61 protein-coding genes and 1 other annotated feature (1 of these 62 cut by a window edge) are annotated in these 54,747 nt (G+C 62.6%); of the genes, 37 read left to right on the top strand and 24 right to left on the bottom strand.

Annotated features, from left to right (window positions below):
- Positions 1-3 precede the first annotated feature (3 nt).
- From EP165_RS16395 to EP165_RS16380, 4 genes are all read right to left on the bottom strand, one after another.
- Positions 4-1,011, bottom strand: a complete 1,008-nt coding sequence (locus EP165_RS16395; RefSeq protein ID WP_127523917.1) for an aldose epimerase family protein — start codon at positions 1,009-1,011, stop codon at positions 4-6.
- Between the two features lie 338 nt (positions 1,012-1,349).
- On the bottom strand, positions 1,350-2,048 hold the full coding sequence (hdaA, locus tag EP165_RS16390; protein ID WP_127523916.1) for a DnaA regulatory inactivator HdaA: 699 nt from the start codon (positions 2,046-2,048) through the stop codon (positions 1,350-1,352).
- 4 nt (positions 2,049-2,052) lie between these two features.
- Positions 2,053-3,264 (bottom strand): AI-2E family transporter, encoded by a 1,212-nt coding sequence (locus EP165_RS16385; protein ID WP_127523915.1) that lies wholly within the window; start codon positions 3,262-3,264, stop codon positions 2,053-2,055.
- Positions 3,236-3,793 (bottom strand): CDP-alcohol phosphatidyltransferase family protein, encoded by a 558-nt coding sequence (locus EP165_RS16380; RefSeq protein ID WP_127523914.1) that lies wholly within the window; start codon positions 3,791-3,793, stop codon positions 3,236-3,238. Before EP165_RS16380 ends, EP165_RS16385 begins: the two co-directional genes overlap by 29 nt.
- Before the next feature lie 214 nt (positions 3,794-4,007).
- Here EP165_RS16380 and purM point away from each other — a divergent pair, with 214 nt between their 5' ends.
- The 4 genes from purM to EP165_RS16360 all read left to right on the top strand — a co-directional run bounded on the left by purM (position 4,008) and on the right by EP165_RS16360 (position 6,772).
- Positions 4,008-5,072, top strand: coding sequence for a phosphoribosylformylglycinamidine cyclo-ligase (gene purM, locus EP165_RS16375; RefSeq protein WP_127523913.1), 1,065 nt, complete (start codon positions 4,008-4,010; stop codon positions 5,070-5,072).
- A 2-nt stretch (positions 5,073-5,074) separates the two neighbouring features.
- Entirely contained in the window at positions 5,075-5,782 is a 708-nt protein-coding gene (gene purN / locus EP165_RS16370; protein WP_127523912.1) for a phosphoribosylglycinamide formyltransferase, read from the top strand.
- A 16-nt stretch (positions 5,783-5,798) separates the two neighbouring features.
- Positions 5,799-6,257 (top strand): VOC family protein, encoded by a 459-nt coding sequence (locus EP165_RS16365; protein ID WP_206075932.1) that lies wholly within the window; start codon positions 5,799-5,801, stop codon positions 6,255-6,257.
- Positions 6,258-6,358: 101 nt separating this feature from the next.
- Positions 6,359-6,772 carry a DUF1801 domain-containing protein gene (locus tag EP165_RS16360; RefSeq protein ID WP_127523911.1) on the top strand — a complete coding sequence of 138 codons (414 nt, stop codon included), beginning with the start codon at positions 6,359-6,361 and terminating at the stop codon, positions 6,770-6,772.
- 6 nt (positions 6,773-6,778) lie between these two features.
- Here EP165_RS16360 and EP165_RS16355 read toward each other — a convergent pair whose 3' ends face one another.
- Together EP165_RS16355 and EP165_RS16350 are read right to left on the bottom strand one after the other, a co-directional pair.
- Entirely contained in the window at positions 6,779-8,887 is a 2,109-nt protein-coding gene (locus EP165_RS16355; RefSeq protein ID WP_127523910.1) for a molybdopterin oxidoreductase family protein, read from the bottom strand.
- A 62-nt stretch (positions 8,888-8,949) separates the two neighbouring features.
- Entirely contained in the window at positions 8,950-9,279 is a 330-nt protein-coding gene (locus EP165_RS16350; protein WP_127523909.1) for a hypothetical protein, read from the bottom strand.
- 154 nt (positions 9,280-9,433) lie between these two features.
- Here EP165_RS16350 and EP165_RS16345 point away from each other — a divergent pair, with 154 nt between their 5' ends.
- The 3 genes from EP165_RS16345 to EP165_RS16335 are packed head-to-tail and all read left to right on the top strand — an operon-like array spanning position 9,434 to position 11,180.
- A complete protein-coding gene (locus EP165_RS16345) occupies positions 9,434-9,865 on the top strand; it encodes a hypothetical protein (protein WP_127523908.1) in 432 nt (143 codons plus the stop codon).
- Between the two features lie 14 nt (positions 9,866-9,879).
- The gene (locus EP165_RS16340) at positions 9,880-10,545 is read left to right on the top strand and encodes a ribonuclease T2 family protein (protein WP_127523907.1); all 666 of its coding nucleotides are present in this window, start codon (positions 9,880-9,882) and stop codon (positions 10,543-10,545) included.
- Between the two features lie 32 nt (positions 10,546-10,577).
- Positions 10,578-11,180 carry a glutathione S-transferase family protein gene (locus EP165_RS16335; protein WP_127523906.1) on the top strand — a complete coding sequence of 201 codons (603 nt, stop codon included), beginning with the start codon at positions 10,578-10,580 and terminating at the stop codon, positions 11,178-11,180.
- 61 nt (positions 11,181-11,241) lie between these two features.
- Here EP165_RS16335 and EP165_RS16330 read toward each other — a convergent pair whose 3' ends face one another.
- The gene (locus EP165_RS16330; protein WP_127523905.1) at positions 11,242-11,910 is read right to left on the bottom strand and encodes an outer membrane protein; all 669 of its coding nucleotides are present in this window, start codon (positions 11,908-11,910) and stop codon (positions 11,242-11,244) included.
- Positions 11,911-12,156: 246 nt separating this feature from the next.
- Here EP165_RS16330 and EP165_RS16325 point away from each other — a divergent pair, with 246 nt between their 5' ends.
- The 7 genes from EP165_RS16325 (at position 12,157) to EP165_RS16295 (ending at position 19,747) form a co-directional block, all read left to right on the top strand.
- Positions 12,157-13,113, top strand: a complete 957-nt coding sequence (locus EP165_RS16325; protein WP_245440186.1) for a calcium/sodium antiporter — start codon at positions 12,157-12,159, stop codon at positions 13,111-13,113.
- Between the two features lie 14 nt (positions 13,114-13,127).
- Positions 13,128-13,889, top strand: coding sequence for an SDR family oxidoreductase (locus tag EP165_RS16320; RefSeq protein ID WP_127524030.1), 762 nt, complete (start codon positions 13,128-13,130; stop codon positions 13,887-13,889).
- The gene (gene uvrC / locus EP165_RS16315) at positions 13,886-15,967 is read left to right on the top strand and encodes an excinuclease ABC subunit UvrC (RefSeq protein ID WP_245440185.1); all 2,082 of its coding nucleotides are present in this window, start codon (positions 13,886-13,888) and stop codon (positions 15,965-15,967) included. The genes EP165_RS16320 and uvrC overlap by 4 nt, the downstream gene beginning before the upstream one ends.
- Before the next feature lie 109 nt (positions 15,968-16,076).
- The gene (gene pgsA / locus EP165_RS16310) at positions 16,077-16,655 is read left to right on the top strand and encodes a CDP-diacylglycerol--glycerol-3-phosphate 3-phosphatidyltransferase (RefSeq protein ID WP_245440197.1); all 579 of its coding nucleotides are present in this window, start codon (positions 16,077-16,079) and stop codon (positions 16,653-16,655) included.
- 2 nt (positions 16,656-16,657) lie between these two features.
- On the top strand, positions 16,658-16,909 hold the full coding sequence (moaD, locus tag EP165_RS16305; protein ID WP_127523903.1) for a molybdopterin converting factor subunit 1: 252 nt from the start codon (positions 16,658-16,660) through the stop codon (positions 16,907-16,909).
- 4 nt (positions 16,910-16,913) lie between these two features.
- On the top strand, positions 16,914-17,381 hold the full coding sequence (locus tag EP165_RS16300; protein WP_281040020.1) for a molybdenum cofactor biosynthesis protein MoaE: 468 nt from the start codon (positions 16,914-16,916) through the stop codon (positions 17,379-17,381).
- Positions 17,382-17,482: 101 nt separating this feature from the next.
- The gene (locus tag EP165_RS16295) at positions 17,483-19,747 is read left to right on the top strand and encodes a putative bifunctional diguanylate cyclase/phosphodiesterase (protein WP_127523902.1); all 2,265 of its coding nucleotides are present in this window, start codon (positions 17,483-17,485) and stop codon (positions 19,745-19,747) included.
- Here EP165_RS16295 and ndk read toward each other — a convergent pair.
- Together ndk and EP165_RS16285 are read right to left on the bottom strand one after the other, a co-directional pair.
- A complete protein-coding gene (ndk, locus tag EP165_RS16290; protein WP_127523901.1) occupies positions 19,744-20,166 on the bottom strand; it encodes a nucleoside-diphosphate kinase in 423 nt (140 codons plus the stop codon). The genes EP165_RS16295 and ndk overlap by 4 nt on opposite strands.
- Positions 20,167-20,283: 117 nt before the next feature.
- The gene (locus tag EP165_RS16285) at positions 20,284-20,976 is read right to left on the bottom strand and encodes a glutathione S-transferase family protein (protein WP_127523900.1); all 693 of its coding nucleotides are present in this window, start codon (positions 20,974-20,976) and stop codon (positions 20,284-20,286) included.
- A gap of 64 nt (positions 20,977-21,040) precedes the next feature.
- Between EP165_RS16285 and EP165_RS16280 the strand changes: the two genes are divergently transcribed.
- The 3 genes from EP165_RS16280 (at position 21,041) to EP165_RS16270 (ending at position 23,383) form a co-directional block, all read left to right on the top strand.
- A complete protein-coding gene (locus EP165_RS16280) occupies positions 21,041-21,553 on the top strand; it encodes a DinB family protein (RefSeq protein WP_127523899.1) in 513 nt (170 codons plus the stop codon).
- 531 nt (positions 21,554-22,084) lie between these two features.
- A complete protein-coding gene (locus tag EP165_RS16275) occupies positions 22,085-22,669 on the top strand; it encodes a hypothetical protein (RefSeq protein WP_127523898.1) in 585 nt (194 codons plus the stop codon).
- Between the two features lie 108 nt (positions 22,670-22,777).
- Positions 22,778-23,383, top strand: a complete 606-nt coding sequence (locus EP165_RS16270) for a hypothetical protein (protein ID WP_127523897.1) — start codon at positions 22,778-22,780, stop codon at positions 23,381-23,383.
- Positions 23,384-23,394: 11 nt separating this feature from the next.
- Here EP165_RS16270 and EP165_RS16265 read toward each other — a convergent pair whose 3' ends face one another.
- Positions 23,395-24,204, bottom strand: coding sequence for a crotonase/enoyl-CoA hydratase family protein (locus tag EP165_RS16265; RefSeq protein ID WP_127523896.1), 810 nt, complete (start codon positions 24,202-24,204; stop codon positions 23,395-23,397).
- Positions 24,201-26,078, bottom strand: coding sequence for an ABC-F family ATP-binding cassette domain-containing protein (locus EP165_RS16260; RefSeq protein WP_127523895.1), 1,878 nt, complete (start codon positions 26,076-26,078; stop codon positions 24,201-24,203). The genes EP165_RS16265 and EP165_RS16260 overlap by 4 nt, the downstream gene beginning before the upstream one ends.
- A gap of 134 nt (positions 26,079-26,212) precedes the next feature.
- Here EP165_RS16260 and EP165_RS16255 point away from each other — a divergent pair, with 134 nt between their 5' ends.
- The 6 genes from EP165_RS16255 to EP165_RS16230 all read left to right on the top strand — a co-directional run bounded on the left by EP165_RS16255 (position 26,213) and on the right by EP165_RS16230 (position 28,923).
- Positions 26,213-26,536, top strand: coding sequence for an ArsR/SmtB family transcription factor (locus EP165_RS16255; protein ID WP_127523894.1), 324 nt, complete (start codon positions 26,213-26,215; stop codon positions 26,534-26,536).
- Positions 26,533-26,940, top strand: a complete 408-nt coding sequence (locus EP165_RS16250) for an SRPBCC family protein (protein WP_127523893.1) — start codon at positions 26,533-26,535, stop codon at positions 26,938-26,940. Before EP165_RS16255 ends, EP165_RS16250 begins: the two co-directional genes overlap by 4 nt.
- A 26-nt stretch (positions 26,941-26,966) precedes the next feature.
- Positions 26,967-27,185 (top strand): hypothetical protein, encoded by a 219-nt coding sequence (locus EP165_RS16245; RefSeq protein ID WP_127523892.1) that lies wholly within the window; start codon positions 26,967-26,969, stop codon positions 27,183-27,185.
- 15 nt (positions 27,186-27,200) lie between these two features.
- The gene (locus EP165_RS16240) at positions 27,201-27,617 is read left to right on the top strand and encodes a DUF1801 domain-containing protein (protein WP_127523891.1); all 417 of its coding nucleotides are present in this window, start codon (positions 27,201-27,203) and stop codon (positions 27,615-27,617) included.
- A 15-nt stretch (positions 27,618-27,632) separates the two neighbouring features.
- A complete protein-coding gene (locus tag EP165_RS16235; RefSeq protein ID WP_127523890.1) occupies positions 27,633-28,019 on the top strand; it encodes a DUF1801 domain-containing protein in 387 nt (128 codons plus the stop codon).
- A gap of 82 nt (positions 28,020-28,101) precedes the next feature.
- Positions 28,102-28,923 (top strand): methyltransferase domain-containing protein, encoded by an 822-nt coding sequence (locus tag EP165_RS16230; protein ID WP_127523889.1) that lies wholly within the window; start codon positions 28,102-28,104, stop codon positions 28,921-28,923.
- A gap of 10 nt (positions 28,924-28,933) precedes the next feature.
- On the opposite strand, the gene EP165_RS16225 is transcribed toward EP165_RS16230, so the two are convergent.
- Positions 28,934-29,383: a DNA polymerase III subunit chi gene (locus EP165_RS16225; protein ID WP_127523888.1), complete on the bottom strand. Its 450-nt coding sequence runs from the start codon at positions 29,381-29,383 to the stop codon at positions 28,934-28,936.
- A gap of 6 nt (positions 29,384-29,389) precedes the next feature.
- Positions 29,390-30,883 (bottom strand): leucyl aminopeptidase, encoded by a 1,494-nt coding sequence (locus EP165_RS16220; protein WP_127523887.1) that lies wholly within the window; start codon positions 30,881-30,883, stop codon positions 29,390-29,392.
- Between the two features lie 346 nt (positions 30,884-31,229).
- Between EP165_RS16220 and EP165_RS16215 the strand changes: the two genes are divergently transcribed.
- From EP165_RS16215 to rsmA, 6 genes are all read left to right on the top strand, one after another.
- The gene (locus tag EP165_RS16215; protein ID WP_127523886.1) at positions 31,230-32,435 is read left to right on the top strand and encodes an LptF/LptG family permease; all 1,206 of its coding nucleotides are present in this window, start codon (positions 31,230-31,232) and stop codon (positions 32,433-32,435) included.
- Positions 32,432-33,520, top strand: a complete 1,089-nt coding sequence (lptG, locus tag EP165_RS16210) for an LPS export ABC transporter permease LptG (RefSeq protein WP_127523885.1) — start codon at positions 32,432-32,434, stop codon at positions 33,518-33,520. Before EP165_RS16215 ends, lptG begins: the two co-directional genes overlap by 4 nt.
- Positions 33,520-35,889 (top strand): LPS-assembly protein LptD, encoded by a 2,370-nt coding sequence (locus tag EP165_RS16205; RefSeq protein WP_245440184.1) that lies wholly within the window; start codon positions 33,520-33,522, stop codon positions 35,887-35,889. The genes lptG and EP165_RS16205 overlap by 1 nt, the downstream gene beginning before the upstream one ends.
- A gap of 111 nt (positions 35,890-36,000) precedes the next feature.
- Positions 36,001-36,933 (top strand): peptidylprolyl isomerase, encoded by a 933-nt coding sequence (locus EP165_RS16200; RefSeq protein ID WP_127523884.1) that lies wholly within the window; start codon positions 36,001-36,003, stop codon positions 36,931-36,933.
- On the top strand, positions 36,930-37,964 hold the full coding sequence (pdxA, locus tag EP165_RS16195) for a 4-hydroxythreonine-4-phosphate dehydrogenase PdxA (protein ID WP_127524026.1): 1,035 nt from the start codon (positions 36,930-36,932) through the stop codon (positions 37,962-37,964). Before EP165_RS16200 ends, pdxA begins: the two co-directional genes overlap by 4 nt.
- Positions 37,961-38,794 (top strand): 16S rRNA (adenine(1518)-N(6)/adenine(1519)-N(6))-dimethyltransferase RsmA, encoded by an 834-nt coding sequence (rsmA, locus tag EP165_RS16190; protein ID WP_127523883.1) that lies wholly within the window; start codon positions 37,961-37,963, stop codon positions 38,792-38,794. Before pdxA ends, rsmA begins: the two co-directional genes overlap by 4 nt.
- A 5-nt stretch (positions 38,795-38,799) precedes the next feature.
- Here rsmA and gmk read toward each other — a convergent pair whose 3' ends face one another.
- The 7 genes from gmk to fabD all read right to left on the bottom strand — a co-directional run bounded on the left by gmk (position 38,800) and on the right by fabD (position 45,168).
- Positions 38,800-39,453, bottom strand: coding sequence for a guanylate kinase (gmk, locus tag EP165_RS16185; protein WP_245440183.1), 654 nt, complete (start codon positions 39,451-39,453; stop codon positions 38,800-38,802).
- The gene (locus tag EP165_RS16180; RefSeq protein WP_127523882.1) at positions 39,450-40,337 is read right to left on the bottom strand and encodes a YicC/YloC family endoribonuclease; all 888 of its coding nucleotides are present in this window, start codon (positions 40,335-40,337) and stop codon (positions 39,450-39,452) included. The genes gmk and EP165_RS16180 overlap by 4 nt, the downstream gene beginning before the upstream one ends.
- A gap of 89 nt (positions 40,338-40,426) precedes the next feature.
- The gene (gene mltG / locus EP165_RS16175) at positions 40,427-41,584 is read right to left on the bottom strand and encodes an endolytic transglycosylase MltG (protein ID WP_127523881.1); all 1,158 of its coding nucleotides are present in this window, start codon (positions 41,582-41,584) and stop codon (positions 40,427-40,429) included.
- Between the two features lie 99 nt (positions 41,585-41,683).
- A complete protein-coding gene (fabF, locus tag EP165_RS16170; RefSeq protein ID WP_127523880.1) occupies positions 41,684-42,940 on the bottom strand; it encodes a beta-ketoacyl-ACP synthase II in 1,257 nt (418 codons plus the stop codon).
- Positions 42,941-42,980: 40 nt separating this feature from the next.
- Positions 42,981-43,217 (bottom strand): acyl carrier protein, encoded by a 237-nt coding sequence (locus tag EP165_RS16165; protein ID WP_127523879.1) that lies wholly within the window; start codon positions 43,215-43,217, stop codon positions 42,981-42,983.
- Between the two features lie 230 nt (positions 43,218-43,447).
- Positions 43,448-44,185, bottom strand: coding sequence for a 3-oxoacyl-[acyl-carrier-protein] reductase (fabG, locus tag EP165_RS16160; RefSeq protein WP_127523878.1), 738 nt, complete (start codon positions 44,183-44,185; stop codon positions 43,448-43,450).
- A 56-nt stretch (positions 44,186-44,241) separates the two neighbouring features.
- Positions 44,242-45,168 (bottom strand): ACP S-malonyltransferase, encoded by a 927-nt coding sequence (fabD, locus tag EP165_RS16155; RefSeq protein ID WP_127523877.1) that lies wholly within the window; start codon positions 45,166-45,168, stop codon positions 44,242-44,244.
- A 193-nt stretch (positions 45,169-45,361) separates the two neighbouring features.
- Here fabD and EP165_RS16150 point away from each other — a divergent pair, with 193 nt between their 5' ends.
- Together EP165_RS16150 and EP165_RS16145 are read left to right on the top strand one after the other, a co-directional pair.
- Positions 45,362-46,288 (top strand): ABC transporter ATP-binding protein, encoded by a 927-nt coding sequence (locus tag EP165_RS16150; RefSeq protein WP_127523876.1) that lies wholly within the window; start codon positions 45,362-45,364, stop codon positions 46,286-46,288.
- Positions 46,285-47,046, top strand: a complete 762-nt coding sequence (locus tag EP165_RS16145; protein WP_127523875.1) for an ABC transporter permease — start codon at positions 46,285-46,287, stop codon at positions 47,044-47,046. Before EP165_RS16150 ends, EP165_RS16145 begins: the two co-directional genes overlap by 4 nt.
- 3 nt (positions 47,047-47,049) lie before the next feature.
- Here EP165_RS16145 and EP165_RS16140 read toward each other — a convergent pair whose 3' ends face one another.
- The 3 genes from EP165_RS16140 to EP165_RS16130 form a co-directional block, all read right to left on the bottom strand.
- Positions 47,050-47,337: a type II toxin-antitoxin system RelE/ParE family toxin gene (locus EP165_RS16140; protein WP_127523874.1), complete on the bottom strand. Its 288-nt coding sequence runs from the start codon at positions 47,335-47,337 to the stop codon at positions 47,050-47,052.
- Between the two features lie 6 nt (positions 47,338-47,343).
- A complete protein-coding gene (locus EP165_RS16135) occupies positions 47,344-47,580 on the bottom strand; it encodes a CopG family ribbon-helix-helix protein (protein ID WP_127523873.1) in 237 nt (78 codons plus the stop codon).
- 104 nt (positions 47,581-47,684) lie between these two features.
- Complete coding sequence (locus EP165_RS16130; RefSeq protein WP_164743071.1) at positions 47,685-48,686, bottom strand: NAD(P)-dependent alcohol dehydrogenase; 1,002 nt, start codon at positions 48,684-48,686, stop codon at positions 47,685-47,687.
- A gap of 113 nt (positions 48,687-48,799) precedes the next feature.
- Between EP165_RS16130 and EP165_RS16125 the strand changes: the two genes are divergently transcribed.
- From EP165_RS16125 to EP165_RS16115, 3 genes are all read left to right on the top strand, one after another.
- Positions 48,800-49,690 carry a LysR family transcriptional regulator gene (locus tag EP165_RS16125; RefSeq protein WP_127523871.1) on the top strand — a complete coding sequence of 297 codons (891 nt, stop codon included), beginning with the start codon at positions 48,800-48,802 and terminating at the stop codon, positions 49,688-49,690.
- Positions 49,691-49,754: 64 nt separating this feature from the next.
- Positions 49,755-49,810, top strand: a sequence feature (sul1 is cis-regulatory element that is thought to sense ions involved in sulfur or methionine metabolism; They are found in Alphaproteobacteria).
- 65 nt (positions 49,811-49,875) lie between these two features.
- A complete protein-coding gene (locus tag EP165_RS16120) occupies positions 49,876-51,363 on the top strand; it encodes a SulP family inorganic anion transporter (protein ID WP_127523870.1) in 1,488 nt (495 codons plus the stop codon).
- An 11-nt stretch (positions 51,364-51,374) separates the two neighbouring features.
- Positions 51,375-52,220, top strand: coding sequence for a universal stress protein (locus EP165_RS16115; protein WP_127523869.1), 846 nt, complete (start codon positions 51,375-51,377; stop codon positions 52,218-52,220).
- A gap of 8 nt (positions 52,221-52,228) precedes the next feature.
- Here EP165_RS16115 and EP165_RS16110 read toward each other — a convergent pair whose 3' ends face one another.
- Complete coding sequence (locus EP165_RS16110; protein WP_127523868.1) at positions 52,229-52,897, bottom strand: hypothetical protein; 669 nt, start codon at positions 52,895-52,897, stop codon at positions 52,229-52,231.
- A 262-nt stretch (positions 52,898-53,159) separates the two neighbouring features.
- Between EP165_RS16110 and EP165_RS16105 the strand changes: the two genes are divergently transcribed.
- The 3 genes from EP165_RS16105 to rpsR all read left to right on the top strand — a co-directional run.
- Positions 53,160-53,786, top strand: coding sequence for a DUF4145 domain-containing protein (locus EP165_RS16105; RefSeq protein ID WP_164743070.1), 627 nt, complete (start codon positions 53,160-53,162; stop codon positions 53,784-53,786).
- Between the two features lie 291 nt (positions 53,787-54,077).
- A complete protein-coding gene (gene rpsF / locus EP165_RS16100) occupies positions 54,078-54,512 on the top strand; it encodes a 30S ribosomal protein S6 (RefSeq protein ID WP_127523866.1) in 435 nt (144 codons plus the stop codon).
- Positions 54,512-54,747, top strand: the 5' portion of a protein-coding gene (gene rpsR / locus EP165_RS16095) for a 30S ribosomal protein S18 (RefSeq protein ID WP_127523865.1). 13 nt of this gene lie beyond the right edge of the window; the window shows 236 of its 249 coding nt (coding positions 1-236); the start codon lies at positions 54,512-54,514; its stop codon lies beyond the right edge, outside the window. The genes rpsF and rpsR overlap by 1 nt, the downstream gene beginning before the upstream one ends.

Raw genomic sequence — 54,747 nt, 5'->3', positions numbered from 1 at the left:
TTGTCATCCAGACGCAAACCCATACTCGATCACCGCTTCATATCTCTCCCCCGGCTTCAGAACCGCACTCGGAAAACCCGGCCGGTTGGGCGAGTCGGGCCAGATCTGAGGTTCGAGGCACAGGCCGGCATGCGGGCCATAGACAATGCCGTCGAGGCCCTTGAGACCGGCGGGGATCGGAGCGCCGTCGAAGAACTGCAGGCCGGGCTCGGTCGTGGACAATTGCATCGAGACACCGGAGCGCGCACCCTCCAGGGTGGCCACATGGGTCAACGCGCGGCGAGCAGGCGCGAGGCAGAAATTGAGATCGTAACCAGCCTCGCGAGGATCAGTCGCGACCTGCCGAGAGGTGCGAAAATCATACCGCGTTCCTGCCACCGGCGCGGTTTCGCCCAAGGGAATAAGACGCTCATCGACCGGCAGGTAGCTGTCGGCAGCGACCTGCAGTTTGTGTCCGAGTGCCGGCGAGGCGCCGCCGTCGTCGAGATTGAAATAGCTGTGCTGCGTGAAGGCGCAGAGCGTTTCGGCGTCGCATGTCGCCCGCATGACTATCCGCAGCCGCCCCTCGGCAGTCAGCCGGTAGGTGCAGGCGGCGCTGAGGTTTCCGGGAAAGCCCATTTCGCCATCCGGCGAAAAGTAGGTGAGCGCTACGAAATCGGGGCCGCGGTCGGCAATCGCCCAATTGCGCTTGTCGAAACCGCGTATGCCGCCGTGAAGCACGTGGCCGGGCGCGCCGCCATTGTCGATCTCGTAAGTTTTGCCGCCAAGTTCGAAGCGGCCGTTGGCGATGCGATTGGCGTAACGCCCGACGATGGCGCCCATATAGAGCGGGTGCCGAAGGTAAGGTTCGAGCGTCGGGAAGCCGAGCACCAAAGGTGCTGAATGGCCCGCAAGCCGCAGATCCTGGAGAATGCCGCCCCAGGTCAACGCCGCTGCGAAGAGCCCGCCGCCGGACAGGCTGATGCGGTAGACGGTTTCGCCGTCAGGCGTCGTTCCGAATGCCTCGGACAAAAGCGGCCCTCCCCCGTTCCGGCCCGTAAGCCTGATGCGGGTAGAGCCGCCAGCCGTCAAGGCCGTGTCTGGCGAAACGATCTCCGGCGCCGCGCACGCGCTGCGGGGCCACAGGACCGTACCCGGTCATGCGCTGCATGTTCGTCAGGCAACAAAAACCAGCCCGGCGGCGACGAAGGCCGCGAGCAGGTAAAAAGCGAAATCGTCTTCCCAGTTGCGCATGATGGTGTCCCTCTCCGATGGCTGTCGAAGGCGTAGCCTGCGCAGCGGGCGGCAATTGGACCCAATCTGGGCGCTTTGGCGGCATTACGGTTTCATTGCTGTGACAGTGCGTGAGCTCAGACCGGCAGCGACGCCTGACCCATGTCCGAACCGCCAAGCACCGTCGCTGCCAGCTGGCGCGTGATGCGGCTCTTGGCCTCAAGTGCGGCACGGTCAAGCCGCTCCACGACGCCGATCGCAGTCGCCAGCGAGCGTTCGATCCGCTTGACCAGGAACTGAACCACCTGCGGGTCGATCTCGACCTGGCGGTCGGCAAAAAGCTTGGTGATGACGCCGGCCAGAAGCAGGTCGTCAGGCTCGCGGATTTCGACCGTGGAGGCGGCGCCCAGGCGCGAGCGCAGGTCGGGCAGAGCAACACCCCAGCCGAGTGGAAAGCGCCGCGCGGAAAGCAGGATGTGGCTGCCGGATTCACGCGCCGCGTTGATGGCATGAAACAGGCCGTTTTCGTCCAGTCCGCCGGCATCGGCATCGTCGACCAGCAGCGCACCGCCTTCGAGCGCTTCCAGGATTTCGGGGCCGAGCGCACGCCGGTCGGCGGCAAGCGCGCCCGTCTCCTCGCGCCAGATCGACGCCAGATGGGTCTTGCCCGAGCCGACCGGGCCGGCGATGACCACGACATTGGACGGCCAGGCGGGCCAGGCGTCGATCAGCGCGACGGCGTCGGCATTGGCCGAGCTGACAACGAGGTCGGCGCGGCTCAGGCCGGGCTCGCGGCTGAACTGGAGTGCGATCTGCTGCGGGGGCGGCTTCGCCATGGCCCTACCGGCTGTCGTCCTGGCCACCGCCGCCGCGATAGACGGGCGATTCCAGATAACGCTCGATGGCGAAACGCACCAGAACAGCAATCGCAGCAGCCGCCGGCACCGCCACAAGCAGGCCGACGAAACCGAACAGGTAACCGAAAGCGAACAGGGCGAACATCAGCCAGACGGGGTGCAGACCGACGCTGCCGCCGACAAGCTTGGGCTGCAGGATATTGCCCTCGACCATCTGGCCGGCAAAGAAGATTGCCGCCACCGCGGCCACCCATTGCCATTCGGGCCAGAACTGAACCAGCGCGACGCCGAGCGAAAGCACAAGGCCGACGACGGAACCGACATAAGGGATGAACCCGATCAGGCCCGCGACAAGGCCGATAAGCAGGCCGAAATTGAGCCCGACCAGGGTGAGCGCCACGGCATAGCTGATGCCCATAATGAGGCCGACCGTGCCTTGCCCGCGCACAAAGCTTGCGGTGGAGCGGTTGATCTCGGAGGCGAGCCGGCGGACCGTGGCCAGGTGATCGCGCGGCACCCAGCTGTCGACGCGGGCGACCATGCGGTCCCAGTCGAGTAGCATATAAAATGCGACCACGGGCGTGACGACGAACAGGCCAGCGATATCGATCAGTGCGCGACCGGAATTCCAGATCGACTGGAACAGGGCACTGAGGAAACTTGCGCCCTGGCTCAGCAGCGAACTCAGGCTCTCGCGCAACGAAGCAGGATCGACGCCGATATTCTGCTCAAGCCAGCCCGGATCGAAGCGGGTTATGAGCGTCTGCAGCCGGGACAGATAATCCGGCAGCAGGGAAATCAGCCCGGCGAGCTGCGATCCCAGAACTGGAATCACGATCATCAGGCCGAGCACGAAAAACAGTACGAAACCGACGAGAATGACAATCGTCGCGGCCAGCCGCGACAGGCCCAGACGCTCGAGCCAGTCGGCAACGGGGTCGAGGAAATACGCCAGGATGATGCCGGCCAGAAACGGCAGCAGGATAGAGCTGAAAATATAGAGGAAAGCGACAAAGATGGCAGCCGTCAGCAACCAGAATGCAACCTGACGGCGAATGTCGATCGCGGCCGTCGCATCGGGTCCGAGTTCGACAACGGTGGTCGGTTTTGCAGCGGCAGCGGATTTGCTGCCGGTGCTTCGGGTGCCTGAGCGCGAAGACGCGCTTCTAGAGGTGCGGGTTTTCGCTTTCGCCATAGCCATTCATGTGCCTGAACCAGGCCACGAGATAGGCCGCCGCGGAGGCGACGGTCAAGCCGCCAGACAATATGACGAGCCAGCCGCGAAGGCCACCGAAGGCTGTCTCAAGCGCGAGTTCGAACAATACCGCAGCGGCCAGCACGATCTGCATTGCCGTGTTGGCCTTGGAGATCATCAACGGCTTCATCTCTACCGGGTGGCCGAGCAGACCGGACAGAACAACCCCTCCGACGATAAGCAGGTCGCGCGAAACAGCCGCGATCACCAGCCAGAGCGGCAGTTCGCTCATCAGCCCCAGCACGACGAAGACCGAAACCAGCAGCAGCTTGTCGGCAATCGGGTCGAGATAGGCGCCAAGTTCGGACCTCTGGTCGAACTGGCGTGCAATGAAGCCATCAATTCCGTCGGACACCCCGGCAACCAGAAAACCTGCCAGCGCCCAGCCCATGGCACCTTCCAGCATGGCATAAACGATCGCCGGCACCAGCAAGAATCGCAGCAGCGTAATGAGATTGGGTATCGTCAATTTGAGGCCGTTCGCGTTTCGCCGGCATCTTCCGCCGTTGCGTTGAAGATGGCCGTGCGCCGAACCCTGTTCAAGGGCCAGTACGCCGCGAAAGCCCTGAGCCAGCGCTTTGCAGGCCTCGTTTGCCTGTGACTGAGCCGGCCGCCGTGCTTGCGGGTGCGCCGGCTTCATGCGAAGAGCGCGGCATGTCCATTCCATGCTTGGCAGATCACCGATGAGCGACAGCAAAAACGGCCTTACCTATGCCGAAGCCGGTGTCGACATCGATGCCGGCGCCGAGATGGTCCGCAAGATCAAACCGATGGTGCGCTCCACCATGCGGCCGGGCGCCGACGGCGAGATCGGCGGCTTTGGCGGCCTGTTCGACCTCAAGGCCGCGGGCTTCAAGGATCCGGTGCTGGTGGCCGCGAATGACGGCGTCGGCACCAAACTCAAGATCGCGATCGAGACCGGCATTCACGACACGATAGGCGTCGATCTCGTTGCCATGTGCGTCAACGACCTGGTGGTGCAGGCGGCCGAGCCGCTGTTTTTCCTCGACTATTTCGCAACCGGCAAGCTCGACCCCGACCAGGGCGCCTCAATTGTGGCCGGTATTGCGGAAGGCTGCCGCCAGGCGGGCTGTGCGCTGATCGGCGGCGAGACGGCCGAGATGCCGGGGCTCTACGCGCAAGGCGACTACGACCTCGCCGGTTTCGCGGTGGGTGCTGCCGAGCGCGGGCAGTTGCTGCCGACCGACGACATTGTGGAAGGCGACGTGCTTCTCGGCCTTGCCTCCAGCGGCGTGCACTCCAACGGTTATTCGCTGGTGCGGCGTATCGTTGAGATGAGCGGATCGGGCTGGGACGACACGGCGCCGTTCGCCGCAGACAGAACGCTCGGAGCCGCGCTGCTTGAGCCAACGCGCATCTATGTGAAGCCGCTGCTCAACGCGATGCGCTCGACGCACGGCATCAAGGCGCTGGCGCATATCACCGGCGGCGGCTTCCCCGAGAACGTGCCGCGGGTGCTGCCCGAGGTATTCGCGGCCGAAATAACGCTCGACGCAATCGAGGTTCCGCCGGTCTTTTCGTGGCTGGCCGCGACGGGCGGCGTTGCAGCCGACGAGATGTTGCGTACATTCAACTGCGGCATCGGCATGATCGCCGTGGTTGCGGCCGGACAGGCAGCGCAGGTCGCCGCCGTGCTGCAGCAGCAGGGCGAGACGGTGACGCCGATCGGCCAGGTGATCGCCCGGCGCGAATCCGGGGTGGTTTACAGCGGCAAGCTGGAGATCTGAGCATGGAAAGAAAGCGCACCGTCGTGATGATTTCGGGCCGCGGCTCGAACATGGCGGCACTGGTCAAGGCGGCGGAGGAGATCGGCTATCCGGCACGCATCGTGGGCGTGGTATCCGACAAGGCGGACGCACCGGGGCTGGACTTTGCCAACCGCGCCGGCATTGCCACCCGCGCGGTGGCGCGCTCCGACCATGCTTCGCGCGATCTGCATGACGGCGCCATCGACGAGGCACTGGACGAGCTCGGGGCCGAGATCGTCTGCCTGGCAGGCTATATGCGCAGGCTATCGCCCGGCTTTGTGCGCAAATGGGGCGGGCGTATCATCAACATCCATCCTTCGCTGCTGCCCGCGTTCAAAGGCCTGAACCCGCACGGACAGGCACTGGACGCCGGCGTGCGCATACATGGCTGCAGCGTGCATTTCGTGACCCCGGCGATCGATGCCGGGCCGGTGATCGCGCAGGCTGCGGTGCCGGTGATGCTGGACGACAACGAAGCGACGCTTTCGGCCCGCGTGCTGCGCATGGAGCACAAGCTCTACCCGCAGGCGCTGCGCATGGTCGCGGAGGGCAAGGTGCGCATGCAGGGCGACCGGGTTGTCTATGAAGGTGTGAAAGTGCGGCGCGAAAGCGGCGACAGCGCGCTGGTTGCGCCCGAAATCGACACCGGCGTGGTGGATATCGAATCGCTGGCGCGGTTCACCCCCTGATCGGGATGCAGATCGCATGAGCCCGAAAAAATCCGCAGTCAAGCGAATGGACAATGTCGGCATCGTGGTGGAATCACTCGATGACGCGATCTCGTTTTTCAGCGAACTTGGCCTGGCGCTCGAGGGTCGGGCAATGGTCGACGGCGAATGGGCGGGCCGTGTTACCGGTCTTAAGGACCAGCGCGTCGAAATCGCCATGATGGCTACTCCGGACGGCCACAGCCGCCTTGAGTTGTCGCGTTTTCTTGCGCCGTCCGTGATCGCCGACCACCGTATCGCCCCGGTTAATTCGCTCGGCTATCTGCGGGTGATGTTCGCCGTGGAGAGACTGGACGAATTACTGGAACGGCTGCGGCCGCATGGCGCAACACTTGTTGGCGAAATTGTCGATTACCAGGGCATCTACCGGCTTTGCTATGTCCGGGGCCCGGAGGGCATCCTCGTCGGGCTAGCAGAAGAGCTTGGCGGAAAATAGCCGCCAACACCTGCCGAAGCAGAGTGACAGGAGTGTCGGCGCCCGGCATTGACGACGGCACCAGTGACCTCGCAAGCTCTACGGGCTGAGCGAGAACTTCGATGAACGAACCTGAATTTCCCGATGCCGCCGTCAAAGAGGCTTTCGACGCTGTGCCCGCCAGGGCACGCGAAGGGCTGCTTGCGTTGCGGACCCTTATCTTCGAGGCGGCGGGCGCAACCCAATCGGCAGGGCGGGTCGAGGAAACGCTCAAATGGGGACAGCCGGCCTATCTGACGCCCGACACCAAAAGCGGCAGCACGATCCGGCTCGGCGTGCCGAAATCGCCCGAGTACGACTATGCGCTTTTCGTCCACTGCCAAAGCGACCTCACCCGGCAATTCGAAACCAATTATCCGGGCGAGTTCGAGTTCGAAGGAACGCGGGCGGTGCTTTTCAGAGCTGACAAACCGATTCCGGCTGACGCGCTAAGGCACTGTATCGCAATGGCTTTGACCTATCACAGCCGCAAGTGACCGGCCTCAGGCAGCATTACGCACCCAAACTTTCGTATCGTGAAACGCAGCGCCGCCGAAGGGTGCGGGCTGGTCCGCCCCAACGAGAATATTGATGCCCTCGCCGCGCTCATGGGCGCCGTTTGGCCAGATGCCCTCCGCGATCACCACGCCGCGCCGGGCGGTGGCCAGGAGCCTGGCGTGCAATACCAGCTCGCCGCGGTGATTGCCGATCTCGACACGCGCGCCCTCCTCGACGCCCAGAGCGGCTGCGTCGTCGGGGTGAACGATGAGTTCGGGCCGTCCCTCGCGCTTCAATGAACCCGGTGTCTCGGTGAAACTCGAATTGAGGAACGAGCGCGCCGGCGACGTCGCCAGCCTGAAGGGATGCTCGGCGTCGGCGACTTCAATCAGATCGACATGATCCGGGAACTCGGGCAACGCCGCCGTGGGGCCAAGCAGCCCCATGGATTTGGGCGGCCGGTTGGGAGCGATCTGCCCTGCCCAGTCCGGCCTGAAACGGAACTTGCCGTCCTCATGCGCAAATCCCCCGGCGAAATGGGCGGTCGCGAATTCGGGCTGCAGGTCAACCCAGCGGTCTTCCCGGAATGTGTCGAACGTGCCCAGCCCCGCCTTCGACAGGATGATTTCGACATGCTCGCGCGCGTTCATGCCGAAGCCCGGCAGATGGCCGACCCCGAGCCGCTTCGCCAGTTCCTCGATGACATAGAGGTTCTCGCGCGGCCCGGCCGGCGGCTCCACAAGCTTGGGGCCGAGCAGGACATGCTGATGGCCGCCACCCCGGTAGACGTCGTCATGCTCCAGGAACATGGTTGCCGGCAGCACCACGTCGGCAAGCATCGCCGTGTCGGTCATGAACTGTTCGTGCACACAGGTGAAGAGGTCGTCGCGCAGGAAACCCTGTTTCACCAGCCGCTGCTCGGGGCAGACATTGGCCGGGTTGGTGTTCTGGATCAGCATCGCGGTGATCGGCGGGCCACCATAAAGGGCTGCGGAATCGCCGGTGAGCACACGGCCGATCTGCGACTGGTCGAGATAGCGGATGCCGGGGTCGCGAAACTGCGCGCCTTCCAGCAGCGACTGGTCGAACCTGAAGATCGCATTGTTGGAGTGGAACGCACCGCCGCCTTCATGCTGCCAGGCGCCGGTGACGGCGGGAATGCAGGATGCCGCATGCATGTTGACCGCGCCGTTGCGCTGGCGGGCGAAGCCGTAGCCGAGACGGAAATAGCTGCGCTTCGTGGTGCCGACCAAACGGGCGAACGCTTCGATCTCATCCACCGGAATGCCGGTGATCGCCGATGCCCATTCGGGCGTTCTGGATGCAAGGTGCCGCTCCAGGCCCGCCGGATCGTCGGTATGTTTCTCCATATACTGCCGGTCGGCGAAATTGTCGCGGAACAGGATGTGCATGACCGCGCAGGCAAGCGCACCGTCGGTGCCGGGTTTCAGCACGAGACCGAGATCGGCCTGCTTCATGGTCGCGTTGTCGTAGACATCGATGACGACGATCTTCGCGCCGCGCTCCTTTCTGGCGCGCACGGCATGGGTCATCACATTGACCTGTGTGACGACCGCGTTGGTGCCCCAGATCACCACGCAGTCGGATTTCGCCATTTCGCGCGGGTCCGGCCCCATCAGCGTGCCTGCGCCGACGGTGAAGCCCGTCCAGGCGAGATTGGTGCAGATGGTGTCGAACTGGTTGGAGTATTTCTTGGCGTGGCGAAGGCGGTGAATGCCGTCGCGCTGCACACGGCCCATCGTGCCGGCATATTGATACGGCCAGACGGATTCGCTGCCGTGCCTTTGTTCGGCTTGCGCGAATTTTTCGGCAACGAGGTCCAGCGCGGCTTCCCAGCTCGCCTCTTTCCAGGCGCCCTCGCCTTTCGCGCCGGTGCGGACCAACGGCTTCAGAAGGCGGTCGGGATGGTGGATGCGCTCGGCGTAGCGGGCGACCTTGGCGCAGATGACGCCGGCCGTGTAGCTGTTGTCCTTGGCGCCGTGGACGCGCCCGATGCGGCGGCCATCGTCCAGCAATTCGACCTCAAGCGCGCAGGTGGACGGGCAATCGTGGGGACAGGCCGAATGGCCGATATTGGGCATATGCTGGTTCATGCCCCCAGCTTAGCGGGCATTGATGCCGCGCGGTAGGAGCCAGCGTTATGCCAACAGCCGGTTCAGGTCTTGGCGTCGGCCTTGGGCTGGTTTTCGGCTTTCGAGAAACGCCAGAGATCGCGCAGACCGGCGTCGGCCTCGCTCACGCCGTGTATCTTCATGCCGAGGCGGCGCGGCATGCGCCAGTCGGCAGCGCCGACAACGGGACCGAAACCGGGGCCTACGACTTCGATCCGGTCGCCCGTCCATATGCCTTCGACATTGTCGGTGAGCAGCAGCAGGCTGAAGGCGGAACGTCTGATGACATATCCAGCGTGGTCGCGGCCGCGGGCACGAATCACCACCCTGATGCGGCAACGCTCGCCCGGCTCGTTGTCATCCTCGTGATCCATGCGCGGCTCCGATCAGCATGCATCGACACATAGCGGCCACAGGTTGGCTCCGCATTAATGCGACAACGCGCATTTTACCGATCCCGTGATTGCCGCTGCTTGACCGCTCCCGTGCCATTCCTCACAGTGGCGGCCTCAACGCAGCGGAGGCCTCATGAGACCGTCGATCAAAATGGCGATTGCAGCTTGCCTGCTGGGCTCGATCTCCTGGGGCGCACAGGCTGCGGACTATGTTCACGGGGTCGATGCCTCGGATCCCGGCGCCTGCGCCGACGAGCGCGTGCTGACAAAAATTTCGCACCGGTTCCGGCATCAGGTACGCCATGTGCCCGGTCTGCCGCAGGTGGAGATCGTAGGCTACAGCCGGCTTGGCCAGTCGCGCTACAGGCCTTCCGACGACCGTCACCCGATTGCGCGGCGCTATTGCCGGGGCACGGCCGACCTCTCCGACGGGCGGCGGCGCAACATGTGGTACCTGATCGAAAGCCGCATGGGTTTCGTCGGTATCGGCTCGAATGTGGAGTTCTGCGTCGCGGGCTTCGACCGCTGGCATGTCTATGGCGGGCGCTGCAGGGTGCTCCACTAGGTCTCACGAACAAGATGCACCTCTTTTCCAGACCGGCGCTGGCACTGGCCAGCCTGCTGCTGTGGCATGGCGCTGCGGCGAGCCAGGACAAGCCGGTAGCCGCACAGGGCAGCGGCTTCGACTTTTACGTGATTTCGCTGTCGTGGTCGCCGAGCTATTGCGCCGAACAGGGGCTCAACGCCAACCGCCGCCAGTGCGGCATCGACCGGGATTACGCGTTCATCGCTCATGGCCTGTGGCCGCAATATGCCAGCGGCTACCCCGAATTCTGCTCAAGCAGCGAGCCGGAGCGCGTGCCGAACGCATTGGTGGGCGCGATCATCGACATCATGCCGTCGGCCGGGCTGGTGGGACATCAGTGGCGCAAACACGGCAGCTGCACCGGGCTGACGCAGGCCGCCTATCTGGAAGCGACCCGCGAGGCATATGAGCGGGTCGCGATCCCGCCTGAACTCGACAACGCGCTGGACCCGTCGCGCATTTCGGCAGATGCGGTGGAATCGGCTTTTATCAGCGCCAATCCCGGCCTGCCGCCGGAGGGGATAGCAGTAAGCTGCAAGTCCGGCCGCCTGACCGAAGTTCGCATCTGTCTCACCAAGCAGCTCGAGTTTCGCAGCTGTTCCGAAGTCGATGCGCGCGGCTGCAGAGCCAGCAACCTTTATGTGCCCAGCGCTCCCTGAAGCGCTCATCCAACTCCAGCGAAGGTACCGAGATGCCCAAGATCAGATGCTCGCCCCCCTCTCCCTACAGCGCCAAGGTGCGCATGTCGGCCAAATATGCCGGCATCGACTTTGAGTCGGCGATAACGGTCACCGACCAGCCGAGCGCCGATTTCCTGGCCGACAATCCGCTCGGCAAGATCCCGGTATTCATTACGGATGAGGGCGAGAGCATCTATGACAGCCGTGCGATCACGCAGTATCTGAACCGTATCTCCCGCAATGCGCTGTTTCCGCGCAATGCCGCCAAGCGCACAGAGGCGGAGCGGCTGGAAGCGCTGGCGGACGGCATCTGCGACGCGCTTCTGGCGCATGTCTATGAACGGCGCTACCGGCCCGAGGAAATGTGGCAGCAAAGCTGGCTCGACCTGCAATGGGGCAAGGCAATGCGCGGCCTGGACATTCTGAACGACACGCCGCCCAAGCTGCCGAAGAAGATCACCGCAGGCCATATCGCGCTACGCGCCTGCCTTGCCTATGCCTCGCTGCGCTTCGAAGGCAAATGGGAACGCGGCCGCTCCAAGCTCACACGCTGGGCCAAACGCTTCGACGACAAGTTTCCGGAGCTGACCGCATTTTTGCCCCGCTCATCCTGACGCATGCAAAAAAGCCGGCCCTGGGGGCCGGCTTTTTCAGTTGTCGAATGAACTGGCGGGATCAGAATTTCAGACCGGCGCCAATGAGAACGCGATGGTTCTGCGGCGAAACGGTCTGCGGTCCCGAGCCGGTGTTGAGGGTGGTCGAACCGAAATCGGTGTAGCGGTATTCGACACGACCGAAGACATTGTCCGTCAGCTTGGCATCCATACCCGCACCGGCAGTCCAGCCGATCACCGTACCGCGCGCAGTACCGGCAGCGTCATAGATACGCTGCGCGGCGGCCGCGCCACCGGCAGTGGCATAAAGCAGGATCGCGTCGTCCGGCGAATAACCCAGACGCGCCCGCAGCGAGCCCTCGAGCCCCTGGCGCGAATAGGTCGTGCCGTTGCCGCCGTTCATGCCGTTGTAGCCGATATCGCCTTCGAGACCGTAGACGATACGGCCGCTCTGCATATTGTAGCCGGCGAAACCGCCGAACAGCCAACCGTTGGTCGAGATATTGCCGCCGGTGGCGCCCTGCGTCTGGCCGCCGAAGCCGTAGCCGCTGTAGACACCGAGATACGGGCCGATCCAGCTGGCCACAGGGGCGTTTTCGATCGGCGACGGCTGCGGTGCCGGCGGTTCTTCATAAATAACGTCTGCCGCATGCACAGGTGCAATGCCCGCAAGCATTGCCGCGCCGAGCGCCAGGGCCGCAACGCGGCTGTGATTCATTCTGGCTCTCATCTGTCCTTCTCCTTGGTTCAGGTACGAGAAACAAACCCCCAACCCGGTCCAGGCGTTGGAAAAGCCCAGCCGGACAACCGATGGCGAATGTGGTTCGCGAATACGGCGGAAGCACACCCGAAATCTGGAGTTTCGCCGGCGGATTTGAGGCGCAAATTTGACGTTGCAGATCGGCAACATATCTGCTGACAGGCCAGACAGCTTATTGGCCGGGCGCACGTTGGATATGCGACCGCGCGTTGTTATATGACGGAAACATCACTTCTTTCGGGTCTCATGATCATCAGCCTCATCTTGCTCGCAGCCGGCCTCGCCCTGCTCGTTCTGTCCGGCGATCTTCTGGTACGCGGGGCAGTGCAGGCAGCGGAGAATCTCGGCATTTCGCAGCTGCTCATCGGCCTGACCGTCGTATCTGCGGGCACCTCGCTGCCCGAACTGCTGATCTCGGTTCAGGCCGCGCTTTCCGGCTCGCCGGGCATCGCGCTGGGCAATATTGTCGGGTCGAACATCGCCAATGTGCTGTTGGTGATCGGCGTGCCCGCGCTGATCAAGCCGATCCGCCCCGACGGCTCTGGACTGCGCCGCAACATCACCGTGATGGTCGCGGCCACGCTTGTCTTCATGCTGCTGCTGTCAAACGGCATGATCGGGCGCCTGGAGGGTCTGCTGCTGTTCGTGTCGATTGTCGGATTTGTCGCCTGGCAGGTGTGGATGGCGCGCAAAGCCGCCGCGAACGGGCATTCACCCGAACCGGCACATCACGACAAACTTCGCGTGGCGGGGCTCCTCGTCGGCGGACTGATCGGCCTGCCTGTCGCAGCCCAGCTCACCGTCAATGGCGGGATCGGCATTGCCGAAGCCTTCAACGTACCCGATACCGTGATCGGCCTGACGGTGATCGCTGTCGGAACATCGCTGCCGGAGCTAGCGACCACCGTTGTCGCCGCCTACCGGGGCAGCACCGCGATTGCGCTCGGAAACGTCGTCGGCTCGAATATCTTCAACATTCTTGGGATCATGGGGCTGACCGCGCTGATCGCGCCTGTTGCCGTGGACCAGCACCTCATTTCGGTGGATATGTGGGTGATGCTGGGCGCGGCGGCGGCCGTTGCAGCGCTCGGCTTCGGCAGGTTCACGGCTGGCAAATGGATCGGTGCCGCGATGCTGGCGATCTACACAATCTACGTGGTGTCGCTGGTATGACGGACCGGAAGGGCATGAAAGCACACGGCGAAGTTGCCTTGGTAACGGGCGGCGCGAAGCGTATCGGCGCTGCGATCGCACGCGACCTGGCCAGTGCCGGGTTTGCCGTAGCGATCCACTATCGCTCGTCCGCCGGCGAAGCCGCAAAACTTGCCGCCGAAATCACCGATGCCGGCGGCAAGGCCGCCGTTTTCCAGGCCGACCTGACGGCGCTGGAGGTTTGCAACGCACTGATTGAAGATGTTGCGGCGAAACTCGGACCGCTGCGGCTGCTCGTCAACAACGCCTCGGCATTCGAGCCCGACAGTCCCGACCGACCCGACTGGGAGAGATGGGACAGACATTTCGACATCCACCTGAAAGCGCCGGTTGCTTTGACCAGCCGCTTTGCCACGGCTCTGCCGGATGGCAGCGACGGGCTTGCGGTGAATGTGATCGACCAGCGCGTTTGGCGGCTCAACCCGCGGTTCTTTTCCTACACGCTCTCGAAAAGCGCCTTGTGGGCCGCAACGCAGACCATGGCGCAGGGGCTTGCGCCGCGCGTGCGCGTCAACGCGCTCGGACCGGGACCGACCATGAAGAACGCGCGCCAGACCGATGACGACTTCCGGCAACAGGCCGAGGCGGTCATTCTCGGCCATGGACCCGCGCTGGACGAGTTCGGCCGCACGATCCTCTATCTGTGGGAGGCGAAATCCGTGACCGGCCAGCTGATCGCCATCGACGGCGGCCAGCACCTGGCCTGGGAGACGCACGACGTCACGGGCGTGGAATGACTGCCGGAAATCCACCCATTCCCAAACGCGACCCGGCGGCTGGCGACATGGCCGGCTATTTGCCCGGCGACGACGCCGAAGACGATGACGGCGAGACCGAGGCAAACGAAACCAACGTTCGCGAACTGCTTGCCTCGGTCGACTGGTCCGGCATCGGTGTCGACGGGAGACAAGTCGCGACGGGAGCAGAGGTCATTCAGGCGCTGGTCAAACAGCTGCCGAACCAGCCCGGCGTCTACCGCATGCTGAACCCGGCGGGAGACGTGCTTTACGTCGGCAAGGCACGCAGCCTCAAGAAGCGGGTGACCGCCTATGCCCAGGGGCGGTTCCATACCGACCGGATCGGCCGCATGGTGCGTGAGACGGCCGGCATGGAGTTCGTCGTCACCCGCACCGAAACCGAGGCTTTGCTGCTTGAAGCCAACCTTATCAAGCGCTTGCGTCCGCGATTTAATGTGCTCATGCGGGACGACAAGTCGTTCCCCTACATCCTCATGACCGGCGACCACGCCGCACCCGGTATCTTCAAGCACCGCGGCGCACGCAGCCGCAAGGGCGACTATTACGGGCCGTTTGCATCCGCTATGGCGGTGGGGCGCACGATCAATTCGCTGCAGCGCGCGTTTCTGCTGCGCACCTGCACCGATTCTGTGTTTGAAAGCCGCACCCGCCCCTGCCTGCTCTACCAGATCAAACGCTGTGCCGGCCCCTGCACGGGCGAGGTGACCGAGGCCGAATATGCCGAGCTGGTGCGCGAGGCCAAGGACTTCCTGTCCGGCCGCTCATCCAGCATCAAGGCGCAGATCTCGCGCGCCATGCAGGACGCCTCCGAAGAGCTCGATTTCGAACGGGCGGCGATCTACCGCGACCGGCTGGCCGCGCTTTCGCATGTGCAGAGCCATCAGGGCATCAATCCGCAATCGGTGGAGGAAGCCGATGTGTTCGCCATCCATCAGGAAGGCGGCCAGACCTGCATCGAGGTGTTTTTCTTCCGCACCGGCCAGAACTGGGGCAACCGCGCCTATTTTCCCAAAGCCGACCCGGCGCTTGGCGCATCCGAAGTGCTGGGTGCGTTCCTGACCCAGTTCTACGACGACAAACCCTGCCCGCGCACAATTCTGCTGTCGCACGCGGTGGACGAGCAGGCGTTGCTCGCCGAGGCGCTTTCCACGCGCGCCGGGCGCCGGGTGTCGCTGACCGTGCCGCAGCGGGGCGAAAAGAAGCAGCTGACCGGCAATGCCCTGCAGAACGCGCGCGAGGCGCTCGGGCGGCGGCTGGCCGAAACCTCGTCGCAGGCGCGGCTGCTCAAGGGGCTAGCGGAAACATTCGGGCTTGCGCAGCCGCCGCGGCGCATCGAGGTCTACGACAACTCGCACATCATGGGTTCGAACGCGGTGGGCGCGATGATCGTGGCAGGGCCGGAAGGTTTCGTGAAAGGCCAGTACCGCAAGTTCAACATCCGCTCCGACGACATTACGCCCGGCGACGATTTCGGAATGATGCGCGAAGTGATGCAGCGGCGTTTTTCGCGGCTGATCAAGGAACACGGCATTCCGGGCGAGAAACCGAGCTCGCCGGAGGACGAGGATGACGACAATCCTTCCCGCGCCGATACGCCGGCCTGGCCAGACCTCATCCTGATCGACGGCGGCAAGGGGCAAATGTCGTCGGTCAAGCAGGTACTGGAGGATCTCGGCATCGCGGACAAGGTGACCGCGATCGGCGTCGCAAAGGGTGCCGACCGGGAAGCCGGGCGGGAACGGTTTTTCATGGAGGGCCGCGATTCCTTCTCGCTACCGGTACGCGACCCGCTGCTTTATTTCATCCAGCGCCTGCGCGACGAAGCGCACCGTTTCGCCATCGGCTCGCACAGGGCGCGGCGCAAGAAGGAACTCACCCGCAACCCGCTGGACGAAATTGCCGGCATCGGGCCGGGGCGCAAACGGGCGCTGCTGCACCATTTCGGGACCGCGAAAGCGGTCAGCCGGGCGGCGGTGGAGGACCTGGCGGGTGTCGACGGTATTTCGGAAGCGATGGCGCGGCTGATATACAATCATTTCCATGAGTCCGGGGCTTGATCGCAAACTGTTGCACGGCAACAATCGCAGCCCTATCTCGCGACAAGCGCCTTTGCGGTGCCAGAATGGAGAACTCCGATTGAGCGCACGGAGTAGCGACGTAAACCGGCTGCCGCCGGCCTTCAGCATTCCCAACCTGCTGACTTATGCCCGCATTCTGGCGGTGCCTATGGTGGTGTTGTGTTTTTTCCTCGAGGGGCGGCTGCAAAGCAGCGACCCCGCGCGGTGGACGGCGCTTGGCATCTTCATCGTCGCCAGCCTGACGGATTTCCTCGACGGCTACCTCGCCCGTATCTGGAAGCAGACGTCCAATATCGGCAAGATGCTCGACCCGATTGCCGACAAGCTGCTGGTTGCGGCAGCGCTTCTGCTGATGGCGGCCGACGGGACGATCGCCGGATGGTCGCTGTGGGCGGCAATCATCATCCTGTGCAGGGAAATCCTGGTGTCGGGCCTGCGCGAATACCTCGCCCAGCTCAAGGTTTCGGTTCCGGTGACGCGGCTGGCAAAGTGGAAGACGACGGTGCAACTGGTCGCGGTCGGTTTCCTGATCGCCGGGCCGGCGGGCGACAAGGTCATCGGTTATGCGACAGAAACAGGCATCGTGCTTTTGTGGGTTTCGGCCATCATAACGCTTTACACAGGCTATGATTATTTCCGGGCCGGCCTGAAGCACATCATGGATTAGGCATGAAGCTGGTTTATTTCGCCTGGGTCCGCGAACGCATCGGCGTCGCCGAAGAGGACGTCACACCGCCTGCCGGCGTGGCGACGGTGCGCGAACTTCTCGAATGGCTGAAAACGCGCGGCGAGGAATATGCCGAAGCGCTGAAATACCCCGAGGCCATCCGCGTCGCGATCAATCAGGAACATGTCCGCCATGACGAGCGCATTGCGGGGGCGCGCGAAATCGGGCTGTTTCCACCTATGACCGGAGGCTAGGCGCGTGAGTTGCCGTGTCACGGTGCGCATTCAAAGCGAGCCGTTCGATACGGCAGACGAAATGGCCGCAATTTCGGGCGGCGACAGCGATGTCGGCGCGGTTGTGACCTTCAGCGGCCTTTGCCGGGATGAAGCCGGCACGCTTCATGCGCTTGAGATAGAACACTATCCCGGCATGGCGGAAGCCGAAATCGGCCGTATTGCCGACGCGGCGGCAAAACGCTGGCCGGTGACGGCATTGACGGTCATCCACCGGCACGGGAAAATCGGCATTGGTGAGCAGATCGTGCTGGTGGTGGCTGCGTCGCGGCACCGGCATGCAGCCTTCTCGGCGGCGGAGTTCATGATGGACTTCCTGAAATCGCGCGCGCCCTTCTGGAAGAAGGAACACCGTTCTGACGGTACCGAAGGCAGCTGGGTCGATGCCAAGGAAGCAGACGAACGGGCGCTTTCGCGCTGGGACCGCGACTGAGGGTAACGCAGCGTTAACCTCAGCAGGTCACGTTCCCCCATTAGCGAAATTGCAAGTCCCTGCTGATAGCCTCGTTCGATGCTTGCGCAGTGCTGGGGGCCATGAACACGACGATCAGCGCCATTACCGGATTGGCCGCGAGCCATCAGTGGCTGGTCACCGCCAACGTCATTCTGTCGGTGCTGCTGGCGCTGTGGATGCTGCGTTACCGCCGCCTCTATTATTCGGCCCGCGCCGAAAGCGAGCAGATCGGAGAAGCGATCGATACGCTCTCCGAGGGCGTCTACCGCTCGAGCCTGGACGGACGGCAGATACGGGCCAACCAGGCCCTCGTGAAACTGAACGGCTACGGTTCGGAAGCAGAGCTGCTTGCCTCGGTGAATGACATCGCCAAGGAGTGGTATGTCGACCCGACCCGGCGTGACGATTTTCGAACCATCCTGAACCGCGACGGCGTGGTGAAGGATTTTGTGTCGGAGATTTACCGGCACAAAACACGGGAGCGGATCTGGATCACGGAATCCGCGCGTCTGGTGCGTGACAAGCGAACCAACAAGGCGCTGTTCTACGAAGGCTCGGTGCGCGAGATCACGGAGACCGTCGAACGGCTGCGGCTCGAGGAACAGTTCCGCAAGCTCATGCGCGAAGTGCCTGGCGCGCTTTTCCAGTACAGCATGAAACCCGACCGCTCGATCGTGGTGACCTATCTCAGCCCCGGTTATGAGCGCGTGACGGGCATCCCCGTTGCCGAGGCCATCGAGAACCCCGATATCTTCATGGCATGCGTACCCGAGGCCGACCGAGAAGCCTACCGGCAATCTCTCGGAGACGCCTGGGGGCGCCAGAGCCCATGGGAAATCGAGCATCGTTTCGTCACCCGCGGCGGCGATCACAAATGGCTGCGCGTTTCCGCGACGCCGGAATTCCGCGGCAGCGAGGTCGTCTGGCATGGCTATATGTCGGATATCTCACAGCGCAAGAAGAGCGACCTCGAGGTCGAGAAACTCGCCTATTACGACGCGTTGACGGAGCTGCCCAACCGCCGCCTGTTCTTCGAAGAAATGACGAATGCCATTGCTGCGTGCCGCAAGGAGAACCAGCGCGCGGCACTGCTGTTTGTCGACCTCGACAATTTCAAGACGCTCAACGACACCCAGGGCCATGACGTCGGCGACCAGTATCTGGTCGAGGTGGCCAGGCGCCTGCGCGATTGCGCTGGCGAGAACGACACGGTGGCACGCATCGGCGGCGACGAGTTCGTGGTGTTGATCGAACATGGCGGTGGCGACGATGCCACGGCCGCACGGCAGGCCATCAACACGGCGAACCGGATCAACAGCGCCCTGCGCCAGCGTTTCGAGATGGGCGACCTCTCCTACCGTTCTTCCGCCAGTGTGGGCGTCGTCATATTCGACGGGCAGGAGGAAAAGGCCGACGAAATACTCAAACGGGCCGATATCGCCATGTATGAGGCGAAAGCCTCAGGCCGCGACAGCCTGGCGATTTTCGACCCCGCTTCGCTCAACAAAGCCACCGAACGCTACCGGCTTCTGGCCGATCTGCGGGCAACGATTGCCCGCGGCGGCGACGAGCTGGAACTCCATTTCCAGCCGCTGGTCGACGCCGGCGGCCAGGTTACCGCGGCCGAAGCGCTATTGAGATGGAACCATCCTGAACTCGGCATTGTACTGCCGGCGCGGTTCGTGCCGCTGGCCGACCAGTTCGGCATGGCCAGCGAACTGGCGATGATCGTCTTCGAGAAGGGTATCTCGTCGCTGGCGGGCTGGGCCGGCGACAGCCAGCTTGCGGGACTTCGCCTTGCGATCAACGCCAGCGCCCACGCCTTCACCAACGAGCGGTTCGTGCCTGAACTCGGTCAGCTCCTGAAAGCGCATGGCGTCCCAGGCTCGATGCTGACCATCGAAATCACCGAACATGTTGCCAGCCGGAACAACCAGGTGGTTGCGCGGCGCATGCATGAGCTGAAGGCGCTCGGCATCAGACTGTCGCTCGACGATTTCGGCAGCGGCAATTCGTCCTTGAATCATCTGAAGCGGCTGCCGTTCGATGAGGTCAAAATCGACGGCAGTTTCGTCGCCGACATCGAAGGAAAGGACAGCGACAGGGCGCTGATCCGGACCATTCTGGGAATGACCAGGACGCTAGGCCTCAGCGCCGTTGCCGAACAGGTGGAGACCGCCTCGCAGGAACAATTCCTGAAGGACAATGGCTGCGAAGCATATCAGGGGTGGCGCTACGCCAAGGCGATGCCGGATGCCGACTTCAAGGCACATGTGCGCAAGACAAATAACCGGCCGGCGGCGCCACTGCTGGCTGACGCCGGCCGGGAAGCACAATCGGCTTAGCCGACGATTTCGGTCTCGGCGAACCAGTAGCGGATTTCCTCCGCGGCCGTCTCAGGCGCATCGGAGCCGTGAACCGAATTTTCAGTGAAAGACACTGCAAATTCCTTGCGGATGGTGCCGGGATCGGCCTTTTCCGGGTTGGTTGCGCCCATGATCTCGCGGTTCTTCAGGATGGCGTTCTCGCCCTCGAGCACCTGCACAACAGTGGGGCCAGAGGTCATGAACGAGACCAGCTCGTCGAAAAACGGCTTGCCGTTGTGGACGGCATAAAAACCCTCGGCCTGCGCGCGGCTCATGTGGACGCGCTTGGAGGCGACGACGCGGAGGCCGTTCTCTTCAAACACCTTGGTGATCGCACCGGTCAGGTTGCGCCGGGTCGCGTCCGGCTTGATCATCGAAAACGTACGCTCGACGGCCATCTGAATTCCTTCATCTTGTCAAATTGGAGGGGAGTCGGCGCGGTCTATAGACGGGGCCGCCAGCGATGTGAAGGGGTCGCGTGGCCTCCGCAGACGCGCAGCGCGCCCGAGCCGGCTTTATGCGGCGGCTGCCACGCGCCTGCCCAGACCGTCATGAAGATCGAGTATGCGGCCGAACCACGCGGCAATGGGGTCGCCTGCCGCGAGCGGTTCATAAGCCGAAACCACACGGGCCCACTGGAACGCACCGGCAACGATGTAATCCGCAAACAACGGCCCCTGCCCGCCGAGATATGGCTGAACGTCGAGCATCTTGCGCAGCGGCTCCAGCGATTTGCGGAAAACCTCACGGCGATCGTCGCGCCCGGCCTGAATATCTTCCAGCCGCCCGCCCATGCGCTTTTCCCTGCTTTCACGGAAGTAAGCCTGGTCGACCGGCGCGAGGCATTCGTGAATGTCATGCAGTACAGCACCTCCAAGGAAGCCGTGGATCGTGATCTGCGTCCAGCGTTCGACGAAGCGCGACAGCGCAATGCCGCCCTCGCCGTTAAACAGTGACGGCCGGTCGGGATAGGCCTCTTCCAGATAGAGCGCGATATCGAAGGAATCGACCACCAGCCGGTCGCCATCGCGAATGATCGGTACGGTCCTTGCCGCGCCGCTCTCGATGCCGGGAACGCCGGTGAAGGGAACCGGCACCGTTTCGAACTCCAGGCCCTTATGCGCCAGCGCCCAGGACACTTTCCAGCAATGCGGGCTGAACGGGCGCCGCGGGTCGGCGCCGACAAGTTCGTACAATCTAATCGTCATTGGATATCCCCCTCCTGCATGATAGTCAGCCACCCGGCGCGAAGCATTCCGTTCGGGAGCATCGATGAAACAGCATTTTGCAATGATGGCGGCGTACAACAAGTGGGCCAATGCGCTTATCTACGATGCGGCAGAGGCGCTGAGCGACGAAGAATACCGGAAGGAAACCGGCGCGTTCTTCCATTCCATGCACGGAACCCTGAACCACGTATTGGTGGCGGACCGCATTTGGCTGAAGCGCTTTACCGGAGAAGGCGACGCGCCATCGCAGCTCGATGCGACATTATTTGCAGAACTCGGCAAGCTGAAGGCGGCCCGGGACACGGAAGACGCGCGAATAGTTGCCTGGGTCGACTCGCTTGATGAACCCGCCCTTGCAGGGCGCTTCACCTACATGACAGTCACGGACATGCGCACCGTGTCGCAGCGCCTTGCACCAGCGTTGGCGCACTTCTTCAATCATCAGACGCATCACCGCGGGCACGCGCATATGGTGCTTACAGTGCTCGGCAAGGCCGCGCCTTCGCTCGACCTGATCTACTTCCAGCGCAGCGAGGCCGGCCGGCAATTCGCCTGACGGAACCAACGTCGGGGCTTTGGTGGTCGCATGAGGCGGCATTCGTCCCTGAAAGCGATCGAGCGGCGCTCGGTATAGCGGCTCGGACGCCGCCAGCGGTGACATATCCGGCAACCTGCTGGCCTCTCTTTCAGCGCCCGCCCACCGAAACTGAAGCCATTCTAAATTGAGCCAACGCACGGCCGGCTTGGAAAATTCCTAGCGAAGCAACCTTCGGCGTAGACGAATAACGCAGATGTGATTTTCCGCGTGCGAACCTACGCACGGACATTCCGTTATCCAACATATCAAACCAAACAAGTTACCAAAAGCAACTAAATATTCTATTGGACTCAACAAGTTAATATTACTCGCCTACTCCATTTTATGTACATACATAAAGATTCTACAACCTGATTACCGTTACGGTTGAATGCTAAATCTACTTCATCTCAACTTTCAATATGAGTAAATAATGCTGACATTTATGATCGCGTTAATAACTTCAACTGAGAATTGATATTCGACGGGGAAGAAAAGCGAGGCATTGTTATGCGTAAACATACAGCTTTTTTGGCCAAGACTGCAGCCGCTTTCGGCGTAAGCCTGTTGCTGGGCGCATCATCCCATGCGCAGGACATCGGCCTAGGTGGACTTGGCGGCGTAAGCATTGGCGGGCTCGGCTCGGGTGATCCTTCTGTGAGCGCCAATATCGGCGGAGACGGGGGCGTCAGCGCCTCGGTCGGCGCAAGTGTCGGCGGCGGCGGTGCGGGGGTCAGCGCTTCCGTCGGTGGCGGTGGAGGCTTTGGCGCAAGCGCCGGCGCCAATGTCGGCGGCGGCGGGATCAGCGCCAATGCGACGGCCGGTCTTGGCGGCACGACGGCCAATGTCAGTGTCGGCAACGGCGGCGGGCTCAATGTCAGCATCGGAACACCCGGTATACCTGGCGGGCCAACGGGCGGCGGCGGGGCGACGGGCAACAACAGCTTCACGCCCGGCAGCGTGTTCTCGCGGCTTTCAAGTGCCGATGTCCGGCGCTTCCGCACCAGATGCATCGAAGTCACGTCGAACCCGTACTCCTATGATCGCAATCTGGTCGCCATGTGCCGCCTGATGCAGCAATCGGCCATGCGCTAGGTTCATCGCAAAAGGTCTGGGAAGGCGGCTTCAGGGCCGCCTTCTTCGTGTGGGAGCTGTGGCTCCGAGCAGTGGACAGGCGCCACGAAGCCATGCAAAAGCAGCCGCATGCGGTTTGTCTTCCTGCTCATGATCCTGATCGGCGCCGGCCTGGGCATTGCCTATCCCTGGGCGGCATCGAACGTTTCAGGCTACGAGATCGGAACCTGGCGGGTTTTCGAACGCGGCAACGGCTTCACGCCGGCAGAAGTGACGCTCGCCTCGCCCGAGGCACCGGTTTCGGTCAGCGTCGATCTTCGTGCCGACGGGGCGCTGATCCGCAGCGATACCAAGCCGCTTCTGACCATGAACGTGACCGGCGACGGCGAATATGTGACCTCGGTCGTGATGCATTTCGCCGAAGCGGATGTCCGCACAATCAATCCGCAAAGCGGCGAAACAGGCTATCGCATGGAAGCCGAGCGGCTGCACAGCGTGGATCACGACCAGTATGTGTTCGAATTCGGCCCCGGCATTGCCGGCGTCGACCGCTTCAACAGCGTCGACCTGATCGTCAATGCCGGCGCGTTCGACCTCGATCCGCGTGCAATACCCGCCGGCTTTATTCTGATGGCGCTGGGCCTGCTCGGCTTTGTCGCCTCGCTGTTCCGCCGCAAGCGGCCCGAAAACCCGAATTCGAGCCCGCCGCCGCCTCGCTGGGGCCGCAGCAAGTAGATTTCGCGGGATCAGATCTCGCCGAAATCGCCGCCCCTGCCCTTGCCGGAACTGAAGCGGGCCGCGCCCGTCACACCTTCGCTCTCGAAAACGGCGGCGCTGTTCCACTCCTTGACAAGCGCCGGCTCAATATCGAGCGACCACTGACGGATCGCCGACATGCGGTCGGCACGCATGCAGCCCTGCGGAAAGCGCGCCAGCTCATTGGCCAGCTCCAGCGCAGTCTCCAGTGCTGCGCCGTCATCGCACAGCCGGTTGGCGAGGCCGATCGAAAGGCATTCCTCCGCCTCAACCTTGCGGCCGGTCAGGATGAGATCCATGGCGCGGCCGTGACCGACAATGCGTGGAAGCCTTACCGTGCCGCCGTCGATCAGCGGCACGCCCCAGCGGCGGCAATAGACACCCATATAGGCCGAACGCTCCAACACCCTCATGTCGCACCACAGCGCAAGTTCCATGCCGCCGGCGACCGCAGGGCCTGAAACTGCTGCGATGACCGGTTTCGACAATGTCAGCCTGGTCGGCCCCATCGGACCCTTGCGCGGGCGGTCGTTGCTGCCGTCGAAGCCGGCATCCAGATCGTGATCGGCAAACCAGCTGTCGCCGAGACCGCCGGAGGCCGCGGCCTTGAGGTCGAAGCCGGCGCAGAAGGCGCCAGGCACGCCGGTCAGGATGGCGACACGGGCCTCGTCGTCACGGTCGAAATCGATGAATGCGCGGAACAAGGCATCGGCCATTTCCGGGTTGACCGCATTGCGTGCCTCGGGCCTGTCGATGGTGACGACAGTAACAGCGCCTTTCTTCTCAACCCGAATGGTCATTGTGCGATGCCTTCCTCATAACGGGAGGAGAGTTCCAGCCAGCGCTCCTCATGGCGCGCCAGCGTGGCGGCGAGGTCGGCGCGCTCCTTGGAAAGCTGCGTCATCGCCTTTGGATCCTTCTGATAAAGAGCCGGGTCGGCAAGCTGATCCTCGATTGCGTCCAAACGCTGGCGGGTACGCTCGAGCAGCCCTTCCGTCGCCTTGATCTCCTTGGCGAGCGGCTCAAGTACCGCCCGGCGCTGCGCCGCCTCGCGCCTGCGCTCAGCCTTCGACGCCTTGTCGGCCTCGCGCTTTTCGCGCCGGTCCGCAGACTGGCCGGTGACTATGCGGCGATAGTCCGACAGATCGCCATCGAAGGGCGCAACCGCGCCATCCTTGACCAGCCACAGCCGGTCGGCGGTGGCCTCGATCAGGTGGCGGTCGTGGCTGATCAGGATCACGGCACCCGGAAACTCATTCAGCGCCTGGATGAGGGCTGCGCGCGAATCGATGTCGAGATGGTTGGTCGGTTCGTCGAGGATGAACAGGTTCGGCCCGTCGAAAACCGCCAGCCCCATCAGAAGCCGCGCCTTTTCGCCGCCCGACAGGTCCTTTGCAGGCGTCGACATCTTTTCCGTCGCAAGGCCGAACTGCGCAACGCGCGAACGAACCCTCGCCTCCGGCGCTTCCGGCATCAGGCGCCGCACATGCTCATAGGCGTTTTCCTCCGGCCGCAGATCGTCGAGCTGGTGCTGCGCGAACATCGCGACCTTCAGGCCAGGCGCAATGGTCATGCGACCACCTTCGAGCTTGAGGCGCGCCGACAGAAGCTTGGCGAAGGTCGATTTGCCGTTGCCGTTGGCGCCCATCAGCGCAATGCGGTCATCGGCATCGATACGCAGTGTCAGCTTCGACAGGACCGGCTTGCCCGGCGCATAACCGACCGAACCGCCTTCCAGCGCGACGATCGGAGATGCCACGGTCTTTTCAGGCTCGGGAAACCGGAACGGCGTCACCGACCCGTCGAGCATCGATTCCACCGGCTGCAGCTTTTCCAGCGCCTTCAACCGCGACTGCGCCTGGCGCGCCTTGGAGGCCTTGTAGCGGAAGCGGTCGACGAAGGACTGCATGTGCTTGCGCGCGGCTTCCTGCTTCACCCGGGTCCTTTCAAGCAGCTCCATCTTTTCGGCACGCTGGCGTTCGAACTGGTCGTAACCGCCGCGCCACAAGGTCAGCTTCTTGCGGTCCAGATGCGCAATCGAGGTCACCGTGCGGTTGAGCAGGTCACGGTCGTGGCTGATCAGAAGCACGGTGTGCGGGTAGTTGCCGAGATAGTTTTCCAGCCACAGCGTGCCTTCCAGATCGAGATAGTTGGTCGGCTCGTCGAGCAGCAGCAGATCGGGCTGGGCGAACAGCACCGAAGCAAGCGCAACACGCATGCGCCAGCCGCCGGAGAAGCTCGATGCCGGCCGCTGCTGCGCCTGCTGGTCGAAGCCAAGGCCGGCCAGGATGGTTGCGGCGCGGGCCTCGGCCGAGTGCGCATCGATATCGGCAAGCCGGGTCTGGATTTCGGCGATGCGGTGCGCATCCTTCGCCGTCTCGGCTTCGGCAAGCAGCGCCGCCCGCTCGGTGTCGGCGGCGAGCACGATGTCGATCAGAGCTTCGTCGGTGCCGGGCGCCTCCTGCGCGACCTGACCGATGCGCGTGTTCTTCGGGAAGTTGATCTCGCCTTTTTCGGGCGCGAGCTCGCCCGTGATGGCACGAAACAGCGTTGTCTTGCCGGTTCCGTTGCGTCCGACGAGACCGGCCTTGGCGCCGGCAGGCAGCGACAGGCTCGCTTCTTCGATGAGAAGACGGCCGGCAACGCGCAGGGAAAGATTTGAGATGGTCAACATGGCGCGCGGTTAATGGCGGAGCAGAAGCGCGGGCGCAAGGGCCGTTGCGGCAAGTGGCGGCGAATTCGGCTGGCTTGACCATTCATAGCCGAATGGTTATTGGATTGATCAATAGCCAACGGGTTATCAATTGAATGGACGGCCGGACCGACATGATATTCCGCTCGCTCGCCGACCCGACACGGCGCGCGATCTACGAACGTCTCGCAAGGAGTGGCGAACAGACCGTACGCATGCTGACGGAACAAGCGGGCATTTCGCAGCCGGCGGTGTCGAAACACCTGACCGTGCTGAAATCGGCGGGGTTGGTGCGCGACCGGCCCGACGGCAGGCAGACGCATTACAGCGCCAACCGCGAGGCGCTGGCTCCGCTTGCCGGCTGGATGAGCCGCTATGGCATCTTCTGGGAAGGCAGGTTCGACGACCTTGAAGACCTGCTCAACAGGATGGACCAGTGACTGGACCGCATGAAACACGCTCCGTGATTGTCGAGCGGGAGTTTCCGCACCCGCCAGAGAAGATCTGGCGCGCATTGACCCAACCGCACCTGATCGAGGAATGGCTGATGAAAAACGATTTCAGACCCGATGCGGGAAGCCGTTTTAACCTCAGTGCGAATTGGGGCGCGGTCGAGGGACAGGTGCTGGAATCCGAGCCGGCGAAAAAGCTGTCCTACAGCTGGAACACCAAGGACCTTGAGAGCGTTGTCACCTGGACACTGACTCCAACCGAGAACGGCACGGTGCTGCGCATGGTGCAGACCGGATTCGAGCCGCACCAGGAGGCCTATTACAGCGGCGCAACGACCAACTGGCCGCGTTTCCTGGAAGCTCTGGACGCGGTGCTGAACCGAATGGACTGACGACCGTCAAACCCATGGAGAGACAAATGAGCTGGACCAAATGGGTCCGGCAGCTGCACCGCTGGCTGTCGATCATATTCACGCTGGTTGTCGCCGGCATATTTGCAATGCTCGGCATGGGCCGCGAGCCGGCCGAATGGGCCTATTTCCTGCCGCTGGCGCCGCTTTTTCTGCTTATGATCAGCGGGCTCTACATGTTCGCGCTGCCCTATGTGCGACGGAGTTCCGCCGCCGAACAGCAATAAGTACGGCTCCCGGCAATGGCATCCAAAAGTAACCAACCCAAGCTTCTCTCGGGCGGCAATCCGCAGATTGCCAAGGGCTATGGCAACGAGCCCGTGCAGGCCTATATCGCGGCGATGCCAGGGTGGAAAAGCGATCTCGGTCGGCGGATCGATGGGATCATCGAGCTGTCGGTTCCGGGCGTAAGGAAGGCGGTGAAATGGAACTCGCCCTTCTATGGCCTTGAAGACGATCTGTGGTTTCTCAGCCTGCACTGTTTTACGAACTACGTGAAAGTGACGTTCTTTCGTGGAACGTCACTCGACCCCGTACCGGAGGGGAAATCAAAGCATCCGCAGGTGCGTTATTACGATATTCACGAGGGGCAATTCGATGAAGCCCGGTTTGCTGATTGGGTGAAGCAAGCCGCGGCGCTGCCCGGCGAGAAGATGTAAGTACAGGATTTTGAGATGACTTCAGAAAACCCCTCCGAGCTCATAACCGCGAAAATCAAAGGGATGACCGACTGGCGCGGCGAGGCTCTGGCGAACGTTCGGGCACTGATCCACGAAGCAGACCCTCACGTGGTCGAGGCGGTGAAATGGCGCAAGCCGACAAACCCATCCGGCGTTCCGGTGTGGGAACATGACGGGATCATTTGCACCGGCGAGACCTACAAGGACAAGGTGAAGCTGACCTTTGCCAAAGGGGCCGCGCTGGACGATCCTTCAGGCGTGTTCAACGGCAAGGATACGGGCGCGACGCGGCGCTCGATCGATATTCGGGAAGGCGCGAGCCTCGATGAAGAGGCGTTCAGGGCGCTGGTGAAGGCGGCAGTGGCGTTGAACGCCGGCTAGCACGCCGATTTCATCATGCTATCATCCGCCCGGAGCCAGCCACACACCGGAACCACCGGGGTGGCGGCGCAGGGAGTGGAACATGAGCGAAGCCGAAGACTTCGCATCGCTGGAACGGCGCGGCTGGGCAGATGAGGATACGGCCGCCGCCTATGCGAGAGACTTCGCGCGTGCAGCGGCAATGGCGGTGCCTCATCTCGTTTCGGAAACGAAGGCCGGCCCCGGCATGCACGTTATCGATCTGTGTTGCGGACACGGGATCGTCGCAGGTGGTCTGATCGACGCCGGAGCCACGGCGACCGGGCTCGATTTTTCGCCCGCCATGCTGCGCATCGCGCGTTCGGCTTTGCCGCTGGCCGATTTCGTCGAAGGCGACGCAATGGCAACGCCGTTCGAGGACGCATCGTTCGACGCCGCTACAATGGGCTTCGGCATGCCGCATGTGCCCGACCCACCGGCGGCGATGCGTGAAGCCCGGCGTATTCTGAAACCGGGAGGGCGCTTTGCCTACTCGGTCTGGCACGACACCGTGCGTTCGGCCTTCACTTATGTCTTCGACGCAATTGGCGTTCACGGATCACCCGAAATCGCACTTCCTCCCGGACCTGGCGCGACAGACTACGCCGACCCTGCCCGGGCCTTCCCTGCAATGGAGGAGGCAGGGTTCAGCGATCTTCGCATCACCGAGGTGGACAGCCGATGGGTGGTTACCAAGCCGGACGCGCCGATTGATTTCTTTATCGAAGGAACGGTGCGCGGCGGAGCGCTCCTGCGTCCGCAACCGCCTGCCAACGAGAAGGCAATCCGGTCGGCTGTCGCCGAGACGGTGAAGGCCAATCACGGCCCGAGCGCTCCCTGGGATCTTCCGATGCCCTCGGTCGTGGTTTCAGGGCGTGCGGCATGACCCCGCGCCCCTACCCCTTCTTCACCCATTTCCCTTCAAGCGTCTGCTGCCAGTAGGTCAGCTCTGCGCCCGAGGCCTTGAACGCTTTCCATTGGCCACGCGCGGCCTCGACCTGGTCCGGGTCATGGCCGTCGAACATCAGCACCAGCCTTTCATATCCGTCCGGCGACGGCGGCTCCGCTCCATCGACCACAAAACGCACCGCCGCCCCATTGGGGTTGTTCTGCCCCGTGGTCAGGAAAACCGGCTGCTCCGCGGGGTGCGGGTCATGGTCACTGCCATGGGCGAGGAAGCTGTCGTCGCGGAATGTCCACAGGTGCCCGTCGAGCGCCTCCCGGCGCTCTTCGCTCGCAGCCTGCACAACCACCTTCCAGCCACGCGCGACGGAACGCTCAAGCAGACCCGGCAGCGCGTCGTAGAGCGTCGATTCCGTCAGATGATAGAACAGCACCTCGGCCATAAAGGTCTATTTCTCGTAATAGTCGCGCACCAGCCGGTCGAGCAGGCGCACGCCGAAGCCCGACGCCCAGGACTGCGATATCTCGTTGGCGGGCGAACCCATAGCGGTGCCAGCGACATCGAGATGCGCCCATGGCGTTTCGTCGACGAAGCGCTGCAGGAACTGCGCGGCAGTAATGGAGCCCCCGTAGCGGCCGCCAATGTTCTTCATGTCGGCGTTCTTGGAATCGATCAGCTTGTCGTAGTCGGCGCCCATCGGCATGCGCCAGACGCGCTCATGCGTGGCGAGACCCGCCTCGGTGAGCTGTTCCGACAGTGTGTCGTCATTTGAGAAAAGACCGGCATGGAACTGGCCGAGCGCGACCATGATGGCGCCGGTCAGCGTGGCCAAATTCACAACAAATTCAGGCTTGTACTTGTCGATGCAATAGGTGAGCGCGTCGGCCAGAACGAGGCGGCCCTCGGCATCCGTGTTCAAAACCTCGATGGTCTGGCCCGACATGGATGTGACGATGTCGCCCGGACGCTGGGCGTTGCCGTCGACCATGTTTTCAACAAGGCCGATAATGCCGATCACATTGGCCTTGGCCTTGCGCGCCGCGAGCGCATGCATCAAGCCGGTGACGGCGGCCGCACCGCCCATGTCGCCCTTCATATCCTCCATGCCGCCGGCCGGTTTGATCGAATTGCCGCCGGTGTCGAACACGACGCCCTTGCCGACAAACGCGATCGGCTTTGACTTCGCCTTGCCGCCGTTCCAGCGCATCACCACAAGGCGCGCGGGGCGCGTGGAGCCCTGCGCGACGCCCAGAAGGGCGCCCATGCCGAGCTTTTTCATTTCCTTTTCCGTCAAGACCTCGATCTCGACGCCGAGCTTCGACAGCTCACCGGCCTTGGCCGCGAATTCGAGGGGACCCAGAATATTGGCCGGTTCGTTGACCAGATCGCGCGCCAGCATCACCCCGCCGGCGATACCCTCATATTCGCTCCAGAGCTTCTTTGCCGCGGCTGCTGCGGCCGCGACGATCGTCACCTTGACGGTATCGGGCTCATTGCCGTTGCCGTCGTCCTTCTTTTTGGTTTTGTAGCGGTCGAAGCGATAGGCGCGCAGTTCCATGCCCATTGCCACGCTGGCAACGGCGGCGGCATCGATTTCAACGTCGGGTGCGTCGAGAAAGACCGTCGCCCGCCTGGCCTTGCCGAAGCGGCCGGCAATCGCGCCGCCGAGCCGGGTCCATGCGTCGGGGTCCGGCTTTGCCGTGTTGCCGAGGCCGACGACAACAATACGGTCGGCGGACGATCCCGACGGGGCTATCACGTCGACCGCGGTACGGGCCTTCCCCTTGAATTCCGCAACCTTGAGAGCCTTTTTGAGAACGCCGGCCGGGTCAACGGCCTCCGCGGAAGGTCCCGGCTTGGCGCCCTCGGCGGCGAGAACTACAGCAACTCCCCCAGCGGGTTTTGCGGACCGGGCGAACGTGATTTCGACGGATTTCGGCATGAATGCTCCAAAGGGGAAGAGATTTCGGGTGTCGGGGACGAGCGTGATCTTGGTGTTTTCGGCAGCGAAGGCAAGGGCCAGTGCCGGATTTCATTCCGGCTTTGCCAAAAGCACAGGAACGTGACCGGCAGGCGGTGCGTGGCGCGCGACTCGCCGGCCCCGATTTGCAACAGTGTGGAAGATTGAATCGCCGCACACTCAAAAAGGGCAGCAACATTCGGTGATCATTAGGTAATTGTCGCGTATAGTGACGAGTTCGGGAAGGGCCGGATGGCCGGTTGGTGACGAAGTTGGCGTATCCACATCGAAATGCGCACGCGCTGCGCGCGGCGGCGGCAAGCGACATATGACGCTGGCTGCCCGTTACGTGTTCGGCAAAGTGTTCTGGATGACGGTGATCACGCTCGCCGTCACGACGGCGCTGGTCATGATAACGCAGGTGCTGCCGCTCATCGACATGGTGACAAGGTCACGCGACGCCATGGGCAGCTTTGTGGCCGTCGGCCTGCTTCTCATGCCGACAATGGCTGTACTGGTGACACCGTTTGCGCTGCTGCTTGCCGCCATGCGCACACTGAACCAGATGAACTCCGATTCGGAACTGGTGGTTCTGGAGGCCGCGGGCCGCGCACCCTTCAGCACGGTACGGCCCATCCTCATGCTCTCGCTCCTTACCTCGCTCGCCACATTGGTGGTGCTGCATACGCTGGAACCCTGGGCCACCCGTCAGTTTCGCGACACTCTGGTGAACGCGCAGACCGATCTGATCGGGAAAGCAGTGCAATCCCACACATTCTCCAAGATCCAGGAAAATATGTGGATCCAGGTATCGGAGGATCTACCCGGCGGCGAATTCGGCAAGGTGCTGATCATCGACGCGCGCGATCCGCAAGCAGAGCTGATCTACTATGCCAAGCGCGGCAAGCTGCTGAACCATGAAGGTGCGGTGCTGCTGGCGCTTGTCGACGGCGAGCTACACCAGCGCAGCGGCAGCGATGGCGCCGTGTCGATCATCACATACGGCTCGACGGTTCTCGATCTGGCCGAATTTTCCGTATCCGGCGCGCGAACGGGCAGCGAACCGGAAGAGCTGTACACACCAGGCATCATCGCATTGCTGAACACGGCCGACATCGATGCAAAATATGCCCAGGAGCTGAGTGCCGAGCTGCACAGGCGCAATACCGACTGGCTGTACCCGCTGCTTTTCGGCCTGATCGCGGTGTTTTTCGCCGGCGCGGCCCGCACACAGCGGCAGGAACAGCCGGCGCAGATAGCGCTCGGTGCGCTGCTGGCGATTCTGCTGCGCGTCGGCGGTTTCCTTGCCGTCAGCCGCGCAGGCGTAAGCCCCGTCTTCGCAGTTGCAGCCTACGCCCTGCCCCTTGCTGCAATCGCCACCCTTTTTGCCCTCGTCTTCACCGGCCGTTCGCTCAGATTTCCCAAGTTCATGATCGAAATTTTCGCGCGGATCGGATCGCTGGTTGCGGCCCTGGCGGGCATGCTCGGACGTTTCACACGCCGACAGCCCACACATGCCGAGGGCGGACAATGACCGGCGTCACCCTTTGGGCCTATCTGACCAAACGCTACCTGCTGACCCTTGCCCAGGTGCTGTTCGGGATCCTTGTCGTCGTTTTCCTGGTCGATTTCACCGAATATGCGCGGCGTGCCGGCGGCATTGAAGGTTATACGACCCTGTCGGGCATGTATTTCTCCGCCATGCGGCTGCCCTTCATCACCATGCTTGTGTGGCCGATGGTGACGCTGTTCGCCGCCATGGCTGCGCTGTACAGCCTGAACCGCCGCTCGGAGCTTGTGATTGCACGAGCAAGCGGGCTTTCAGCCTGGCAGTTTCTGGCACCGCTGTGCGTTGCCTCGCTTGTTGTGGGCGGCCTTTCGGTTGCGATCCTCAATCCGATTTCGGCCTATTGCATCGAGCAGGTCAAAGTGCTGGAGGCGACGTTCCGGGGTTACGGCACACCGAGCAGCGATGCGCCGGACCGCCCCTGGCTCAGCCAGACGACCGACGAGGGCGTGACCATCATCGGTGCCGGACAGACGGCCAATCGCGGCATGTTGCTCGGTGATGCCGTGTTCCTGCGCTTCGACAATGAGGGAAACCTGGTCGCTCGCTACGATGCGCGTTCGGCCACCCTGAGCGAGGGGGCGTGGATCCTGAACAATGTGCGCAAGACGAGCACCGACAGTCAGGCCGAGCAGGTGCCGACCGTTTCGATCAAATCGGAGCTGCGGCCGGAATATGTCGAGGAGCGGTTTGCGGACCACCTGACAATCCCGGTTTACGAGCTGCCCCGCAAAATTGCCGTTGCCAACGCACTGGGCATTCCGGCGTACCGGTTTGCAATGCATTTTCATTCACTTATTGCGCTTCCGGCACTGATGATGGCAATGACACTGGTGGCCGCGACGGTCACACTTCGCTATAGCCGGATGGGGCAGCTGACTTCCATGATTCTGGGTGGAATACTGGCGGGCTTTCTGCTTTATGTCGCACTGATTGTGTCGACTGCGTTTGGCAATGTGGGATTCATTGCGCCGGCCGTCGCTGCGTGGGTACCGGTGGTCTTGGCGTTGTTCTTTGGGGTGACATTCCTGCTGTATACGGAGGACGGATAGTGGGAATCGCGTCCACCGGACGTCGATTTGCGACCGGCACGCTTCGTGCGCTGGCGGCTGTGCTTGTTGCGGGCACGGTCATTGCCGTAGCGCCCGCCTCCCCGACCGTCGCCCAGAGCCTTGGCGGGCCTGCCGAAACCAACGGGCAGATGCTGCTCGAAGCCGACACCCTGACCTATGACAACGACGCCGGCGTGGTTACGGCCGCCGGCAATGTACGGATCGACTACAACGGCATCCGGCTCGTCGCACAGCGGGTGAGCTTCTACCGTGAGAGCAAGCGGCTCGTTGCCTACGGCAATGTGCAGATGGTCGACCGCGAAGGCAACAAGAGCTTCGCGGAAGAAATCGACGTCACCGACAATCTGCGTACCGGCTTCGTCAACGCGTTGCGCATCGAAACGACCGACAAGACCTATTTCGCCTCGGAAAGCGCGGAACAGCAGAGCGAAGATGTGACGCGTTTCAACAACGGCGTCTATACCGCCTGCGAACCTTGCGAGGACAACCCCGAAAAGCCGCCGCTGTGGCGTATTCGCTCGTCAACGATCATCTGGAACAAGAAGAAGAAGACGATCTATTTCGTGCGCCCCACGATGGAGCTGTTCGGCCTGCCGATCGCATTTTTCCCGGCGTTTGAAATTCCCGACCATACGGTGAAGCGGAAATCCGGCTTCCTGTTTCCGACACCGAAATGGAGCAGCACGCTCGGCTTCGGCGCCAGCATTCCCTATTACTGGGCTTTGTCGCCGAGCTACGATCTGACTACGACGCTTCACGGTTACACGAAACAGGGCTTCCTGGGCGAAGCGGAGTGGCGCCAGCGCTTCAATAACGGCGAATACAGCGTCAAGGTGGCGGGTATCTACCAGCTGCAGCCAAGCCAGTTTACAGCCGGAACGGTGGACGCGGCGCAGCGGATGCGCGCCATGATCGGCACCAGAGGCCACTTCCAGATCAACCCGCGCTGGGCATTCGGCTGGGATATCCTTGTCCAGAGCGACAAGAACTTTGCCGCTACCTATGGCATCGCCGGCTTCAACGACAGCGTGAAGCGGGATCAGATCTACCTGACCGGGCTCAACGGCAGGAACAATTTCGACCTCCGCGTGATGCGCTTCCAGGTTCAGGAATCCGCACCTGCTGGAAGCAACGAGGCGCAGCCCTGGGTGCTGCCGATACTGGATTATTCCTATACGCCCGACATGGCCGTTGCCGGCGGCGAGATCAATATCGACATCAATGTTCAGAGCGTCAGGCGAAGCGCACTCTCCACGTCGCCGACGGCGCCGGTTCGGCCGGGCATTATCGATACCAACATCCCGGGCGTTCAGGGCTCCGCGACCCGCCTGACGGCGGAGGCGGAGTGGAAACGCAATATCGTCACGCCGGGCGGGCTGGTGGTCACCCCCATCCTGCACGCACGCGGCGACGCCATTTTCCAGAACCTTTCGGCGGCGGCAACTACGGCCATCGCCGGGCTGACAGCAGATGGCGCGGCCGTGGCAACGGACATCCGCTCCACATATCTGCGTTACATGGCGACCGCCGGCCTCGAAGTCCGCTGGCCGTTTGCCATCACCAGCGAAAACTCCTCGCATGTGATCGAACCGATCGGCCAGATTTTCGCGCGGCCCAACGAACCGTTTGTCGCGAGCGCCGGAATCGCCAACGAAGACGCGCAGAGCATGGTGTTCGACGCGACCACACTTTTCGAGCGCGACAAGTTCTCGGGCTATGACCGGATCGAGGGCGGCGTTCGGGCCAATGTCGGGCTGCGCTATTCCGGCATATTCGCAAACGGCTGGACCGCAAACGCCGTGGTCGGGCAGTCGTTCCACCTGGCCGGCGTCAATTCGTTCGGCGCGCCCGACCTCGTGAATGCAGGCGCTTATTCCGGGCTGGAAACCTCGCGCTCCGACTATGTCGGCATGCTGGGTATCGCGGCACCGAATGGAAGCGCGGCATCCGTGGGAGCGCGCGTCGACGAAACGACGCTGGACTTGCGGCGCATCGACGTGAAAGCGGCGGGGAGCGTGGGGGATGTGTCCGTCGGCGGAACGTACTCCTTCATTCAGGCGCAACCGCTCTACGGCTTCGCCGCCAACCGGCACCAGCTGACAGCATCGGCGTCTGCGCGGGTACACGAATTCTGGCAGGTATTCGGGTCCGCGACGTACGACTTCGTAGCCAACAAACTGCTGACCAACTCCATCGGCTTTGCATATGATGACGAGTGCTTCCGGTTCGTTCTTTCGGCCAACCAGTCGCGCAGCTCGACGACGAGCCGGGTGGATACCTCGTTCGCGCTTCAGCTTTCGTTCCGCACGCTGGGCGATGTGAGCCCAGGCGCATTCTCGTTAAGATAGCTGGAAGTTTGCGGCCGAAAACAATCGTTTCAAGCCAAGTTTTTGCCCTATAATTGCTGCAAGGAGGGCATCGGCGCGTTGGCCGCCGGCAGAGGACATGGGACAGGACGCATGACGATTTTCAAAGGACTGCTTTCCAGAGCAACGGTGGTGGCGCTCACGGTCGCCGCCTGCTTCGTTGTTATGTCCGTCCCGGTACAGTCGGCCGAGATCAAATATGTCGTCAACAAAGAGCCGATCACGAGCTACGACATCCAGCGACGGACAGCGATGCTGCGGCTGATGCAGCGCGGCGGCAACATCCGGCAGATCGCCACCGACGAGATGATCGATCAGGTGCTGCGGAACCAGGAGGTTCGCCGGCTGCGCATCAGCATTTCCAACCAGCAGGTCGACAGCGCGTATGAGCGTTTCGCAAAGTCGAACGGAATGAGCGTCCGGCAGATGGATGGCATTCTCGGCCAGTCCGGCGTGACCAAGGAACACTTCAAGGCCTTCATTCGTTCCCAGATGGGCTGGGGACAGGCCGTTTCGCAGCGCAGCTCGGCCGAGAACCGGAACATCGACGATGCCGTACGCGCGATGATGCAGGACGGCCAGAAGCCGTCGACTACCGAATATGTGCTCCAGCAGGTCATACTTGTGGTGCCGGAGCGCGAGCGCCGCTCGATCCTGAGCCGCCGCAAGCGCGAAGCCCAGACGCTGCGCCAGCAAATGACCAGTTGCGACACCTCGCGTGCCGTAGCTGCCACCATGCTGGATGTCTCCATTCGCGACCTCGGACGCGTGCTGGAGCCGGAGCTTCCGCCCGAATGGGAGAAGCCGGTGAAGGCGGCGCAGTCCGGTACTGCAACGTCGTCGATCGAGACCGAGCGCGGCGTCGAGTTCCTGCTAATCTGCAGCACGCGCCAGGCATCCGACGACAAGGTTGCACAACTGCTCTACCAGCAGGAACAGGCGGAGAAGGGCGGCAACCAGCAGGATGCTCTGGGCGCGACCTACACGGCGGAGCTGCGCAAGCGAGCGCAGATCGTAGAACGCTGAGCAAACAGGAACGTCCGCGGGAGCGCCCGCTCGCGCTCACCTGCGGAGACCCTTCAGGTATCGGTCCCGAAATCGCCGCTGCGGCGTGGCTTCAGCGCACACCGGCCGGCGTGCCGCCATTCTTCCTGCTCGCCGACCCGGCGCTGGTGGCAGCACGTGCACGTGCCTGCGGCTACGATGTGACGATCACGGAATGCAGGCCCGAGGAAGCCGTGGCGGTGTTTGGCGCCGCGTTGCCGGTCGTGCCGCTGAATGCGAGATTTGCCGATACGCCGGGCATTCCCGACAAACGAAATGCCGGTGGAATTGTCGAAGCCATCGACCGCGCGGCAGGCCTGACGCTCGACGGGCTAGCGGCGGCAGTCGTGACCAACCCCATCGCGAAGAAGCCCCTCTACGATGCGGGCTTTGCTTATCCCGGCCACACGGAATATCTCGGCCATCTTGCCGAGCGCGCTTCCGGAACCCCTGCGCGGCCGGTGATGATGATTGCCGGCCCGGAGCTGCGCACGGTACCCGTGACCATACATGTGCCGCTGGCCGATGTGCCGCGCCTGCTGTCGGCGGAAACGATCGGCGAGACCGTGGAGATCGTACACGCTGCCCTGCAGCGCGATTTCGGCATCCGCGCGCCTCGACTGGCGGTTTCGGGCCTCAATCCGCATGCGGGCGAGGATGGAGCATTGGGCGGCGAAGACCAAACGATCATCGTTCCGGCGATTGAGCGGTTGGCGGCGGCCGGAATTTCAGTTCGCGGGCCCCTGCCCGCCGACACGATGTTTCATGCCGAAGCGCGAGCGCGCTACGATGCGGCGATCTGCATGTATCACGACCAGGCGCTGATACCGGCCAAGATGCTGGGCTTCGACGATGCGGTCAATGTCACGCTCGGCCTGCCGTTCATCAGGACATCGCCCGATCACGGCACCGCGTTCGACATAGCGGGCAAAGGCGTCGCCCGGCCGAGCAGTCTTATCGCGGCCTTGAAGATGGCCGCGGAAATGGCGGCAAACCGGGGCACCGCAACATGAGCGGCGACGGCCTGCCGCCGCTGCGCGAGGTGATTGCCCGCCACGAGCTCAGAGCCCGCAAGGAACTCGGCCAGAACTTCCTGCTCGATCTCAATCTGACAGGCAGAATCGCGCGTGCGGCTGGGCCCTTGGACGACGCGACGGTGATCGAGGTCGGCCCCGGCCCCGGCGGCCTGACGCGCGGGCTGCTCGCCAACGGCGCGAAACATGTGATTGCGATCGAACGCGACCGGCGCTGCATTGCCGCGCTGGAGGAGATCGCAGCGCATTATCCTGGCCGCCTGCAGATCATCGAGGGAGATGCGCTGAAAATCGACTTCACCGCGCTGGCACCTGACAATGCAGAGGTGCGGATTGCGGCAAACCTGCCCTACAATATCGGAACCGAGCTGCTGGTACGCTGGATCGCCACCGAAAGCTGGCCGCCATTCTGGAAGTCGGCGACACTGATGTTTCAGAAGGAAGTTGCGGAGCGCATCGCCGCCGAGCCAGGCAGCGGCGCCTACGGCCGGCTGGGCGTGCTCGCCGGCTGGCGTACGCAAGCACACATTCAGTTCGATGTTCCGCCTCAGGCGTTCACGCCGGCGCCCAAGGTCACTTCTGCCGTCGTCCGACTGGTGCCGCGGGAAAAGCCGCTACCCGCCGAGCTGAAAGCCATGGAACGCCTGACACAGGCCGCTTTCGGCCAACGGCGCAAGATGCTGCGGCAGAGCCTGAAACCGCTCGGCGGAGAGGCACTGCTCACATCTGCCGGCATAGACCCGACACGGCGGGCGGAAACGCTGTCGGTGGAAGAGTTTGCAGCACTCGCAAACCTCTTGCGCGGTTAACGTGCCTATTCGGCCAGCAGCCCATTGACGAAATCGAACAGGCCGGAGCGGCGGTCGCGGCGCAGGCGTTCGGCAGCGACAATGCACTCCACCGCATGGAATGCCCGGTCCAGGTCGTCGTTGATGACGACATAGTCGTATTTGCGCCAGTGCTCGATTTCGGCGCGGGCATTCGACAGCCGCTGTTCGATGACCTTCTCCTGGTCTTCGGCCCTGCGCAGCAGCCTGGACTTCAGTTCGGCCATCGACGGCGGCAGGATGAACACCGAGACGATGTCGGCGGGCATTTTTTCGCGCAGCTGGTCGGCCCCTTGCCAGTCGATGTCGAAAAGCATGTCGCGGCCTGAGGACATCGCGCGCTCTGCCTGCTCACGGGGGGACGCATAAAGGTTGCCGTGGACTTCCGCCCACTCCAGAAGCGCGTCATCGTCGCGCAGGCGCTCGAATTCGCGCTGGGTGACGAAGTGATAATGAACGCCGTCGATCTCGCTGCCGCGTCTCTGGCGCGTGGTGTAGCTGATCGAGAGTTCAAATCCCTTGTCGCCGTCGAGCAGATTGCGGGCGATCGTGGATTTGCCAGCGCCCGAGGGCGATGAAAGAACCAGCATCAGTCCGCGCCGGCGGATTTGTGCTGAGGGCAGATCACTGGCGGTATTCATTCGAGGTTCTGAACCTGTTCCCGGAACTGATCGACCACGGCCTTGAGTTCAAGCCCGATCGCAGTGACAGAGGAGGCGTTTGACTTGGAGCACAGCGTGTTTGCTTCCCGGTTGAACTCCTGCGCCAGAAACTCGAGCTTGCGGCCGGCGGGGCCGCCCGCGGCCAGCAGTGCACGGCCGGAAGCGACGTGGGTGAAGAGGCGGTCGATCTCCTCGCGGATATCAGCCTTCGTGGCCAGGAACGCTGCCTCGGCGTGGAGCCGGGCCTCGTCGAACTGGTTCGCCGCACCCAGGAGCTGGGTTACCTGCTCGGCAAGGCGCACGCGGATGGCAGCAGGCTCGCGCGAGGGATCCGCCTCGGCCTGTTTGGCCAACCGTTCGATGGCATCCATGTTGCCGCCCAGCAGCACGCCCAGGGCGTCGCCCTCGCTTGAGCGCGCATCGGCCAACGCATCCAGCGCCTCTTTCAAGACGCCGATGATCGCGGCTTCCAGTGCCTCGCGCTCCTCGGCGGAAGCCGCGGCTTCGGGAATATCGATGACACCGCGCAGCGCCAGCAGACCGTCGGCACTTGGCGGCTCAATACCATGCTCCTGCTGCAAGCGCCTGGCCTGAGCTGCGAGTTCGGCAAGCAGCGTTTCGTTGATGACCGGCCGCAGTGCGGTGGCGGCAGTGGACAATGACAGGGTCGCCTGGACATTGCCGCGCGCGAACCTCGCCTGGACAGCCTGCCGGATGGCCTGCTCCATCGCCTCGCGGCCCGCCGGCAGGCGCAGGCGGACATCCAGCCCGCGGCCATTGACCGACCGCAGTTCCCACACAATCGATGTTTCCTGAAACTCGCCCGTTGCCCGAGCAAATCCAGTCATGCTCTGGAGAGCCATCCCGCCACGCCCCTAATGCCGCATGAGACTAACTGATTCCGGCGGCAATTTCTGCATCGACACGGCCAAAACCGCGGCGAACGCCACTATCAATTGCCGGATGCCGACCCCGCCGCCCGCTCCTGCTCGCGCAGGAAGGCGCGATAACGGGCAACGTTGGCGTTATGCTCGTCGAGGGTTTCGGCAAAGACATGCCCGCCTGTGCCGTCGGCGACGAAATAAAGGTCCTTGGTTTCGGACGGATTGGCGACCGCTTCCAGAGCGGCGCGGCCCGGATTTGCGATCGGACCGGGCGGCAGGCCGTCAATGGTGTAGGTGTTGTAGGGAGTCGGCTTGTCGATATCCGAACGGTAGATCGGACGGTCTTCGGGTTTGCCCTGACCGCCAAACAGCCCGTAGAGAATGGTCGGATCGGACTGGAGCCGCATGCCGCGGCGAAGCCTGTTGACGAAAACGGAGGCCACATGCGGCCTCTCGTCGGCCCGGCCGGTCTCCTTCTCCACGATGGATGCGAGCGTGACGAATTCATTGATGTCCGCGATCGGAAGATCAGGGTCGCGGCGTTCCCAGATGCCTTGAACGAGGGCCCGCTGGTCGGCCATCAGCTTATCGACAATCGCCTGGCGTTCCATGCCGCGGGTAAAGCGCAGCGTGTCCGTTGCAAGGCTGCCTTCCGGCGGCAGTTCGGCAGGCAAGACGCCGGTGAGTTCCTCGGTAGCCGCAATACGCTTGAAGGCCTGCCAGACGGTCATGCCCTCGGGAATCGTCAGCGCATGCTGCACGGACTTGCCGCTCTGCATCAGCTCCATGATATCGCGCATGGATGCGCCGGAGCGCACTTCGTATTCGCCGGCCTTGAGCGTGGAATCGCTGCCGAAAGCGCGCACGCCCAGCCGGAAGATACGCGCGTCGGACACCATATCGAGGCGTTCCAGCTGCGTGGCGATTTCGGCCACGCTCGTGTTCGGCCGCACCAGGACCGTGTCGGTTGTTTTCAGCGGGCCGGGCTCTTCGAACTCGCGGGCGCCGAAATAGATTGCTGCGCCCCCGGCCAGGGTCAGGAAGATGACGACCGACAGCACGAAGTTCAGAAACACAACAAACTGGTTGCGCGCCCTGCGCGAGCGCCGCGGCGGGGGTGTTCCGGCCTCGGGGCGAAGGGATTCGCTGGCGGATTTCGGGACGATGACCGACGGCATGTCTGGCCGGCCGGGAACAGCGCTCGCGTTGCCGTTATTGTCGCTCATCGCGATTGTGCGCTCCATTGCTTCGGAAACAGGCGTGATGCCGCCGAAGGTTGGTTTCGAATGTGGCAAAAATGACGACGCGGCCGGGGCCGCGCCGCATCATGCGTCATAACGCCTGAAAATCAACGATGCGTTGGTGCCGCCGAACCCGAACGAGTTGGACAGCGCGACGTCGATCTGGCGTTCGCGCGGCTTGTTGGGCACAAGGTCGATCTCGGTTTCGACGGATGGATTGTCGAGGTTGATCGTTGCCGGCGCGGTATTGTCGCGCATTGCAAGCAGCGAGAAGATCGCCTCTGCCGCGCCTGCTGCTCCCAGAAGGTGCCCCACCGACGACTTGGTGGACGACATCGAGATCTTGGAGGCGGCGTTGCCGACCACGCGCTCGACCGCACCGAGCTCGATCGTGTCGGCCATGGTCGAGGTGCCGTGCGCGTTGATGTAGTCGATATCGGAGGGCATGATGCCGGCCCGCTTGATCGCCGCAGTCATGCAACGATAGGCGCCCTCGCCGTCCTCGGACGGCGCGGTGATATGGTAAGCGTCGCCCGACATGCCATAGCCGATGACTTCGCCGTAGATCCTGGCGCCGCGCGCCTTGGCGTGCTCCAGTTCTTCCAGCACGACAACGCCGGCGCCCTCGCCCATGACGAAACCGTCGCGATCGCGATCATAGGGGCGCGAGGCCTTTTCGGGCGTGTCGTTGAAGGCGGTGGCTAGTGCGCGGCAGGCGGAGAAGCCGGCAATGGACAGCCGGGTGATCGGCGATTCGGTACCGCCGGCAACCATCACGTCAGCATCACCAAGCGCCACGATACGCGCGGCATCCCCGATTGCATGCGCACCGGTCGAACACGCCGTCACCACAGCGTGGTTCGGGCCCTTCAGGCCATGGCGGATCGACACTTGCCCGGAGGCCAGATTGATGATGTTGCCCGGAATGAAGAAAGGGCTGATGCGGCGCGGGCCGCGCTCGGCCAGGATCATGGCGTTTTCGGCAATGCCGTCTATGCCACCAATGCCGGAGCCGATCATCACGCCGGTGGCGAAACGTTCGTCGTCGGTCTTCGGCTCCCAGCCCGAATCGGCCAGCGCCATGTCGGCGGCCGCGATGCCATAGGTAATGAAATCCGCGACCTTGCGCTGTTCCTTCGGCTCCAGATAGTCGTCCGGATTGAAGGCAGCCTCGCCCTCACGCGGGATGTAGCTCGCTATCTTGCAGGGCAGGTCCTCGACGTCGAACGCCTCAATTCGGCGCGTCGAATTCTTGCCCGCAAGAAGCTGCTTCCATGCATGCTCGACGCCGACGCCGAAAGGCGACAGCAGACCCAAGCCTGTTACGACAACACGTCTCATCGAAGATATTCCGCGAATGTACGACGCGGAACGCCGCCGCTTAGGACGAAGACTTGTCGATATACTTCACCGCGTCACCGACGGTGAGGATGGTCTCGGCCGCATCGTCCGGAATTTCAACGCCGAACTCTTCCTCGAAAGCCATGACGAGTTCGACCGTGTCGAGACTGTCCGCGCCAAGGTCGTCGATGAAGCTCGCCTGTTCGGTGACCTTGTCGGCGTCAACGCCGAGATGCTCGACAACAATTTTCTTAACGCGTTCTGCGGTATCGCTCATTTTTTGAACCTCGACTCCGGTTTTCGATGTTGGTTAGCGGCACTGGTTCCGCTTATCAAGCTGAAAGATCGCCGATTGCCGCAGTAGAGCCTGCATCCGCACGATCTGTCCAACGGGTTTTCACCACTGGCATGAAACAGGGCAAAACCACCGCTCCGCGCCGTTCCGGGGCCGCATTACACCAAAAATACGCCCCTGTCCAAGGCCCCGGCGGTGGATAAACCGCAGGCCTAGATCATCGCCATGCCGCCGTTCACATGCATGGTCTGGCCGGTGATATAAGAGGCTTCGTCGGAGGCAAGAAAAGCCACCGCCGACGCCACTTCCGGCCCGCTGCCCATCCGCTTCATCGGGATGGAGCCCAGAATGGCCTCCGACTGCTTCTCATTGAGCTTTTCGGTCATGGCCGATTCGATGAAGCCCGGAGCCACGCAATTGACGGTAATGCCGCGCGAGGCGATCTCCTGCGCCAGCGATTTGGAGAAACCGATCATGCCGGCCTTGGAGGCACAGTAGTTGGCCTGGCCCGGATTGCCGGTGACCCCCACGACCGAGGTGATGTTGATGATGCGGCCATGTCGGCGCTTCATCATCGGGTGCGTGAGTTCGCGCGTCAGACGGAACACGGCGGTCAGATTGACCTCGATCACCGCGTCCCAGTCGGCGTCAGACATGCGTACGAACAGGCCGTCCTTGGTTATGCCGGCATTGTTGATCAGAATATCCACGCCTTCGAGTTCGGCCTCGGCTTTCTGCGCCAGCTCCTTCACGGCATCGCGGTCGGAGAGGTTGGCGGGGAACAGCTTGACCCGATCGCCCAGCTCGCCCGCCAGCGCCTCCAGCTTCTCGACCCGCGTGCCATGCAGGCCGACGGTGGCGCCCTGCGCATGCAGCAAGCGCGCAATCGCATCGCCAATGCCGCCTGTTGCGCCGGTAACGAGGGCCTTGCGGCCGGTGAGATCAAGCATGTTCTGTCTCCCAAATCGGAAAGGAGCACTCCCTTACCAGGGGAGCGCTCGTACAATCAGAGCACCGTAAGCGCGGCATCCACGTCTTCCGGCGAGCCGACATTGGCGGTTGCGAGGTCGCGGTTGATTCGCCGCGCGAGGCCGGACAGCACCTTGCCGGAACCAACCTCGTAGAGTGTGGTCACACCGTTGGCGCCGAACCATTCGACGGTCTCGCGCCAGCGGACCTGCCCGGTCACCTGCTGCACCAGCTTGGCAGCGATATCTTCAGCATCGGACGACGGCGAAACCGAAACGTTGGAGATGACCGGCACCACCGGTACGTTCTTTTGAACACCTGCCAGCGCCTCGCGCATCGCGTCCGCCGCCGGTGCCATCAGCGATGAGTGGAAGGGTGCCGATACGGGCAGCATCAATGCACGCTTGGCGCCCTTTTCAGTGCAGATGCGCGCTGCCTCCTCAACCGGGCCCTTGGCACCGGATATGACGAGCTGGCCGCCGCCATTGTCGTTGGCGATCTGACAGCCGGCAACCGCGCAAGCGGCCTCGACGTCGCCCTGCTCAAGCCCGATGATGGCCGCCATTGCGCCCTCGCCCACCGGCACCGCCGCCTGCATGGCGTTGCCGCGGATGCGCAGAAGCCGTGCGGTGTCGGCCAGCGAAAACATGCCTGCAGCGCACAGTGCGGAATATTCGCCCAGCGAATGGCCCGCCACATAGGATACCTTGTCCTTGAGCGAGAAGCCGCGCTCCTCCATGGCCCTGAGGGCCGCAAGGGAGACGGCCATCAGCGCCGGCTGTGCATTGGCGGTGAGTGTCAATTCGTCTTCCGGCCCGTCCCGCATCAAAGCGGAGAGATTCTGGCCCAGAGCGTCGTCGACCTCGGCAAATACTGCGCGGGCGGCGGCAGAAGCGTCGGCCAGAGCCTTGCCCATGCCGACCGCCTGGCTGCCCTGCCCCGGGAAAGTGAAAGCGATGCTCATTCCGACCTCCGAAATTTCTGAGCGTGGTGGCGCAGGCCGACGCCGGCGTCAAGTGCATCGCAGCTCCTGACACAAGGCTGTCAGTATGGCTAGCTGGACCAAACGGATTGAGCTGTTATGCAGTTGGCCACGCAACTATATCGCCCCAACAACTATTCATCCGATTTCCGCCAATCCATTTCGGGCATCGCTCATGAAGCCGGTCATCTCTATTTCCGAACTTACCAAAACTTATCCGGGCGGGCTGAAGGCGCTCGACACTGTCAGCCTGGACGTCAAGGAAGGCGAGATCCTCGCGCTTCTGGGGCCGAACGGCGCCGGCAAAACGACGCTGATATCGATCGTATGCGGGCTGGTAAATCCGAGTTCGGGCTCGGTGAGCGTGGGCGGACACGACATCATTTCCGACTTCCGCGCCGCGCGCAGCCTGATCGGCCTTGTGCCGCAGGAACTGCATGTCGAAGCGTTCGAGAGTGTGCAGGCGACGGTCAATTTTTCGCGCGGACTGTTCGGCAAACCGCGCAATACAGCGCTTGTGGAGCAGATCCTCAAGGACCTCTCGCTGTGGGACAAACGCAAGGACAAGATCATCACACTATCGGGCGGCATGAAGCGCCGGGTGATGATTGCCAAGGCGCTTGCGCATGAACCTCGTATCCTGTTTCTCGATGAGCCGACCGCCGGCGTGGACGTAGAGCTGCGCAAGAGCATGTGGGAGCTGATCGGCAGGCTGCGCGATACCGGCGTCACGGTGATCCTGACAACGCACTATATCGAGGAAGCGGAACACATCGCCGACCGGGTCGGCGTGATCAGCAAGGGCAAGCTACTCCTGGTCGAAGAAAAGACCGAGCTGATGCGCAAGATGGGCGAGAAGATACTGACGCTCAATCTGCGCGAGGCACTGGCCGAATTGCCTTCGGGGCTGAACGGTTTCGACCTTACCCTGGAGGATGGAGGAAACACGCTGGTTTACCGCTATGACACGGCCGCCGAGCGCACCGGTATCAGCAAGTTGCTGTCGGAGCTTTCTGGAGCCGGCATCGGCGTGCGCGACCTTTCGACCAAACAAAGCTCGCTCGAAGACATTTTCGTCAATCTGGTGAGGGACGGCGAATGAACTGGCATGCAATCAAGGCCATCTACAAATTCGAGATGGCCAGGTGGTGGCGCACCATCTGGCAGAGTATTGTCTCGCCGGTGGTTTCCACGGCGCTCTATTTCGTGGTGTTCGGAACCGCGATCGGGTCGCGCATCGAAGAGGTCAACGGCATCAGCTACGGCTCCTTCATTGTGCCGGGGCTAATCATGCTGACCATGATCACGCAAGGCATCTCGGTCGGCTCGTTCGGCATCTATTTCCCGAAATTCATGGGCACGATCTACGAACTTCTGTCGGCACCCCTCTCCTATGTCGAGATCGTGCTCGGTTACGTGGGTGCGGCAACCACGAAATCGATTATTCTGGCGCTGCTGATCCTGGGCACATCGACGCTGTTTGTGCCGCTTCAGATCGCGCATCCGATATGGATGTTCACCTTCCTGGTGCTGACCGGCGTGACGTTCTCGCTGTTCGGTTTCATCATCGGCATATGGGCCGACAATTTCGAGAAGCTGCAGTTGATCCCGATGCTCATCGTGATGCCGCTGATCTTCCTCGGTGGGACGTTCTATTCGGTCGAAATGCTGCCCGGCATCTGGCAGACGATCATCCACTTCAATCCGGTGCTCTATCTGGTCAGCGGCTTTCGCTGGAGCTTCTATGAGATCGCCGATGTCAGTGTCGGCGTCAGCCTGGCGGCGATCAGCTTCTTTCTCGTCGTGTGCCTGACCGCCGTGTGGTGGATCTTCAAGACCGGCTGGAAGGTGAAGAGCTAGGCTTCAAGCCTCGTCGGGCCATTCGCGAGCTCCATGCTGGACAAACAGAACGTCTATCTGCTCATCGAGCACGCGGTAGGCAACGATGTATGGGGTACCTGGAATGACGAGTTCGCGGGTGCCTTCGATTTCACCCCGCCGGCCAATGAATGGATTCGTGGACAGAAGGCGTTCTGTTTTGGTGTGGATTTCGTTGACGACGCGAGCCGCCGCGCGCGGATTGTGCTGCGCGATGTAATCAGCAATTGACCGCAATTCGCTGAGATAAAGCTTCGTCCAGCGCAGCCGCACGAAAGGTCAGACTTGACCGTATTTGCCGAGGACAGAAGCGATCTGCTCGTCCGACGCAAATTCACCGCGGTCAGCCTGATCGATGCCGGCCTGAACGCCCGCGATCCATTTTTCCTGCCAGGCGAGCGAGCGGCCATGCGCCAGCGCGTCCTCGATAATCTGGCCGCGGGTCAAGGTCGAGCGGCTTGCAAGCGCGTCAAGCCGCCGGCTCAGGTCGTCGGAAATCTTGTCGTCAATATCCATGCGCCAATTGTGCCACAGGGAATGTGGCAGCGCTATTGCTTTCACGGCCTGAGGACGGACGCCCGGCATATCCTCGGGACAAGCCCGAGGATAACCTGCCGAGCTTAAGCCGCCTTCCCGACCGGCAGTGCCTGCGGTGCGACGGTGACAACCACAGAACCGCGCTTGTGGCGGCTTTCGACGCGGCGATGCGCATCGGCGATACGCTCCAGCGGGTAGTGGCTGTCGATCACCGCGCGGATTTCGCCCTCGTCCAGCAGGTCGGCGATCGTCTGCAAATCTTCCTGGCTGTCACCCGACACGCGCAGCATGATCCGCTTGCCGCCCAAGATAAGCGCGCGCAGCGCCTGCAGCATCTCGCGGCCCTGGAATTCAGCCGGAAGGAAGAGGCCCTTGGGCGTCAGCGCGCGCTTTGCCTCGGCGAATCTGGTTGTGCCGGCGGTATCGAAGATCACGTCCCAGGTTTCGCCGGTTTCCCAGTAATTGTCGCGTTTGTAGTCGATCACGCGGTCGGCGCCGAGCGAGGTGACCAGTTCGACATTGCCGGTGCTCGTTACCGCTGACACCTCTGCGCCAAGGTGTTTGGCTATCTGCACCGCCCATACGCCGACACCGCCGGACGCACCGGCGATCAGCACCTTCTGGCCGGGCCGGACCTGAGCGAAGTCGCGCAGAAAGGTAAGTGCGGTGTTGGCGCCGAAGGGTGTCGCGGCGGCCTCGTCATAACCGACAGCAGCCGGTTTGCGGACCACCGGGCCATCTTGCGACACAACGACATATTCGGCGTGCGCGCCCCAAGCGCCGGAGAACCCGAACACCTCGTCGCCGCCCTTGAACTTCGTCACATCCTTGCCCTTGGCGACGACGCGGCCGGCGAATTCCGATCCCAGCACATTATTTTTCGGCCTGAACAGGCCAGCCATCGCGCGGCCCGCCAGCCACAGGACTTTCGGGAAATTCGAAGCGCGGAAACGCCAGTCGGCGGTGGTTACCGTTGTGGCGAACACCTGCACCAGGATTTCGTCGTCTTTCGGTTCCGGCCGCGCGACTTCGCGAATTTCCAGAACGTCGGCGGGGCCATATCTGTCGTGCCATGCAGCTTTCATCGGTTTGTTCCTTGTCCATCTGGCCTGTCGGCCGGGCGTTGTTGACGGCGATATAGCCATGCACTGATGCATGAGGAATTGACCAATGCCCTTGCTCTGATATGCGTTTTCGCATGGATTGGCGCTCGATCAAGTTCGACTGGAACCGCGCACGCACCTTCCTCGTGACGGCGGAGGAAGGCTCGCTGTCGGCCGCAGCCCGTGCCCTTGGAATGGCGCAGCCGACGCTCGGACGGCAAGTCGACGCGCTGGAAGAAGAGCTCGGCGTGGTGCTTTTCGAGCGTGCGGGGCGCGGGCTCGTGCTGACGCCGTCGGGGCTGGAACTGCTCGACCATGTGCGCGCCATGGGCGAAGCCGCCGGGCGCATGTCGCTTGCCGCATCCGGACAAACTCAGTCGGTCGAAGGCGCGATCTGCATCACCGCCAGCGAAATCTACTCCGCATATGTGCTGGCGCCGATCGTTGCCAGGATGCGCCTGGAATATCCCGGTATCACGGTGGAGATCGTCGCCTCAAATGCTGCCATCGACCTGAAGCGGCGCGAGGCCGATATCGCCATCCGCAACTTCCGCCCGACCCAGCCCGACCTGATTGCGCGCAGGCTGGCCGACGATCGCGGGCGGCTTTACGCAACGCCCGATTATCTGAAGAAGATCGGCAACCCGACCAGGCCCGAAGAACTCGCCAGGGCGGAATTCATCGGGTTCGACACCACCGACGTGATGGTCAACGGCCTGAACAGCCAGGGGTTGCCGGTGACCCACGCAAACTTCCCGCTGCTGACCGGCAGCCATTTCGTTCACTGGGAGCTTTGCCGCCACGGCGCGGCGATCGGCATCGTGCCCGAAAAGCTCGGCGACGCAGAGCCGCTGGTCAGGCGCGTGCTGCCGGACTTCGCGCCAATGGAGTTTCCGGTCTGGCTCACTGCGCATCGCGAGCTGCACACCAGCCGGCGGGTCAGGATCGTGTTCGACTTTCTGGCCGGGGAGCTGGGGCGGGGCTGACAGGACAAAGTGCCCGGTCTGATGTTGCAGTGCGGCATAAGCTTGCCTAAGAAGGCGCCATTCGACCGGACCCGGTGAAAATCCGGGTGGCTTTTCCGGCCGCCGACCCGCCGGACAATCACCGCAACAGGCGACGCTCATCGCCAGATCGACCGATCGCAGCGGTTATCAGCATCTGGAATTTCATGACTTCGCTTTCCGCCTACCGCCGCGAATGGTTCGGCAATATTCGCGGCGACCTTCTGGCGGGCACGGTTGTTGCCCTCGCCCTCATTCCCGAAGCCATCGCCTTTTCGATCATTGCCGGCGTGGACCCCAAAGTCGGCCTCTACGCCTCGTTTTCGATTGCCGTGATTATTGCCTTCACCGGCGGCAGGCCAGGCATGATTTCGGCCGCCACCGCCGCAACGGCGGTGCTGATGGTGTCGCTCGTGCGCGACCACGGGCTGCAATATCTGCTGGTGGCGACCATTCTGGCCGGCGTGCTGCAGATCGTTGCGGGGCTGGCGCGGCTCGGCGACCTGATGCGCTTCGTATCGCGCTCCGTGATCACCGGCTTCGTCAATGCGCTGGCGATCCTGATCTTCATGGCGCAGGTGCCGGAGCTCATCGGCGTGCCGGCGCTGACCTATGTCATGGTCGCGGCCGGGCTCGCCATCATCTACCTGTTTCCCTACGTCACCAAGGCGGTGCCTTCGCCACTGGTCTGCATCATCGTGCTGACGGCAGTCGCGCTTTGGTTCGACATGGACGATCTGCGCACTGTCGGCGACATGGGCGAATTGCCTTCCACGTTGCCCGTGTTCCTGCTGCCGGATGTGCCGATGACGCTGGAGACACTGCTGATCGTGCTGCCCTATTCGGCAGCTGTGGCGGTAGTCGGCCTGCTGGAATCGCTGATGACCGCGTCGATCGTGGATGAGCTGACCGACACCGGCAGCGACCGCAACCGTGAGTGTATCGGACAAGGCAGCGCCAATCTGGTGACCGGCTTTCTGGGCGGCATGGCAGGCTGCGCGATGATCGGCCAGTCGGTGATCAACGTGAAATCCGGGGGCCGCGGGCGCCTTTCCTGCTTCACGGCCGGTGCGCTGCTTCTGTTCCTCATCGTCGTGCTGGGCGACTGGGTTTCGGTGATCCCGATGGCCGCACTCGTCGCCATCATGATCATGGTTTCGATCGGCACCTTCTCATGGTCGTCGATCAAAAACCTGCGCGAACATCCGCGCCGGTCCTCCACCGTGATGGTGGCAACGGTGATCGTTGTCGTGGCCACACACAATCTGGCGCTTGGCGTTCTGGTGGGCGTGCTTCTGTCCGGCCTGTTCTTTGCGTCCAAGGTGGCGCAGATCTTCCGCGTGTCCTCCACCCTTTCCGATGACGGAGAGGCCCGCGCCTATCACGTGACCGGCCAGATCTTTTTTGCCTCGGCGGAAGAATTCGTGCGCGCATTCGATTTCAAGGAAGCGGTTGCGCGCGTCACCATCGATGTCAGCCGTTCGCATATCTGGGATCTCACGGGCGTGGGCGCGATCGATACGGTGATGCTGAAATTCCGCCGCGAAGGCACCGAGGTTGAGCTTATCGGCATGAACGAGGCGAGCGCGACACTGGTCGACAAGCTGGCGCTGCACGACAAACCGGGCGGCGCAGACGCGCTGCTTGGACACTAAGGAGAGTTCCGATGACCAAGATACTCGCGCTCGTCGACGGCTCGATCTACTCCAAAAGCGTGACGGGTATCGCGGCGTGGGCGGCCGGGCGCCTGTCGCTTCCGGTCGAGGTCGCGCATGTGCTCGGGCGGCGCATCGCCGGCAATTTCGACCTCAGCGGCCAGCTGGACGCGAATGCGCGCACCACACTGCTTAAAAAGATGGCCGATCTGGACGAAGAGCACGGCCGGCTGGCGCAGCAGAAGGGCCGGGCCATTCTCGACGGTGCACGCGCCGAGGCCGCCGCCACGGGCATTGAGGTGAACACCAAACTGCGCAATGGCGACCTTCTGGATGCGCTGGGCGATCTCGAGGCCGAGGCCGAAATCGTCGTCATCGGCAAGCGCGGCGAAGCGGCGGATTTCGCGCGGCTGCATCTGGGATCGAATCTGGAGCGTGTGGTGCGCGCTTCGAAAAAGCCGGTGCTGGTGGCGGCACGCGCCCACGAACCGGCGCGGCATTTTCTCATCGCATATGATGGCGGCGCCAGCGCCAAGCGGGCTGTGGATTATCTGGTTTCAAGCCCGCTGCTGAAGGGGCTGAAATGCACGGTGCTTTCGGTTGGCGCGGATACGCCAGAAAACCGGTCGCGGCTCGCCGCGCCGGTCGCGCTGCTGGCCGAAGCCGGCTTCGAGGTGACCTCCGTCCTGTCTGCCGGCGAACCGGAAGAGGCGATCGGCGCCCATGTGGAGGAAAGCGGCGTCGGCCTGCTGGTCATGGGCGCCTACGGCCATTCGCGCATCCGTGCGCTCGTGATCGGCTCGACAACGACCGAACTCGTGCGCCGCTGCAAGATACCGGTGCTGATGTTCAGATGATGCCGCCTCTAACCGCCGCCCGGTGCGGCCGGCGGGTCGCCGCGGCTGATCGTCAGATAGATGCCCTCGTCGAGCCGCTGGTCGAGAAGCACGCTGGCGCGGCACCATGTTCCGCCAAAGCACGGCACCGCCCATTCGCTAACATTGCTGTAGACCTTTGATGCGGTGAAGCTGTCATCGGGCCGCGAGACGCGCACGGCCTTGAGGTAGAACGACATCCAGCTGTCGAACACGGCGGCGGTAGCGGTCATCACCCCCTGAACGCCCTCGTCATAGTCCCACGCCCGCTTCCACGCGGCCCGGCATTCGCCGTTCGGAACGCTGTCGGTCGGAAAGCCGAGATGGACGAAAGGCTCACCCTGCTCGAAATCCTTCTCCTCGTCACCCGTCACAGACAAGACCACCGCTGTTGGCGGCTTGCCGTTGTCGAAGCCAAGCGCATGCAGCCCGGACGGGACGATCCGGTAGCCCTCGGGACGAAGCTCTTCCGGCAGTGCCTGCGTCACCGGCTGGTTCAGACAAGCCTGCCTAAACGCGTCGAAGACATTCAGGATGCCGCGCAAATCCGACCAGTTCTTGTGCGTGAAAACGATGGGTTCGGCAGCGAACGCCGGGCCTGCGACGGCCGCAAGGGCCAACCCGGCGGCGATGCGCCTTATCCGCTGCGCCTCAAACATAAGGCGAGTGCTGAGGGCGCATCGTGAATTCGGTCACGCAGCTCGTGTTGGGCAGGGAAATCGCGGTCGAGATCATCTCGGAGATGTCGGAAAGCTCGCCGTGCGGGCAATTTGGCGTGCCTTAGGCGTGTATATCAACTGTATGTATAGCATAGCTGTTCGATTTCAGTCAGAGAAAGCGGATGAAATCTAATGAATACGGCAGGCGGCTATGGCGACCCTAACATTCACCTGCCCGCACTGCGGCGCGGTTAAAATGTCAATGAAAATAGTCGGTTGGTATACGGCACCGCCAGAGTTCGTTGAAAAGAACCGGCAGGCGCCATTCGCGAACGTTTTTGCCACATGCGGAAATTGTATAGGCCCTGTCTCGGCGAAAATCACGTCGAACAAATATGGCAAACATGAGCAATATCAGTTCTTTATTCAGGAATTTTCTTCCGCGATTGCCAAAGATTATTCAATTGAATCGGGATCTCTTGCCTCAATAGTAGTTAGGACACCGAACGAGGTTTCAGGCACACCCGGTCATCTTAGCGAGCCCGTAAAGAAGGCATTCCGGTCGGCCGAGAGAAATTTCAAGGCTGAAGACGGCGAGGACGCGGCTGCAATGCTTTACCGGCGTTCAATCGACATTGCTATTCGGGAAAAGCACCCAGAGATAAAGGGAAACTTAGCGCCCCGGATCGCCAAGCTTGCTGAAAAGGGTCTTATTCCGCCTGCGATGAAAGAATGGGCCGACCAGATACGACTAATCGGAAATGATGGCGCTCACGAACCAGAAGGCGTTACAAAAGAAGACTTGGCCCCAATGCGCGGTTTTACGGAAGCTTTCCTACGCTATTTCATCACAATCCCCTTTGAGGTCGCAAAATATCGCGAACAGTAAGATGCTCGGTGAGGTGGTAGATGCGGCCGACTAATGCCAGGCCCGCCGCCCCTTGCCTTGCCAGCCCTTTTCCCCTATACGCCGCGCTTCCATCGGTCCGATTGGGGGCTGAACGGAGGGCCGGTCATGACCTCACGGTGATGACCGCAGAAGGCGATAAGGCACTTCGGCCTCCCGTGTCTCCGCTCTCGACCGTCTCAAACAGCCTTTCTTCGCCCGGCTCCGGGCTCACGAAAGGTCTGGAGGCTTAGCCGTCGGCGCCGGTGGGAAGATGAAGAAAGGCAAGAGACAATGGCACTTTATGAGCATGTGTTTCTGGCCCGACAGGATTTGTCGCCTCAGCAGGTCGACGCGCTTGTGGAACAGTACAAGGGCGTGATCGAAGAAAAGGGCGGCTCCATCGGCCGGATCGAAAACTGGGGCGTGAAGTCCCTCACCTTCCGCATCAAAAAGAACCGGAAGGCCTATTTCACCCTCATGGACCTCGACTGCCCGCCGGAAGCGGTGAAGGAAGTCGAGCGCCAGATGAGCATTTCCGAAGACGTGCTGCGTTACATGACCATCAAGGTCGACGCACATGAGGAAGGCCCGTCGGCAATGATGCAGAAGCGCGACGACCGCGACCGCCGTGACCGCGGCGACCGCGACCGGGGCCCGCGCGAAGACCGCGGCAGCCGCGACGACCGTCCGCGCCGTCCGCGCGACAATGAAGGGAGCGCCGAATAATGGTCGATATCAACCAGATCCCGACACGGCGCCCGTTTCACCGCCGCCGCAAGACCTGCCCGTTCTCCGGTGCCAACGCGCCGCGGATCGACTACAAGGACGTCAAGCTCCTGCAGCGCTACATTTCTGAGCGCGGCAAGATCGTGCCGTCGCGCATCACCGCGGTCAGCCAGAAGAAGCAGCGCGAACTCGCCAAGGCGATCAAGCGCGCCCGCTTCCTCGGCCTTCTGCCCTA

The sequence above is a fragment of the Mesorhizobium sp. Z1-4 genome (genome assembly GCF_004000235.1).
GTDB lineage: Bacteria > Pseudomonadota > Alphaproteobacteria > Rhizobiales > Rhizobiaceae > RCIO01.
This window is presented reverse-complemented; position numbering and strand designations above follow the sequence as displayed.

Coding starts and splice junctions, on each gene's coding strand:
- hdaA (WP_127523916.1), bottom strand. CDS start 2,048: ATGGCGAAGCCGCCCCCGCAGCAGATCGCACTCCAGTTCAGCCGCGAG.
- EP165_RS16385 (WP_127523915.1), bottom strand. CDS start 3,264: ATGGCGAAAGCGAAAACCCGCACCTCTAGAAGCGCGTCTTCGCGCTCA.
- purM (WP_127523913.1), top strand. CDS start 4,008: ATGAGCGACAGCAAAAACGGCCTTACCTATGCCGAAGCCGGTGTCGAC.
- purN (WP_127523912.1), top strand. CDS start 5,075: ATGGAAAGAAAGCGCACCGTCGTGATGATTTCGGGCCGCGGCTCGAAC.
- EP165_RS16365 (WP_206075932.1), top strand. CDS start 5,799: ATGAGCCCGAAAAAATCCGCAGTCAAGCGAATGGACAATGTCGGCATC.
- EP165_RS16360 (WP_127523911.1), top strand. CDS start 6,359: ATGAACGAACCTGAATTTCCCGATGCCGCCGTCAAAGAGGCTTTCGAC.
- EP165_RS16355 (WP_127523910.1), bottom strand. CDS start 8,887: ATGAACCAGCATATGCCCAATATCGGCCATTCGGCCTGTCCCCACGAT.
- EP165_RS16350 (WP_127523909.1), bottom strand. CDS start 9,279: ATGGATCACGAGGATGACAACGAGCCGGGCGAGCGTTGCCGCATCAGG.
- EP165_RS16345 (WP_127523908.1), top strand. CDS start 9,434: ATGAGACCGTCGATCAAAATGGCGATTGCAGCTTGCCTGCTGGGCTCG.
- EP165_RS16340 (WP_127523907.1), top strand. CDS start 9,880: ATGCACCTCTTTTCCAGACCGGCGCTGGCACTGGCCAGCCTGCTGCTG.
- EP165_RS16335 (WP_127523906.1), top strand. CDS start 10,578: ATGCCCAAGATCAGATGCTCGCCCCCCTCTCCCTACAGCGCCAAGGTG.
- EP165_RS16330 (WP_127523905.1), bottom strand. CDS start 11,910: ATGAGAGCCAGAATGAATCACAGCCGCGTTGCGGCCCTGGCGCTCGGC.
- EP165_RS16325 (WP_245440186.1), top strand. CDS start 12,157: ATGACGGAAACATCACTTCTTTCGGGTCTCATGATCATCAGCCTCATC.
- EP165_RS16320 (WP_127524030.1), top strand. CDS start 13,128: ATGAAAGCACACGGCGAAGTTGCCTTGGTAACGGGCGGCGCGAAGCGT.
- uvrC (WP_245440185.1), top strand. CDS start 13,886: ATGACTGCCGGAAATCCACCCATTCCCAAACGCGACCCGGCGGCTGGC.
- moaD (WP_127523903.1), top strand. CDS start 16,658: ATGAAGCTGGTTTATTTCGCCTGGGTCCGCGAACGCATCGGCGTCGCC.
- EP165_RS16295 (WP_127523902.1), top strand. CDS start 17,483: ATGAACACGACGATCAGCGCCATTACCGGATTGGCCGCGAGCCATCAG.
- ndk (WP_127523901.1), bottom strand. CDS start 20,166: ATGGCCGTCGAGCGTACGTTTTCGATGATCAAGCCGGACGCGACCCGG.
- EP165_RS16285 (WP_127523900.1), bottom strand. CDS start 20,976: ATGACGATTAGATTGTACGAACTTGTCGGCGCCGACCCGCGGCGCCCG.
- EP165_RS16280 (WP_127523899.1), top strand. CDS start 21,041: ATGAAACAGCATTTTGCAATGATGGCGGCGTACAACAAGTGGGCCAAT.
- EP165_RS16275 (WP_127523898.1), top strand. CDS start 22,085: ATGCGTAAACATACAGCTTTTTTGGCCAAGACTGCAGCCGCTTTCGGC.
- EP165_RS16270 (WP_127523897.1), top strand. CDS start 22,778: ATGCGGTTTGTCTTCCTGCTCATGATCCTGATCGGCGCCGGCCTGGGC.
- EP165_RS16265 (WP_127523896.1), bottom strand. CDS start 24,204: ATGACCATTCGGGTTGAGAAGAAAGGCGCTGTTACTGTCGTCACCATC.
- EP165_RS16260 (WP_127523895.1), bottom strand. CDS start 26,078: ATGTTGACCATCTCAAATCTTTCCCTGCGCGTTGCCGGCCGTCTTCTC.
- EP165_RS16255 (WP_127523894.1), top strand. CDS start 26,213: ATGGACGGCCGGACCGACATGATATTCCGCTCGCTCGCCGACCCGACA.
- EP165_RS16245 (WP_127523892.1), top strand. CDS start 26,967: ATGAGCTGGACCAAATGGGTCCGGCAGCTGCACCGCTGGCTGTCGATC.
- EP165_RS16240 (WP_127523891.1), top strand. CDS start 27,201: ATGGCATCCAAAAGTAACCAACCCAAGCTTCTCTCGGGCGGCAATCCG.
- EP165_RS16235 (WP_127523890.1), top strand. CDS start 27,633: ATGACTTCAGAAAACCCCTCCGAGCTCATAACCGCGAAAATCAAAGGG.
- EP165_RS16230 (WP_127523889.1), top strand. CDS start 28,102: ATGAGCGAAGCCGAAGACTTCGCATCGCTGGAACGGCGCGGCTGGGCA.
- EP165_RS16225 (WP_127523888.1), bottom strand. CDS start 29,383: ATGGCCGAGGTGCTGTTCTATCATCTGACGGAATCGACGCTCTACGAC.
- EP165_RS16220 (WP_127523887.1), bottom strand. CDS start 30,883: ATGCCGAAATCCGTCGAAATCACGTTCGCCCGGTCCGCAAAACCCGCT.
- EP165_RS16215 (WP_127523886.1), top strand. CDS start 31,230: ATGACGCTGGCTGCCCGTTACGTGTTCGGCAAAGTGTTCTGGATGACG.
- lptG (WP_127523885.1), top strand. CDS start 32,432: ATGACCGGCGTCACCCTTTGGGCCTATCTGACCAAACGCTACCTGCTG.
- EP165_RS16200 (WP_127523884.1), top strand. CDS start 36,001: ATGACGATTTTCAAAGGACTGCTTTCCAGAGCAACGGTGGTGGCGCTC.
- rsmA (WP_127523883.1), top strand. CDS start 37,961: ATGAGCGGCGACGGCCTGCCGCCGCTGCGCGAGGTGATTGCCCGCCAC.
- gmk (WP_245440183.1), bottom strand. CDS start 39,453: ATGAATACCGCCAGTGATCTGCCCTCAGCACAAATCCGCCGGCGCGGA.
- EP165_RS16180 (WP_127523882.1), bottom strand. CDS start 40,337: ATGGCTCTCCAGAGCATGACTGGATTTGCTCGGGCAACGGGCGAGTTT.
- mltG (WP_127523881.1), bottom strand. CDS start 41,584: ATGAGCGACAATAACGGCAACGCGAGCGCTGTTCCCGGCCGGCCAGAC.
- fabF (WP_127523880.1), bottom strand. CDS start 42,940: ATGAGACGTGTTGTCGTAACAGGCTTGGGTCTGCTGTCGCCTTTCGGC.
- EP165_RS16165 (WP_127523879.1), bottom strand. CDS start 43,217: ATGAGCGATACCGCAGAACGCGTTAAGAAAATTGTTGTCGAGCATCTC.
- fabG (WP_127523878.1), bottom strand. CDS start 44,185: ATGCTTGATCTCACCGGCCGCAAGGCCCTCGTTACCGGCGCAACAGGC.
- fabD (WP_127523877.1), bottom strand. CDS start 45,168: ATGAGCATCGCTTTCACTTTCCCGGGGCAGGGCAGCCAGGCGGTCGGC.
- EP165_RS16150 (WP_127523876.1), top strand. CDS start 45,362: ATGAAGCCGGTCATCTCTATTTCCGAACTTACCAAAACTTATCCGGGC.
- EP165_RS16145 (WP_127523875.1), top strand. CDS start 46,285: ATGAACTGGCATGCAATCAAGGCCATCTACAAATTCGAGATGGCCAGG.
- EP165_RS16135 (WP_127523873.1), bottom strand. CDS start 47,580: ATGGATATTGACGACAAGATTTCCGACGACCTGAGCCGGCGGCTTGAC.
- EP165_RS16130 (WP_164743071.1), bottom strand. CDS start 48,686: ATGAAAGCTGCATGGCACGACAGATATGGCCCCGCCGACGTTCTGGAA.
- EP165_RS16125 (WP_127523871.1), top strand. CDS start 48,800: ATGGATTGGCGCTCGATCAAGTTCGACTGGAACCGCGCACGCACCTTC.
- EP165_RS16120 (WP_127523870.1), top strand. CDS start 49,876: ATGACTTCGCTTTCCGCCTACCGCCGCGAATGGTTCGGCAATATTCGC.
- EP165_RS16115 (WP_127523869.1), top strand. CDS start 51,375: ATGACCAAGATACTCGCGCTCGTCGACGGCTCGATCTACTCCAAAAGC.
- EP165_RS16110 (WP_127523868.1), bottom strand. CDS start 52,897: ATGTTTGAGGCGCAGCGGATAAGGCGCATCGCCGCCGGGTTGGCCCTT.
- EP165_RS16105 (WP_164743070.1), top strand. CDS start 53,160: ATGAAAATAGTCGGTTGGTATACGGCACCGCCAGAGTTCGTTGAAAAG.
- rpsF (WP_127523866.1), top strand. CDS start 54,078: ATGGCACTTTATGAGCATGTGTTTCTGGCCCGACAGGATTTGTCGCCT.